This is a genomic window from Streptococcus milleri (genome assembly GCF_900636525.1).
Taxonomy (GTDB): Bacteria; Bacillota; Bacilli; order Lactobacillales; family Streptococcaceae; genus Streptococcus; species Streptococcus hominis.
Genome location: NZ_LR134288.1, coordinates 601,028 through 658,698 on the forward strand (window position 1 = coordinate 601,028; position 57,671 = coordinate 658,698).

At 36.9% G+C, this 57,671-nt stretch carries 52 protein-coding genes, 1 tRNA gene, 1 other RNA gene and 2 pseudogenes (2 of these 56 running past the window's edge); 54 read left to right on the forward strand and 2 right to left on the reverse strand.

The genetic code is table 11. The features are described 5' to 3' along the window. From EL087_RS02930 to EL087_RS03000, 15 genes are all read left to right on the forward strand, one after another. Positions 1-1,235 carry the 3' portion of a glycogen/starch/alpha-glucan phosphorylase gene (locus EL087_RS02930; protein ID WP_126406758.1) on the forward strand. Its footprint begins 1,162 nt before the window's first position, so 1,235 of the gene's 2,397 nt are visible here — the last part of the coding sequence; the start codon falls outside the window, past its left edge; the stop codon is at positions 1,233-1,235. Between the two features lie 331 nt (positions 1,236-1,566). Beyond that, positions 1,567-1,767: a F0F1 ATP synthase subunit C gene (locus tag EL087_RS02935; RefSeq protein ID WP_003025282.1), complete on the forward strand. Its 201-nt coding sequence runs from the start codon at positions 1,567-1,569 to the stop codon at positions 1,765-1,767. Between the two features lie 39 nt (positions 1,768-1,806). After that, a complete protein-coding gene (gene atpB, locus EL087_RS02940; protein WP_003040049.1) occupies positions 1,807-2,520 on the forward strand; it encodes a F0F1 ATP synthase subunit A in 714 nt (237 codons plus the stop codon). A 14-nt stretch (positions 2,521-2,534) separates the two neighbouring features. Continuing rightward, positions 2,535-3,029 (forward strand): F0F1 ATP synthase subunit B, encoded by a 495-nt coding sequence (gene atpF / locus EL087_RS02945; protein WP_003028058.1) that lies wholly within the window; start codon positions 2,535-2,537, stop codon positions 3,027-3,029. Then, entirely contained in the window at positions 3,029-3,565 is a 537-nt protein-coding gene (locus EL087_RS02950) for a F0F1 ATP synthase subunit delta (protein ID WP_049513640.1), read from the forward strand. The genes atpF and EL087_RS02950 overlap by 1 nt, the downstream gene beginning before the upstream one ends. Positions 3,566-3,580: 15 nt before the next feature. Then, complete coding sequence (gene atpA, locus EL087_RS02955) at positions 3,581-5,086, forward strand: F0F1 ATP synthase subunit alpha (protein WP_003028061.1); 1,506 nt, start codon at positions 3,581-3,583, stop codon at positions 5,084-5,086. Between the two features lie 15 nt (positions 5,087-5,101). Continuing rightward, complete coding sequence (locus tag EL087_RS02960; RefSeq protein ID WP_003030484.1) at positions 5,102-5,980, forward strand: F0F1 ATP synthase subunit gamma; 879 nt, start codon at positions 5,102-5,104, stop codon at positions 5,978-5,980. A gap of 34 nt (positions 5,981-6,014) precedes the next feature. After that, a complete protein-coding gene (gene atpD / locus EL087_RS02965; protein WP_126406760.1) occupies positions 6,015-7,421 on the forward strand; it encodes a F0F1 ATP synthase subunit beta in 1,407 nt (468 codons plus the stop codon). Between the two features lie 10 nt (positions 7,422-7,431). Further along, positions 7,432-7,851, forward strand: coding sequence for a F0F1 ATP synthase subunit epsilon (locus tag EL087_RS02970; RefSeq protein ID WP_003025266.1), 420 nt, complete (start codon positions 7,432-7,434; stop codon positions 7,849-7,851). 103 nt (positions 7,852-7,954) lie between these two features. Next, the gene (locus EL087_RS02975) at positions 7,955-8,185 is read left to right on the forward strand and encodes a DUF1146 family protein (RefSeq protein WP_080564559.1); all 231 of its coding nucleotides are present in this window, start codon (positions 7,955-7,957) and stop codon (positions 8,183-8,185) included. 37 nt (positions 8,186-8,222) lie between these two features. Next, positions 8,223-9,503, forward strand: coding sequence for a UDP-N-acetylglucosamine 1-carboxyvinyltransferase (gene murA / locus EL087_RS02980; RefSeq protein ID WP_126406762.1), 1,281 nt, complete (start codon positions 8,223-8,225; stop codon positions 9,501-9,503). After that, positions 9,496-9,672: a DNA-directed RNA polymerase subunit beta gene (locus tag EL087_RS02985; RefSeq protein WP_003040295.1), complete on the forward strand. Its 177-nt coding sequence runs from the start codon at positions 9,496-9,498 to the stop codon at positions 9,670-9,672. Before murA ends, EL087_RS02985 begins: the two co-directional genes overlap by 8 nt. 207 nt (positions 9,673-9,879) lie before the next feature. Continuing rightward, positions 9,880-10,731 carry a DNA/RNA non-specific endonuclease gene (locus EL087_RS02990; protein WP_003040412.1) on the forward strand — a complete coding sequence of 284 codons (852 nt, stop codon included), beginning with the start codon at positions 9,880-9,882 and terminating at the stop codon, positions 10,729-10,731. Positions 10,732-11,020: 289 nt separating this feature from the next. After that, positions 11,021-12,757: an ABC transporter ATP-binding protein gene (locus tag EL087_RS02995; protein ID WP_126406764.1), complete on the forward strand. Its 1,737-nt coding sequence runs from the start codon at positions 11,021-11,023 to the stop codon at positions 12,755-12,757. Between the two features lie 13 nt (positions 12,758-12,770). Beyond that, a complete protein-coding gene (locus tag EL087_RS03000) occupies positions 12,771-14,543 on the forward strand; it encodes an ABC transporter ATP-binding protein (protein WP_126406766.1) in 1,773 nt (590 codons plus the stop codon). A 496-nt stretch (positions 14,544-15,039) separates the two neighbouring features. Here EL087_RS03000 and EL087_RS03005 read toward each other — a convergent pair whose 3' ends face one another. Next, a complete protein-coding gene (locus EL087_RS03005; RefSeq protein ID WP_126408123.1) occupies positions 15,040-16,041 on the reverse strand; it encodes a YdcF family protein in 1,002 nt (333 codons plus the stop codon). Between the two features lie 135 nt (positions 16,042-16,176). Between EL087_RS03005 and ssrA the strand changes: the two genes are divergently transcribed. The 36 genes and pseudogenes from ssrA (at position 16,177) to EL087_RS03185 (ending at position 52,823) form a co-directional block, all read left to right on the forward strand. Continuing rightward, positions 16,177-16,526, forward strand: a transfer-messenger RNA (tmRNA) gene (ssrA, locus tag EL087_RS03010). Between the two features lie 8 nt (positions 16,527-16,534). Next, positions 16,535-16,622, forward strand: a tRNA-Ser gene (locus EL087_RS03015). Positions 16,623-16,769: 147 nt separating this feature from the next. Beyond that, positions 16,770-17,150 carry a CidA/LrgA family protein gene (locus tag EL087_RS03020; protein WP_126406768.1) on the forward strand — a complete coding sequence of 127 codons (381 nt, stop codon included), beginning with the start codon at positions 16,770-16,772 and terminating at the stop codon, positions 17,148-17,150. Continuing rightward, positions 17,143-17,838 carry an LrgB family protein gene (locus tag EL087_RS03025; protein ID WP_126406770.1) on the forward strand — a complete coding sequence of 232 codons (696 nt, stop codon included), beginning with the start codon at positions 17,143-17,145 and terminating at the stop codon, positions 17,836-17,838. The genes EL087_RS03020 and EL087_RS03025 overlap by 8 nt, the downstream gene beginning before the upstream one ends. A gap of 117 nt (positions 17,839-17,955) precedes the next feature. Further along, complete coding sequence (locus tag EL087_RS03030; RefSeq protein ID WP_003025236.1) at positions 17,956-18,468, forward strand: adenine phosphoribosyltransferase; 513 nt, start codon at positions 17,956-17,958, stop codon at positions 18,466-18,468. Positions 18,469-18,567: 99 nt separating this feature from the next. Continuing rightward, entirely contained in the window at positions 18,568-19,512 is a 945-nt protein-coding gene (metA, locus tag EL087_RS03035) for a homoserine O-acetyltransferase MetA (protein ID WP_126406772.1), read from the forward strand. An 8-nt stretch (positions 19,513-19,520) separates the two neighbouring features. Beyond that, positions 19,521-20,195 (forward strand): DnaD domain-containing protein, encoded by a 675-nt coding sequence (locus EL087_RS03040; protein WP_126406774.1) that lies wholly within the window; start codon positions 19,521-19,523, stop codon positions 20,193-20,195. 93 nt (positions 20,196-20,288) lie between these two features. Then, positions 20,289-20,978: a tRNA (adenine(22)-N(1))-methyltransferase gene (locus EL087_RS03045; protein ID WP_126406776.1), complete on the forward strand. Its 690-nt coding sequence runs from the start codon at positions 20,289-20,291 to the stop codon at positions 20,976-20,978. Continuing rightward, positions 20,965-21,762 (forward strand): Nif3-like dinuclear metal center hexameric protein, encoded by a 798-nt coding sequence (locus EL087_RS03050; protein ID WP_126406778.1) that lies wholly within the window; start codon positions 20,965-20,967, stop codon positions 21,760-21,762. Before EL087_RS03045 ends, EL087_RS03050 begins: the two co-directional genes overlap by 14 nt. Positions 21,763-21,774: 12 nt before the next feature. Continuing rightward, the gene (locus tag EL087_RS03055) at positions 21,775-22,872 is read left to right on the forward strand and encodes an NAD(P)/FAD-dependent oxidoreductase (protein WP_126406780.1); all 1,098 of its coding nucleotides are present in this window, start codon (positions 21,775-21,777) and stop codon (positions 22,870-22,872) included. Then, positions 22,873-23,349, forward strand: a complete 477-nt coding sequence (locus EL087_RS03060) for an 8-oxo-dGTP diphosphatase (protein ID WP_126406782.1) — start codon at positions 22,873-22,875, stop codon at positions 23,347-23,349. Between the two features lie 18 nt (positions 23,350-23,367). Next, positions 23,368-24,194 (forward strand): annotated as a pseudogene (locus EL087_RS03065) (ZIP family metal transporter). A 200-nt stretch (positions 24,195-24,394) separates the two neighbouring features. Further along, positions 24,395-25,264: a glucose-1-phosphate thymidylyltransferase RfbA gene (rfbA, locus tag EL087_RS03070; protein ID WP_003030472.1), complete on the forward strand. Its 870-nt coding sequence runs from the start codon at positions 24,395-24,397 to the stop codon at positions 25,262-25,264. Between the two features lie 3 nt (positions 25,265-25,267). Then, a complete protein-coding gene (locus EL087_RS03075) occupies positions 25,268-25,861 on the forward strand; it encodes a dTDP-4-dehydrorhamnose 3,5-epimerase family protein (RefSeq protein WP_057489612.1) in 594 nt (197 codons plus the stop codon). 30 nt (positions 25,862-25,891) lie between these two features. Further along, complete coding sequence (gene rfbB / locus EL087_RS03080) at positions 25,892-26,938, forward strand: dTDP-glucose 4,6-dehydratase (RefSeq protein ID WP_126406786.1); 1,047 nt, start codon at positions 25,892-25,894, stop codon at positions 26,936-26,938. Between the two features lie 33 nt (positions 26,939-26,971). After that, positions 26,972-27,991 carry a UDP-glucose 4-epimerase GalE gene (galE, locus tag EL087_RS03085; RefSeq protein ID WP_126406788.1) on the forward strand — a complete coding sequence of 340 codons (1,020 nt, stop codon included), beginning with the start codon at positions 26,972-26,974 and terminating at the stop codon, positions 27,989-27,991. A 306-nt stretch (positions 27,992-28,297) separates the two neighbouring features. After that, positions 28,298-28,888, forward strand: coding sequence for a class I SAM-dependent methyltransferase (locus EL087_RS03090; protein ID WP_003040247.1), 591 nt, complete (start codon positions 28,298-28,300; stop codon positions 28,886-28,888). 129 nt (positions 28,889-29,017) lie between these two features. Next, on the forward strand, positions 29,018-29,944 hold the full coding sequence (locus EL087_RS03095; RefSeq protein ID WP_126406790.1) for a glycosyltransferase family 2 protein: 927 nt from the start codon (positions 29,018-29,020) through the stop codon (positions 29,942-29,944). Further along, positions 29,941-31,425, forward strand: coding sequence for a glucosyltransferase domain-containing protein (locus EL087_RS03100; RefSeq protein ID WP_003027710.1), 1,485 nt, complete (start codon positions 29,941-29,943; stop codon positions 31,423-31,425). The genes EL087_RS03095 and EL087_RS03100 overlap by 4 nt, the downstream gene beginning before the upstream one ends. 133 nt (positions 31,426-31,558) lie before the next feature. Continuing rightward, positions 31,559-32,757, forward strand: a pseudogene (locus EL087_RS03105) (beta-carotene 15,15'-monooxygenase). 120 nt (positions 32,758-32,877) lie between these two features. Beyond that, on the forward strand, positions 32,878-33,729 hold the full coding sequence (rfbD, locus tag EL087_RS03110) for a dTDP-4-dehydrorhamnose reductase (RefSeq protein ID WP_070867565.1): 852 nt from the start codon (positions 32,878-32,880) through the stop codon (positions 33,727-33,729). 89 nt (positions 33,730-33,818) lie between these two features. Continuing rightward, complete coding sequence (locus tag EL087_RS03115) at positions 33,819-35,069, forward strand: polysaccharide biosynthesis C-terminal domain-containing protein (RefSeq protein WP_003027707.1); 1,251 nt, start codon at positions 33,819-33,821, stop codon at positions 35,067-35,069. Between the two features lie 5 nt (positions 35,070-35,074). Beyond that, positions 35,075-36,016, forward strand: coding sequence for a glycosyltransferase family 2 protein (locus EL087_RS03120; protein WP_003027706.1), 942 nt, complete (start codon positions 35,075-35,077; stop codon positions 36,014-36,016). 25 nt (positions 36,017-36,041) lie between these two features. After that, complete coding sequence (locus tag EL087_RS03125; protein ID WP_126406792.1) at positions 36,042-37,010, forward strand: glycosyltransferase family 2 protein; 969 nt, start codon at positions 36,042-36,044, stop codon at positions 37,008-37,010. After that, positions 37,011-37,727 (forward strand): glycosyltransferase family 2 protein, encoded by a 717-nt coding sequence (locus tag EL087_RS03130; protein WP_164558125.1) that lies wholly within the window; start codon positions 37,011-37,013, stop codon positions 37,725-37,727. Beyond that, positions 37,727-38,086, forward strand: coding sequence for a DUF2304 domain-containing protein (locus EL087_RS03135; RefSeq protein WP_003027703.1), 360 nt, complete (start codon positions 37,727-37,729; stop codon positions 38,084-38,086). Before EL087_RS03130 ends, EL087_RS03135 begins: the two co-directional genes overlap by 1 nt. After that, positions 38,076-38,858, forward strand: coding sequence for a glycosyltransferase family 2 protein (locus tag EL087_RS03140; protein WP_003027702.1), 783 nt, complete (start codon positions 38,076-38,078; stop codon positions 38,856-38,858). Before EL087_RS03135 ends, EL087_RS03140 begins: the two co-directional genes overlap by 11 nt. A 23-nt stretch (positions 38,859-38,881) precedes the next feature. Further along, positions 38,882-41,869 carry a rhamnan synthesis F family protein gene (locus EL087_RS03145; RefSeq protein WP_003027701.1) on the forward strand — a complete coding sequence of 996 codons (2,988 nt, stop codon included), beginning with the start codon at positions 38,882-38,884 and terminating at the stop codon, positions 41,867-41,869. Next, positions 41,841-43,148 carry a DUF2142 domain-containing protein gene (locus EL087_RS03150; RefSeq protein ID WP_126406794.1) on the forward strand — a complete coding sequence of 436 codons (1,308 nt, stop codon included), beginning with the start codon at positions 41,841-41,843 and terminating at the stop codon, positions 43,146-43,148. The genes EL087_RS03145 and EL087_RS03150 overlap by 29 nt, the downstream gene beginning before the upstream one ends. Positions 43,149-43,151: 3 nt before the next feature. Continuing rightward, a complete protein-coding gene (locus EL087_RS03155; protein WP_126406796.1) occupies positions 43,152-44,399 on the forward strand; it encodes a glycosyltransferase family 4 protein in 1,248 nt (415 codons plus the stop codon). A gap of 185 nt (positions 44,400-44,584) precedes the next feature. Continuing rightward, positions 44,585-45,733: a beta 1-4 rhamnosyltransferase Cps2T gene (gene cps2T / locus EL087_RS03160; protein WP_003027698.1), complete on the forward strand. Its 1,149-nt coding sequence runs from the start codon at positions 44,585-44,587 to the stop codon at positions 45,731-45,733. Continuing rightward, positions 45,730-46,665: a glycosyltransferase family 2 protein gene (locus EL087_RS03165; RefSeq protein ID WP_003027697.1), complete on the forward strand. Its 936-nt coding sequence runs from the start codon at positions 45,730-45,732 to the stop codon at positions 46,663-46,665. Before cps2T ends, EL087_RS03165 begins: the two co-directional genes overlap by 4 nt. Before the next feature lie 2 nt (positions 46,666-46,667). Further along, positions 46,668-47,474: an ABC transporter permease gene (locus EL087_RS03170; RefSeq protein ID WP_003068657.1), complete on the forward strand. Its 807-nt coding sequence runs from the start codon at positions 46,668-46,670 to the stop codon at positions 47,472-47,474. Next, the gene (locus tag EL087_RS03175) at positions 47,474-48,676 is read left to right on the forward strand and encodes an ABC transporter ATP-binding protein (protein ID WP_003027694.1); all 1,203 of its coding nucleotides are present in this window, start codon (positions 47,474-47,476) and stop codon (positions 48,674-48,676) included. Before EL087_RS03170 ends, EL087_RS03175 begins: the two co-directional genes overlap by 1 nt. 14 nt (positions 48,677-48,690) lie before the next feature. Beyond that, positions 48,691-50,358, forward strand: a complete 1,668-nt coding sequence (locus EL087_RS03180) for a rhamnan synthesis F family protein (protein WP_126406798.1) — start codon at positions 48,691-48,693, stop codon at positions 50,356-50,358. Continuing rightward, on the forward strand, positions 50,358-52,823 hold the full coding sequence (locus tag EL087_RS03185) for an LTA synthase family protein (protein WP_126406800.1): 2,466 nt from the start codon (positions 50,358-50,360) through the stop codon (positions 52,821-52,823). Before EL087_RS03180 ends, EL087_RS03185 begins: the two co-directional genes overlap by 1 nt. Positions 52,824-53,189: 366 nt before the next feature. On the opposite strand, the gene EL087_RS03190 is transcribed toward EL087_RS03185, so the two are convergent. After that, complete coding sequence (locus EL087_RS03190) at positions 53,190-54,272, reverse strand: M24 family metallopeptidase (RefSeq protein ID WP_126406802.1); 1,083 nt, start codon at positions 54,270-54,272, stop codon at positions 53,190-53,192. A gap of 263 nt (positions 54,273-54,535) precedes the next feature. On the opposite strand from EL087_RS03190, the gene ccpA reads away from it, so the two are divergent. The 3 genes from ccpA to EL087_RS03205 form a co-directional block, all read left to right on the forward strand. Further along, positions 54,536-55,540, forward strand: a complete 1,005-nt coding sequence (ccpA, locus tag EL087_RS03195) for a catabolite control protein A (RefSeq protein ID WP_003040018.1) — start codon at positions 54,536-54,538, stop codon at positions 55,538-55,540. A gap of 179 nt (positions 55,541-55,719) precedes the next feature. Continuing rightward, the gene (locus EL087_RS03200; protein ID WP_126406804.1) at positions 55,720-56,718 is read left to right on the forward strand and encodes a glycosyltransferase family 4 protein; all 999 of its coding nucleotides are present in this window, start codon (positions 55,720-55,722) and stop codon (positions 56,716-56,718) included. 1 nt (position 56,719) lies between these two features. Further along, on the forward strand, positions 56,720-57,671 hold the 5' portion of the coding sequence (locus EL087_RS03205) for a glycosyltransferase family 4 protein (RefSeq protein ID WP_003039969.1). 362 nt of this gene lie beyond the right edge of the window; only the first 952 of its 1,314 coding nucleotides appear in the window; it begins with the start codon at positions 56,720-56,722; its stop codon lies off the right edge, out of view.

Consider the following 57,671-nt stretch of genomic DNA (forward strand, 5'->3'; position numbering starts at 1 on the left):
CGCGTGGTATTGACCCACAAGTGATTGAACATACACGGATTGTCAAAGATAATCAAGTGCATATGGCTCACTTGGCTATTATTGGTGGTCATTCTGTGAATGGTGTAGCTAAACTTCACACCGAACTTCTAAAAGAAGATACGCTCCGTGATTTTTATGCCATTTATCCTGAAAAATTCAACAATAAAACGAATGGTATCATTCAACGCCGCTGGCTGCAAATTGCAGATGGACCTTTGTCAAATGAAATTGACTACTTGATTGGTAAAGGCTGGCGAACAAATATTCATGAATTGCGCAAACTTTTAGACTACAAAAATGATCAGCATGTTTTGAGCGAATTTTATAATGTTAAGCAGGAAGCTAAAGCACGTTTAGCAACTTTTATCAAAGAATCTACAGGAGTGGAAGTGTCAACGGAAGCTATCTTTGATGTGCAAGTGAAACGGCTTCACGCCTATAAGCGTCAATTGCTCAATTTGCTCCATATTCTTAAGCTATATTGGGATTTGAAAGATAATCCTGATAAAGATATGGTGCCGCGAGTTTTCATTTTTGGTGCTAAAGCAGCACCAGGTTATCATTTTGCAAAATCTGTTATTAAATTGATCAACGAAGTAGCAAATCTTGTGAATAATGATGAAAGTTTACAAGGCAAATTAAAAGTTGTTTTCCTTGAAAATTATCGTGTCAGTTTAGCTGAACTCATCATTCCAGCGGCAGATGTGTCTGAACAAATCTCTCTTGCTTCCAAAGAAGCTTCTGGGACCTCTAATATGAAATTTATGATGTCGGGAGCTATTACCTTGGCAACTCTTGATGGCGCCAATATTGAAATCAAAGATGAAGTTGGAGACGACAATATTGTGATTTTCGGTATGGACAAAGATGAAGTCTACGACCATTATGCACGTCATGATTATGATTCACGTGGTGTATACGAAAATAATCCAATCATTCGTCGTGTGGTTGATAGTTTTGTAGATGGTACTCTTCCAAATGTCCGAAATGAAGGTTCTGAGATTTATGAAGCTTTGATTACACACAATGACGAATACTTCCTTCTGGAAGATTTTGCTTCGTATGTAGCTGCACAAGAAAAAATTGATCAACTCTATCGCGACAAAGAAAAATGGGCGCGTATGAGCCTTGTTAATATCGCAATGTCTGATAAATTCACATCAGATGATACGATTGAACAATACGCCAAAGAAATTTGGAACCTGAAAAAGTAATAAGCTAGGGGCTGGGACTTATCCAGCCTCTTTGTTGAAAAAGTGAATTGTAGTTTTTGTTTATATTTAATCGATAAAGATTACCTATAATATACATATATAGGGAAAAATTCGATAATTGGAAATAGCTATTTCTACATCAACAAACTGATAGTGGGATCAAGTTCGTTTTACTACTATTCTACAACCACAATTGTTGCAGGATAGCCTACTTTTTTGGAAATTGAAAGAAATCCGTATAAAACGTTTCCAAAAGACAAAAACATTTGACAAAAAGAATTTTTAGGACTAAACTAAGTAAGTAAATTTTAAACATAAAGGAGAATTCATCATGAATTTAACATTTTTTGGATTATGTCTTGCCTGTATGGGTGTTTCACTCGCTGAAGGGTTTTTAATGGCAAATCTATTTAAATCAGCATCACGTCAGCCAGAAATAATTGGTCAGTTGAGAACACTTATGATCATGGGGATTGCCTTTATCGAAGGTACTTTCTTCGTAACACTTGCGATGTCATTCATCATTAAGTAAGAAAAGAAAGTTATCCTTTAGAAAAGGGGGTGGAGTTCGTTGGAAGAAAGTGTAAATCCAACCATCACTTTAGGTCCTGTGACCTTTGATTTGACTCTACTTGCTATGTCTCTTCTAACCGTACTTATCGTATTTGCTTTCGTCTATTGGGCTAGTCGGAAAATGACGCTGAAGCCTTCTGGTAAGCAAAACGTCTTAGAATACCTCTATGATTTTGTCATTGGCTTTACAAAGGGCAATATTGGCGATAAGTATATGAAGAATTACTCTCTATTTATCTTTTCCTTATTCCTTTTTGTTGCAGTAGCCAATAACCTTGGTTTGATGGCGAAAGTGCAGACAACAAATGGTTATAACCTATGGACATCTCCAACGGCCAATCTTGCATTTGACTTAGGATTTTCATTCTTGATTACCTTGATTTGCCATGTCGAAGGGATTCGTCGTCGTGGAGTGAAGGCTTATCTCAAAGCTTTTGCGACACCTGCTGGAATGACACCGATGAATATTTTGGAAGAATTCACCAATTTTGCTTCTTTGGCTTTGCGGATCTATGGTAATATCTATGCAGGGGAAGTTCTGTCTGGCTTGTTATTAACTTTGTCACAACAAGCTGCTGCTTGGTATCCAATAGCATTTGTCTTGAATCTTGTTTGGACAGCTTTTTCAGTCTTTATTTCATGTATTCAAGCCTATGTATTTACCATGTTGACATCTATGTATCTAGGTAAGAAAATTAATGGTGAGGAATAGAAGGGAGAAAAGAGATGAATATTACTTTAGGTAGTCTTATTGGGGATTTTATCCTTGTAGCAGGCTCATTTCTTCTGTTAATCGTTTTAATTAAGAAATTTGCCTGGGATAATATTACAAGTACTTTTGAGCAACGTGCCAAAAAGATTTCGGATGATATTGATGGCGCAGAATCTGCTCGTCAAAAAGCAGAAGATTTGGCTCAAAAGAGAGAAACAGAATTAGCAGGTAGTCGTCAAGAAGCGACAACAATTATTGAAAATGCCAAGGAAACTGCCGAGAAAAACAAGGCAGGAATCTTGGCAGATGCAGCTGATGAAGCTGGACGTTTAAAAGAAAAGGCTAATCAAGAAATCGCTCAAACCAAAGCAGAAGCCATGAACAGTATCAAAGGTGATGTAGCCGATTTGACTGTAAATCTTGCTAGCAAAATTTTAGGTCAAAAATTGGATCAAGAAGCTCACAAAGAGCTCATTGACCGCTATATTGACAAGCTAGGAGATGCTTAATGGACAAAAAAAGATATGCGGTAATTGAAAAATATACCACACCTTTTGTCCAACTCGTGATTGAAAAAGGTCAGCAAAAAGATGTTTTTGAAAAACTTCAACAAATCAAAGACATTTTTGACAATACCCATTTAGCTGCTTTTTTGTCACATATTGGTGTTGATGATACAGAAAAAGAAAGAAGCCTTCGCTATTTTCAAGGATCTGATTCATCCTTGATTGACAATTTCATTGAAGTTATTATTCATAATCATCGTGAAGATCTTTTTTATGATATTTTAGTAGAAAGTCTTCACCAGCTTGAAAAGATTAGTAATGAATTTGAAGTGACAATCAAATCAGTTCAAGGTTTATCGGAGGAGCAAAAATCTAAAATTATTCCGATTATTGAGCGAAAATTTGGATTGCAGGTTCGTTCTTTAAAAGAAGAACTGGATGCAAGCCTCATTGGTGGCTTTATCATCACAGCTAATAATAAGACAATTGATGCAAGTATTAAACGTCAATTACAAACAGTAAAAGAAAATTTGAAATAGAAAGTGGTGTGAATTTTGGCGATTAACGCACAAGAAATCAGCGCTTTAATTAAGCAACAAATTGAAAATTTCCAGCCAAATTTTGACGTCACAGAAACAGGGGTCGTCACATATATTGGTGATGGAATCGCCCGTGCTCATGGTCTTGACAATGCAATGAGTGGTGAGCTGTTGATTTTTGAAAATGGCTCATACGGTATGGCACAAAACTTAGAATCAACAGATGTAGGGATTATCATTTTAGGTGATTTCACAGATATTCGCGAAGGGGATACCATTCGTCGAACTGGTAAAATCATGGAAGTGCCTGTCGGAGATGCTTTGATTGGTCGGGTTGTTGATCCGCTTGGTCGTCCGGTTGATGGACTTGGCGAGATTAAGACAGATAAAACGCGGCCAGTTGAAACACCTGCTCCGGGAGTTATGCAACGGAAATCTGTATCAGAACCGCTTCAAACAGGTCTGAAAGCGATCGATGCTTTGGTGCCAATTGGTCGTGGGCAACGGGAATTGATTATCGGAGACCGTCAAACTGGTAAAACAAGTATTGCGATTGATGCGATTTTGAACCAAAAGGGACAAGATATGATTTGTATCTATGTTGCCATTGGTCAGAAAGAATCAACGGTTCGTACGCAAGTAGAAACACTTCGTCAGTATGGAGCGTTGGATTACACAATCGTTGTCACAGCGTCAGCTTCTCAACCTTCACCATTGCTGTTTTTAGCACCTTATGCAGGTGTAGCAATGGCAGAGGAATTTATGTATAGTGGCAAACACGTTTTGATTGTCTATGATGATTTATCAAAACAAGCGGTTGCTTATCGTGAACTGTCACTCTTGCTTCGTCGTCCACCAGGTCGTGAAGCTTTCCCAGGAGACGTATTCTATCTTCATAGCCGTCTTTTGGAACGTTCTGCCAAAGTTTCGGATGAATTAGGTGGTGGTTCTATTACAGCACTGCCGTTTATCGAAACGCAAGCAGGAGACATCTCCGCTTATATCGCAACCAATGTAATTTCAATTACAGACGGTCAAATCTTTTTAAGCGACAGTCTCTTTAATGGAGGTGTTCGACCTGCTATTGATGCCGGTTCATCTGTATCACGTGTAGGTGGTTCTGCACAGATAAAAGCGATGAAGAAGGTTGCCGGAACCTTGCGTATTGACCTTGCTTCTTATCGTGAACTGGAAGCATTTACCAAGTTTGGTAGTGATTTGGATGCTGCGACACAAGCGAAATTGAATCGTGGTCGTCGGACGGTAGAAGTCTTGAAACAACCGGTTCATGAACCATTACCAGTTGAAAAACAAGTCGTTATTTTGTACGCCTTGACACATGGTTTCTTGGATAGTGTACCGGTTGATGATATTCTTCGTTTTCAAGCAGAATTGTTTGATTACTTTGATGCTCATCATGAAGACCTCTATGAAATCATTCGTACAACAAAAGACCTTCCAGAGGAAGCAGTCTTAGATGCTGCAATTACTGAATTTATCAATCAGTCTAGCTTCAAGTAAGAATAGAGGTGTCAGATGGCAGTTTCATTAAATGATATAAAAAATAAAATTGCATCCACAAAAAACACCAGTCAAATCACAAATGCCATGCAAATGGTATCTGCTGCTAAGCTAGGAAAGTCCGAAGAAGCGGCCAAGAATTTCCAAATCTATGCTTCTAAAGTCAGAAAGTTATTGACAGATTTGCTTCATGGACATGAAGTGCAAAATTCCAAATACCACCCTATGTTGATTAGTCGTCCGGTGAAAAAAACAGCTTATATCGTTATTACATCGGATCGCGGCTTAGTGGGTGGTTACAATGCGACCATTCTCAAATCCATGATGGAACTTTTTGCAGAATACCATGATAAAGATGATTTCGTCATCATTTCAATCGGTGGTATGGGCTCGGACTTCTTTCGGGCACGCGGGCTTCAGCCTATTTATGAACTACGTGGTTTAGCTGATCAACCGAGCTTTGATGAGGTTCGTAAAATCATTGGCAAAACGGTTGAAATGTACCAAAACGAATTGTTTGATGAATTATATGTTTGTTATAATCACCACGTCAATAGTTTGACCAGCCAAATGCGTGTTGAACAAATGCTTCCAATCGTGGATTTGGATCCAAATGAAGCAGACGAAGACTACGTTTTGAATTTGGAATTGGAATCTAGCCGAGATGTCATTTTGGATCAGTTGTTGCCTCAGTTTGCTGAAAGTATGATTTATGGGGCAATTATTGATGCGAAAACAGCAGAAAATGCGGCAGGAATGACCGCGATGCAGACAGCAACAGATAACGCGAAAAAAGTTATCAATGATTTGACCATTCAGTATAATCGTGCTAGACAAGCAGCTATCACGCAAGAAATTACTGAAATTGTGGCGGGTGCAAGTGCACTAGAATAGTGTCACAGAAAATAAATATAAAGAGGAGAAAAGAATGAGCTCAGGCAAAATTGCTCAGGTTATCGGACCAGTCGTTGATGTTGCGTTTGCAGCTGGTGATAAATTACCTGAGATAAATAATGCACTTGTAGTCTATAAAAATGACGAAAAAAAATCAAAAATCGTCCTTGAAGTAGCTCTTGAGCTTGGTGACGGAGTGGTTCGGACCATTGCTATGGAATCAACTGACGGGTTGACTCGTGGCATGGAAGTCCTAGATACTGGTCGTCCAATTTCTGTCCCCGTTGGGAAAGAAACACTCGGTCGCGTCTTTAACGTTTTAGGAGATACCATTGACTTGGAAACTCCTTTTGGTGAAGATGCAGAACGTCAACCAATCCACAAAAAAGCTCCAACTTTTGATGAGTTGTCTACTTCATCAGAAATCTTAGAAACAGGAATTAAGGTAATTGACCTTTTAGCGCCTTACCTCAAAGGGGGGAAAGTTGGTCTCTTCGGTGGTGCCGGTGTTGGAAAGACAGTCCTGATTCAAGAATTGATTCACAACATTGCCCAAGAACACGGTGGAATTTCTGTCTTTACTGGTGTTGGAGAACGAACACGTGAAGGGAACGACCTTTACTGGGAAATGAAAGAATCTGGCGTTATTGAAAAAACAGCCATGGTCTTCGGTCAAATGAATGAACCACCTGGAGCACGTATGCGTGTGGCTTTGACTGGTTTGACCATTGCCGAATATTTCCGTGATGTTGAAGGTCAAGATGTGCTTTTATTCATTGACAATATCTTCCGTTTCACGCAAGCAGGTTCTGAAGTATCTGCCCTTCTTGGACGCATGCCTTCAGCCGTTGGTTACCAACCAACACTTGCGACAGAAATGGGACAATTGCAAGAACGGATTACATCAACCAAGAAAGGTTCTGTAACCTCTATCCAAGCTATCTATGTGCCAGCCGATGACTACACTGACCCTGCGCCAGCGACAGCGTTTGCTCACTTGGATTCTACAACCAACTTGGAACGGAAATTGGTGCAATTAGGGATTTACCCAGCAGTTGACCCACTTGCTTCTAGCTCCCGTGCACTTGCTCCTGAAATTGTCGGAGAAGAGCACTATGCTGTAGCAGCAGAAGTGAAACGTGTCCTTCAACGTTACCATGAATTGCAAGATATTATTGCAATCCTTGGTATGGATGAATTGTCAGACGAAGAAAAGACTTTGGTTGCGCGTGCGCGTCGGATTCAATTCTTCTTGTCACAAAACTTTAATGTTGCTGAACAATTTACTGGGCAACCAGGTTCTTATGTACCAGTTGCTGATACAGTTCGTGGCTTTAAGGAAATCCTTGAAGGAAAATATGATCATCTCCCTGAAGATGCCTTCCGTGGTGTTGGTTCTATCGAAGATGTCGTTGCTAAAGCTGAAAAAATGGGATTTTAAGAGGTGACCTATGGCTCAAATGACAGTACAAATCGTGACACCTGATGGTCTAGTTTTTGACCACCATGCAACGTTTGTTTCCGTTAAAACTCTTGATGGAGAAATGGGGATTTTACCGCATCATGAAAATATGATTGCTGTTTTGGCTGTCGATGAGGTCAAAGTGAAGCGGATTGATGATGAAGATCATGTCAATTGGATTGCTGTGAATGGTGGAATTGTCGAAGTTGCTGATAATGTAATCACCATTGTTGCAGACTCTGCCGAACGTGCTCGCGATATTGACATCAGTCGTGCTGAAAGAGCAAAATTGCGTGCCGAGCGTGCCATTGAAGAAGCACAGGAAAAGCATTTAATTGACCAAGAACGTCGTGCCAGAATTGCCCTTCAACGTGCCATTAATCGAATTAACGTTGGAACAAGATTATAATACGAAAAGGCCAATTGGCCTTTTTATAATGGCTTTTTTGCTATCAGTACCTGATTTGTGTCTGATAGTTTGCTCTCATCTATTTTTTTGGTATAATGGGGATATGATTCAGTTAATTTTTACGCTTAGTAGCTACATGATTTTTATTTTTCTTTCATTTCACTTGCTTTCTACTGTTGTGAATTGGGAAAGACTATTAAAGGTGAATGCTGACAATGCTCTTAAGATCCGATTCCTAATTTTATTGCTTAGTATTGCGTTAGGGTTTTTGCTCAGTTCTTTCTTCCTTAATCTCTATACATTGGGACGAGATATGTTTAATAGTAATTTATAGGATAAGAAAAGAAATATAATAGGTGTTTTGGAGAAATATGGATAAAATTATTATACAAGGCAGTTCGAATCCATTAGTCGGTTCGGTTAAAATTGAAGGTGCCAAAAATGCTGTTTTGCCTTTGCTTGCAGCAACTATTCTAGCGACGACAGGGAAAACAACTCTAACCAATGTTCCGGTTCTATCTGATGTATTTACGATGAACAATGTGGTTCGTGGATTGAATACAAAAGTGATTTTTGAACAAGAAGAGAACAGGATTACGGTGGATGCTACACAGCCGTTGAGCGAAGAAGCTCCTTATAAATATGTGAGTAAAATGCGTGCTTCTATCGTGGTATTAGGTCCGATTTTGGCAAGAAATGGTTATGCCAAAGTTTCTATGCCTGGTGGCTGTACGATTGGAAGTCGTCCTATTGACCTTCATTTGAAAGGATTGGAGGCAATGGGAGCTGAAATTAAGCAGACGGCTGGATTTATTGAGGCCAAAGCTAACCGATTGCATGGAGCTCATATTTACATGGATTTTCCAAGTGTGGGTGCGACGCAAAATATCATGATGGCAGCAACTTTAGCGGATGGTGTAACAGTGATTGAAAATGCAGCGCGCGAACCGGAGATTGTTGATTTAGCTGTTTTATTGAACAAAATGGGGGCTAAAGTTCGTGGTGCAGGTACGGAGACACTAACCATTACTGGAGTTGAGGAGCTGATGGGGACAAGCCACAGTGTAGTACAAGACCGCATTGAAGCCGGGACTTTTATGGTAGCAGCTGCTATGACTGGCGGTAATGTCCTTGTGCAAGATGCTATTTGGGAGCATAATCGTCCACTTATTGCGAAATTGCTAGAAATGGGTGTGTCTGTTACCGAAGAGGACGAAGGAATTCGGATTTGTTCGGATTTATCCAAGTTAAAAGCGGTCAATGTGAAGACTCTTCCGCATCCAGGTTTCCCGACAGATATGCAGGCGCAATTTACAGCTTTGATGACGGTTGCCAAGGGTGAGTCTACCATGATTGAGACTGTTTTTGAGAATCGTTTCCAACATCTGGAAGAAATGCGTCGAATGGGTTTACACTCGGAAATTATGCGAGATACAGCTCGTATCGTTGGTGGTCAAGCTTTGCAAGGAGCTGAAGTGATGTCAACGGACTTGCGTGCGAGTGCTGCGCTAATTTTGACAGGTTTGGTTGCAGACGGTGAAACAAAAGTAGGTCAACTAACTCATTTAGATAGAGGTTATTATCAATTTCATAAAAAACTGGCTAATTTGGGTGCAAATATTAAGCGAGTGAAGGAAGAAGACGATGAATAATAATTTGAAATATGTTAAAAAACAAGTCGGAATTGTTTTGGCAGTCTTATTGTTTGGTTTGATTTTGTTTGCAGTTGGATTAGTGATAGGATATGGTGGTAAGGATCCGTGGTCAATTTTATCACTAGATAAATGGCATACCATTATCAGCAAATTTACAGGACGATAATTTTAATAGCAAAAAGAGGCAAAATAAAAACTAACTTCTTATTCAAAAATGTTCGATTACAAGACGCAGTAATTGCGTGACTTCTAGTTGTTGAGTGTATCAGTTTTTAGAGGGCAATAACTTTGAGGGAGTGAGACAAAAGTCGTGATTTCGTAGAAATTGACTTTGTAGTCCCACCCCCTCCTATTTATTTAAAGGGGAGTAGAAATGGCGAGAAAGAAATCCAACCAGAAAGTAGCGCAAAGTGTAGCAGGCGTATTTCTTGCACTTGTTCTTGCGCTGGGAGGTTATTCTTTTAGCAATTATCATAATCATAGCAGTACGAAGCATTCTGACAGCACTGCTATTAACAGGAGTATTCGTAAGAATTATGCAGCACCCAGTCAAGAATTAGCACAGAGCGTTTTAACAGAATCTGTCAAACGACAGCTCAAAGGGAAAATCGAGTGGAATGGCGCAGGGGCTTTTATTGTCAATGAGAATAAAAATGATTTAGATGCTAAAGTGGGAAGTATTCCTTATGCGGATAATAAGACAAAATTGGTCAGAGGTCGAACTGTTCCAACGGTAGCAAATGCTCTTTTATCCAAAACAACTCGCCAATATAGAAGTCGTGAAGAAACAGGAAATGGCTCCACGACTTGGACACCTGCTGGTTGGCATCAAGTCAAGCATTTATCAGGTGAATACAACCATGCAGTTGACCGAGGACATTTGTTGGGTTATGCTTTGATTGGTAACTTGAAAGGGTTTGATGCTTCGACCAGTAACCCGAAAAATATAGCTGTGCAAACAGCTTGGGCTAATCAAGCAAATACTAGTCATTCTACGGGTCAAAATTTCTATGAAACAAAGGTTCGCAAGGCACTAGACAAGAATAAACGAGTTCGGTATCGGGTGACTTTGATTTATGCTAATGAACAGGATTTAGTGCCAGTTGGTTCGCATATTGAAGCTAAATCAAGCGATAGTAGCTTGGAAATGAATGTCTTTGTTCCCAACGTACAGACAGGACTTCGGCTAAATTATCAAACAGGAGAAGTGACCGTTACCAACTAGATTATTGCTAGTGTTGCATTTATATCATCCTTTTGTTATACTATTGTTACATGAGGTCGGACAAAAAGTATCTCAGCCTCTATCTAATTTAGTGATAAGCGAATGACGCAGTAGGTGATTGGACTCTTTATTCGCTTTTCAAGCTCGAAAGAGCACCTAATCACCCTCGCGGGGGTGGGACCACGAACTTAAATTTTTCAAGATAAGTTCTGTCCCACTCCCATTTTGTCTAAAAAGTACGTTGGTGCTTTTTTATTGTGGATTTGTTTTATGAGGAGAAAGGAGAAACATGAAGTATATTTGGTCTTATTTGAAAAAATATCCCAAATGGTTGATGTTGGATTTCTTTGGTGCTGTCTTCTTTGTTGTGGTGAATCTCGGTTTGCCGACTGTTTTGGCACGAATGATTGACGAAGGGATTAATCGAGGAGACAGCAATCGTTTGTATTATTGGGCAATTGTGATGCTTATTGTGATTTTGTTGGGAATTTTGGGGCGGATCGTGCTTTCTTATGCAGCTGGTAAGTTGACAACGAGTATGGTGCGTGATATGCGTAATGACATCTACGACAAATTGCAAGAGTATTCCCATCATGAATACGAGCAGATTGGTGTTTCATCCTTAGTGACACGGATTACCAGTGATGCTTTTGTTTTGATGCAGTTCGCAGAACAATCCCTAAAAATGGGTGTCATCACACCAATGATGATGATGTCTAGTGTGATGATGATTTTTTTCACTAGTCCTTCCTTGGCTTGGATTGTTGCAATTTCTGTTCCTTTCCTCGGCATTGTCGTTTGGTATATAGCAGTCAAGACTCGTCCTTTATCAGAAAAGCAACAAAAAACTTTAGATAAAATCAATCAATACGCACGTGAGAATTTAATGGGGCTGCGCGTTATTCGTGCTTTTGCTCGAGAAGAATTTCAAGAAGAGCGTTTTGCTTCACAAAATGACATTTATGCGAATAATTCGAATCGTCTGTTCAAGTTAACTGGTTTGACAGAACCTCTTTTTGTTCAAATTATCATCGCGATGATTGTTGCCATTGTCTGCTTTGCTTTAAAACCACTAGGTACAGGAGATTTGCAAATTGGCGATTTAGTTGCTTTTATCGAATATAGTTTTCATGCATTGCTGTCATTTCTGTTGCTGTCTAGCTTGTTTACTATGTATCCTAGAACTGCTGTTTCGAGTGAACGGTTGAAAGAAGTAATGGAAATGCCCATTTCGATCAATCCAAACGAAGATGGTGTGACTGAGACAGACAGTCATGGTTATTTAGAGTTTGACAATGTTACCTTTGCATATCCTGGTGAAACAGAGAGTCCAGTCTTGCATAATATTTCCTTCAAAGCAAAACCTGGTGAAACGATTGCTTTTATCGGCTCGACCGGCTCAGGGAAGTCCTCATTGGTGCAATTGATTCCGCGCTTTTATGATGTGACTTTAGGAAAGATTTTAGTGGACGGAGTGGATGTGCGTTCTTATAATCTAAAAGCACTGCGGCAGAAGATAGGTTTCATTCCACAAAAAGCTCTGCTCTTTACCGGAACAATCGCAGAAAACCTCCGCTATGGGAAAGAACATGCCAGTTATGAAGAATTGACACAAGCGGCAGATGTAGCACAAGCAAGGGACTTCATTGAAAGCAAGGAAGAACGCTTTGAGACGCATTTGGCAGAAGGGGGAAGCAATCTTTCTGGTGGTCAAAAGCAACGTCTCTCCATTGCGCGGGCAGTCGTAAAAGAGCCAGATATTTATATCTTTGATGATTCATTTTCTGCGTTGGACTATAAGACCGATGCCATTCTTCGAAGTCGACTCAAAGAAGTTACGCAAAATGCTACTGTATTGATTGTAGCACAACGCGTGGGAACCATTATGGATGCAGATCAGATTATTGTTCTGGATAAGGGAGAAATCGTCGGTCGTGGAACGCATGAAGAATTGATGCAAGATAACGACATCTATCGCGAAATTGCTAATTCTCAGCTTAATAGTCAATCACTAACAGAAGAATAGGAGGGAGAATGACATGAAAAAACAACATAGTTTTATTCGTTTGTGGAGTTACTTAAAAGTTTATAGAGCTTCCGTTATCCTTGCTATCTTTTTGAAGGTGGTGAGTATTGTGATGAGCGTGCTAGAGCCTTTTGTGCTTGGTCTTGCTATTACAGAATTGACACGAAATGTGCTGGACATAGCAAAAGGAGTCGAAGGCGCCAGTATAAATACAACATATGTCTTTGGGGTAATGGCACTTTACCTTTTGCGTGGTTTGTTCTATGAAATTGGGTCTTACTATTCTAATTATTTTATGACCAATGCAGTGCAAAATACCGTACGTGACATGCGCAATGAGTTGAGTTCTAAAATTAATCAAATTCCAGTTTCTTACTTTGATAAGCATCAATTTGGAGATTTGCTAGGGCGCTTTACCAGTGATGTAGAGACTGTTTCAAATGCGCTTCAACAATCATTCTTACAAGTTGTAAATGCGGTTTTGACCATTACCTTAGTTATCGGAATGGTCTTGTATCTTAATTTTCAACTGGCTTTGATAGTGATTGCTAGCATTCCGTTGACCTATTTTGGGGCGAACTTTATTTTGAAAAAATCACAACCGTATTTTAAAAAGCAAGCAGATACGCTAGGTGTCATGAATGGATTTGTTCAAGAAAATCTAACTGGTTTTAATGTGCTGAAACTCTATGGCCGTGAAGAAACATCTTCAGACGATTTTCGAGAAATCACGCAAAACCTCCAAGAAGTCGGATTCAAAGCTAGTTTTATTTCTGGCTTGATGATGCCAATTTTGAACGCAATTTCAGATTTGACTTATCTGCTTGTAGCAGTTGTTGGTGGTCTGCAAGTCATTTCTGGACAATTAACGATTGGGAACATGCAAGCATTCGTACAATATGTGTGGCAAGTAAACCAACCAATCCAAAACCTAACGCAATTGGCTGGGCAATTGCAGAGTGCTAAGTCTTCGCTGGATCGTGTTTTCCAAGTCTTGGATGAACCAGACGAAGTAACAGATGCGAAAGAGCGGCTGGAACATGATTTGACAGGTCAGGTCAGCTTCAAGCATGTTGACTTTCAATACGTGGAAAACAAACCGCTCATTCGCGACTTCAATTTGGAGGTAAAGCCGGGTGAAATGGTAGCAATTGTCGGTCCGACCGGTGCTGGGAAGACCACCCTCATCAATCTACTCATGCGCTTTTACGATGTAACAGCAGGTTCAATTTCTGTGGATGGTCACGATATTCGCAACTTATCACGACAAGAATACCGCAAACAATTTGGTATGGTCTTGCAAGATGCTTGGCTTTATGAAGGAACAGTCAAAGAAAACTTGCGCTTTGGAAATCTGAATGCGACAGATGAAGAGATTGTGGAAGCCGCCAAAGCAGCTAATGTCGATCATTTCATTCGGACGCTTCCAGGTGGCTATAATATGGAAATGAATCAGGAATCCAGCAATATTTCGCTAGGACAAAAACAATTGCTGACCATCGCGCGAGCACTATTAGCCGATCCAAAAATCTTGATTTTGGATGAAGCGACTTCGTCCGTTGATACGCGCCTAGAGCTCTTGATTCAAAAAGCGATGAAGAACCTCATGCAAGGACGAACAAGCTTTGTCATTGCTCACCGCTTATCGACGATTCAAGAGGCAGATAAGATTTTGGTTCTCAAAGATGGACAAATCATTGAGCAAGGGACTCACGAATCGCTTCTAGCTGATAAAGGTTTCTATTACGACTTATATACAAGTCAGTTTGCCAAGAAAGAAGCCTAACGAATAAAGGAGCAAAACAAAACTCCAACGAAACAATAAAAGCACGACCCCTGTCTTGACTAGCAGTTAGCTAATCTGGATGAGTTCGTGTTTTTCTATCCTTAGCGGCACAAAGCTAAAATGCAATTGCTCTGTTCCACAACTATTTTTTGCTAAATCTTCAAAATTGCATCATATTTCTTCCGTCCGCCCCGCGGACGAAGTGAACTAGTTTTGATTTATATTGTCAGCCGAGCGGATGGGGTGGATTAGTTTTGATTTATACTGTCAGCCCGGCGGACGAAGTGAACTAGTTTTGGTTTATTGTGTCAGCTGGGCGGACGAAGTGAATGAGTTTGGGTTTATAGTGTCGGCCGAGCGGACGAGACGAATGAGTTTCAGTTTACTTCGTCGTCCCGGTCGACGGTCTGAACCAGTTTCAGTTTACTTTGTCGCTTCGGTCGACAGCTTCAATCGTTTTCTACGAATTGTTCATTCCGTTAAATAAAATTACGCCTTATCGAAAGAGGTTAGTAAGCCAAACAATGAAATACAATCCAAGAAAAATAGCGTGCCATTTCCAATAGAGTACAATCAGTCCGATTGTTTCACGTATCCAAGCCGACGGGAGAAAATAAAGTGCTGTTCTAGAGCCGATACTTCGCCCCTTTATGCCGAGCTTTCGCATGTAAATACCTGCTCGCAAAGAGTGGAAAGAGTTGGTGACGACCAAGCAATAGTAATTTTCCTTACTTTTTTGGTCTAAAATAGTTTTGCTAAACTGCAAATTTTCTAAGGTATTGGTTGACTGCTGTTCAATTATAATATCTTCTTGTGGAATACCTACTTGCCTTAAATATTGCGCCATTGCTTCTGCTTCGGTTATTGGTTCATCGACACCTTGTCCTCCAGAAACGACAATTTTGGGATGGTTATGAAATTTTTCATACATCGTCTTCCCTTTTTCGAGCCGTTGAGCAAGAAGAGGCGGAACCTTGTCTCCTATCAAACCAGACCCTAAGATGATGATGTAGTCTGGATGTTTTATGACGGGCAATACATTATAAACAAAACCGTAAAGGATATAGGTCACATAAAGATAGCTACCATAAATTAGAAGTCCATTTGTAAGAGATAGGATTTTATGAAGAAAGATAAAATGAGGAAAGAAAAAAGTAAGCGCTAGGGAAAGAGCAATAGCGAGTCCATAAAAGAGGGAGAGAAGGTTTGCTAAACGCCTGCCTTCAAAGGTCATCATCTGTCTGCCATTAAAAATGAGATAAATGGTTGAAATTATAACACTCAAAGGAATGAAAAGTGCTAAGATGAGCAAAGAAAGCATTGCCAGATTTCTATTGACAAGTTGTTCCATATGCATCACAAACAAACCAGAAACGATAGCGGCAAATAAAATTAGAACGACACTAAGCAGATAAGCATTGAAAAGTCGTCTGGGTTCGATACAAAATAAGATGACAAAAAGAAAAGCAGGGATAAACCAAATCAAATGAAGCAGCATAAATGATAGAAATCCTTTCAACCAATTTCCTTTTTAGTATAGCATAAAAGTTCCTGTAAAAAAGTAAATTTAAAAAACAATGGACTTAAAAATTGAAATATTATTAAAAAATATGGTATAATATTTTTATGTCTTGGGGTCGTTACGGATTCGACAGGCATTATGAGGCACATTTTGCGACTCATCAAGCGGATGTAAAGCGCCAGTTAAATATAACTGCAAAAAATAATAATTCTTACGCTTTAGCTGCCTAAAAAACAGCCAGCGTGACCAGATTCGGATCGCTCGTGTTCGATGACAGGTCTTAATAATAGCGAGATACGATTAAGTCTTGTCTAGGGACTTGATAAGAGATTAATAGACTCGCTTGGCTTTGGCTTGAGTTATGTGTCAAAGTGAAGTTAAATCCAATACATAACCTATGGTTGTAGACAAATGTGTTGGCAGGTGTTTGGACGTGGGTTCGATTCCCACCGGCTCCATTAATAAATATGGAAGATTACTCAAGAGGCTTAAGAGGCTGTGTTGGAAACGCAGTAGGCGTGTGAAAGCGTGCGTGGGTTCGAATCCCATGTCTTCCGTTTTGTTACAAAACGCTCGTTAGTGGCGTTTTTTTACTAGAAGATAAAATGAGTGAAGAGAACGGATTCACTCATTTATTTTTTTGAAAGATATTGAAATTTTTCTGAAAAGTAGTAGACTGTTACTAGAAAGTTTGGAGGTTTCTCGTGAAATTATACGTACAATTGATGATTATTTTTTCAATTTCTTTGATAGGAGAAGGGATTTCCTATCTTTTTCATTTGCCTATTCCGGGGAGTATTATTGGGCTTATTCTTCTTTTTTTGGCTTTGCAATTTAAAATTCTCAGATTGCGGCATGTGAGTATGGTGGGAAATTTTTTATTAGCCAATATGACCATTTTATTTTTGCCGCCGGCTGTAGGAATTATGGATAAATTTCATGTCATTGCGCCTTATCTGCTGCCGATTGTTTTGATTATTCTTGGAGCGATTGTGATCAATGTGGTTGTCATTGCCGTGGTTGTTCACTTTATCAAAAACCGCTTTGAAGGAGATTACGGAGAAGGAGAAACAAGAAATGTCTAACTTGTGGGGGAATCCCTTATTTGGTTTAGCTTTATCGATCTTTGCTTATCTGGTAGGAATGTTGATTTTTCGTAGGTTTCCGCATCCTCTGACAACACCTTTGTTACTAGCCACCATATTTGTTATTGTATTTTTAAAATTGACAGGAATTTCCTACAAAAATTACTACGTAGGCGGGGCGTATTTGAATAATCTCATTGTGCCGTCAACGGTTGCACTGGGAATTCCTTTGTATAAAACATTTCATCTCATGAAACACCATGCCAGAAGCATTTTGATTGGTACTTTTATAGCGGTGGTAGTGAATACTAGTTTTACGGCCTTGGTCGCCAAGGCTTTTGGAATGGATTTTTTCTTAGCAATTTCACTATTTCCCAAATCAGTAACAACAGCTATGGCGGTTGGAATTACAGATAAAATGCAAGGGCTGACGACAGTGACGTTGGTGGTCGTAGTAGCAACGGGAATCTTGACAAGTGTGATAGGACCGACTGTTTTAAGGATTTTAAAAATCAAAGATCCTGTTGCAGTAGGCTTAGCTCTTGGAGGAACGGGACATGCTGTTGGGACAGGGACTGCCTTTAAATACGGACAAGTTGCAGGTGCTATGGCTGGTCTAGCTATTGGCGTGACAGGGATTATGTATGTGATTGTCAGTCCAATTGTTGCAAGTATTATTTTAAAATAGCAAAAAACGAGAATGACTGTGCTGTGACTATTTTTTGAAAGCAAGTATGTTTTCTGCCCCATTTCTTAAAAAACATGATATAATAGAGAGTAAAAACTTTTTGATAGAAAGACAGTTATGGATTTAAAAGATTATATTGCAACCATTGAAAATTACCCGCAAGAAGGGATTTTATTTCGTGACATTAGCCCATTGATGGCAGATGGAAATGCCTACAGCTATGCGATTCGTGAAATTGTCCAATATGCTACGGACAAGAAAATTGACATGATTGTCGGTCCAGAAGCGCGTGGATTTATTGTTGGATGTCCGGTAGCTTATGAGCTTGGAGTTGGTTTTGCTCCAGTACGTAAGCCTGGGAAATTGCCTCGTGAGGTTATCTCAGCTAGTTATGAAAAAGAGTATGGTGTAGATACCTTAACAATGCACGCTGACTCTATCAAGCCTGGACAGCGTGTACTGATTGTTGATGACCTTCTTGCAACGGGAGGAACGGTTAAAGCAACAATTGAAATGGTTGAACGTTTAGGTGGTATCGTTGCAGGTTGCGCTTTCCTTATTGAATTGGATGAATTGAAGGGACGCGAAGCTATTGGTAACTACGATTACAAAGTTCTCATGCATTATTAAGGTATAAGTAAAAGCTATATCTTGTTGTAGAAAAAGTATAATTGAAAACTATATCTCCTTTCAGTATAATAAAAGCAGAAAGTAAAAGGAGATATTTTCATGCCTATTAAAATTGATAAGAAATTACCAGCTGTTGACATTTTAAGATCTGAGAATATCTTTGTTATGGATGATGAGCGCGCAGAACACCAAGATATTCGTCCTCTGAATATCTTGATTTTGAATTTAATGCCGCAAAAAACAGTAACAGAAGCGCAGTTGTTGCGTCATTTAGCAAATACGCCATTGCAACTTCGGATTGAATTTCTTTATATGACTTCTCATACCTTCAAAACGACACATGCGGACTATATGGAGACCTTTTATAAGACTTTTGATGAGATCAAAGGTCGTTATTTTGACGGTTTGATTGTCACTGGAGCGCCAGTCGAGCATTTGCCTTTTGAAGCAGTAGATTATTGGGAAGAATTTCGACAAGTTATTGACTGGTCCAAATCGCATGTTTACTCTACCTTGCATATTTGTTGGGGAGCGCAAGCAGCTCTTTATGCTCGTTATGGCATTGCCAAACACCAGATGAAGCGCAAGTTGTCCGGTATTTATAGTCAATCCACACCAGAAAAACCAAATTTGCTGTTTCGTGGTTTTGATGATGAATACGCAGCTCCTCATTCGCGTTATACAGAAGTTCGCAAAGAGGATATTTTAAACAAGAGTAATTTGGAAATTTTAGCTTGTGGAGAAGAGGTTGGTGTCTCCGTTGTGGCAAGTCGTGATCTTCGCGAAGTGTATAGCTTTGGTCATTTGGAATATGACCGCGAGACCTTGGCAAAAGAATATTCGCGTGATGTAGACGCAGGGCTGAATCCGCATATTCCAGAAAATTATTTCAAAAATGATGATGTTACTTCAGTCCCCTGTTTACGATGGAATCTGGCTGCGGCGCTGTTTTTCAACAATTGGATTAATTATGCTGTTTATCAGGAAACGCCATTTGACTGGGCAAATGCAGCAAATGACGCTTCCTTGTTTGCTCATTTATAAGAGGTGTTATGACTTATTTATCAGCGTATAAGACGGGCAATTTAGTATTGCCAACTGAGCTTTTTTTCCATTTTCATGAAATATTTGATAATAGTGATGACTTTTTGGTCTGGCAATTTTTTTATTTGCAAAATACAACGTCGCTAGAAGAGATTTCTCCTGTTCAGATTGCAGAAAGTATCGGGAAATCCGTTGCAGAGGTCAATCGCTCTATGTCAAATTTGACAGAAAAAGGATTGTTGCAGTATAAAACGATTGCCCTCAATGGTGAAATTGAGGCAGTTTTTGATGCGCTACCAGCGCTTGAACGATTAGATGAAATTGTAGAAAGTCGCTCAAGCGTTGCGCAAACTGTTTCTCAAAATGTTTTAAAAGACTTGGTCGAAACTTTTCAGCAAGAATTAGGTCGCCTCTTGACACCGTTTGAAATCGAGGATTTAACAAAAACGATTCAAGATGACAAGATCAATCCTGAACTTGTTACTGCTGCTCTTCGTGAAGCTGTTTTTAATGGAAAGGCAAACTGGAGATACATCCAAGCTATTTTACGGAATTGGCGCCGTGAAGGCATTACAACAGTAGCACAGGTAGAAGCGAAGCGAGAAGAACGTGAAGCGGCAAATCCGCAAAATATCACTGTCTCAGATGATTTTTTGAAGGCTATGGATTTGTGGCGAGATTAAGATGTCGGAGTTTGTTCCCTTGGAATAGACTCTTTTTTTAGTTCCTTAAAAATGATATACTAAGTGAAACGATTATTTTAGAAATGAGTTATCATGCAAGTAAAGAATATCTCAAAACGTTTGAGAAAAGTAGCTGGTTTTGTACCACAGGATGCCAAAATCTTGGATGTAGGAAGTGACCACGCTTATTTACCGATTTATCTAATTCAGCAGGGAAGCACTTCCTCGGCTATTGCTAGTGAAGTTGTTGAGGGACCTTATCAGTCTGCGGTGACGAATGTAGCAGATAATCAGATGTCCGATAAAATTGATGTTCGCTTGGCAAATGGTTTGGCAGCTTTTGATGCAGAAGATCAGATTGATGTTATCGTTATTGCAGGAATGGGAGGAGGATTGATAGCAGATATTTTAGACAATGGCAGTGCAAAATTGGCATCTGTTAAGCGTCTGATTCTTCAGCCTAACAATCGGGAAGATGAACTTCGCAGGTGGTTATGTGGTCATAATTTTCAAATTACAGAAGAAGCTATTGTGGAAGAAAATGGGAAATTTTACGAGATAATGATAGCTGAACAGGGGCATCAAGTGTTGAATGCTAAACAAGAACGCTTCGGACCTTATCTAATGAGGGAGCAATCAGCTGTTTTTCTAGATAAATGGCAGCGAGAAGTAGACAAGCTGGAAAAAGCTCTGGCTAAAATCCCTGAGAAAAATCTAACGGAACGCTCTGCTATGTCCCAAAAAATCAAGCAAATCAAGGAGGTACTGCATGCTGGCAAGTGATGTTATTAACCGTTATGAAGCATACTGTCCTAAGGATCTGTCCATGACGGGAGATGTCTGCGGACTGCAAATTGGAACTCTGAATAAGGAAGTTAAGCGAGTACTGATAGCTTTGGATATCCGCGAGCAGACAGTTGTAGAGGCGATTGAAAAAGATGTAGATTTGATTTTGGTTAAACACGCACCGATCTTTCGGCCTATTAAGGATTTAGTGGCAGACCGACCTCAGAATCAGATTTACATCGATCTGATTAAGCACGATATTGCAGTCTATGTCAGCCATACCAATATTGATATTGTGGATGACGGTCTCAATGACTGGTTCTGTGATCTACTAGAAATCACTGATACGGATTATCTTAGCGAAACGGTTCCTGGACACGGCATTGGTCGTATTGGCAAGATTGCACCTCAGACTTTTGGAGACTTTGCAGGCAAGGTTAAGGAAACTTTTGGTCTGGATAGTCTGCGTTTGGTGACTTATTCGGTTGTGGATCTGGAGCGAATGATTGAGAAAGTGGCAATCTGTGGTGGCAGTGGTCAATCCTTGTACAAAGAGGCATTTGCTAAGGGAGCACAAGTTTATATTACGGGCGATATTTACTACCATACAGCACAAGATATGCTAAGTGAGGGTCTTCTAGCTTTGGATCCGGGTCATCATATAGAAGTGCTCTTTGTAAAAAAATTGGTTGAAAAGTTTCAAGACTGGAAAGTAGAAGAGGGTTGGGAAGTTGAATTTTTAGCCAGTCAAGTTTCTACAAATCCTTTTAAACATATCTAAGTAGGAAATTGTATGAAAAAAGTAGCGATTATCGGAGCAGGGATTGTTGGATCAACTGTTGCCTATTATCTATCAAAAAATCCTGTTTATCAGGTAACAGTTTTTGACCATGGAATAGGTCAGGCAACCAAAGCAGCAGCTGGTATTATCAGTCCGTGGTTTTCTAAGCGGCGCAATAAAGCATGGTATCGTATGGCGCGACTGGGAGCAGATTTTTATCTGGATTTGATAGCTGATTTACAGAAGGACGGTTTTGCAACGGAGTTTTATCAGCAGACTGGCGTCTTTTTGCTGAAGAAAAAAGAGGAGAGCTTGGAGGCACTCTATGACTTGGCAGACCAACGGCGAAAAGAGTCACCGCTCATTGGCGACTTGCGGCTACTTTCACGGGCGGAAGCAGCAGAGTACTTTCCAAATCTTAAAGGTTTTGACCGGTTGCTCTATGCTTCTGGAGGAGCACGCGTGGAAGGCTCATTATTGACTCAGACTTTGCTTACGGCTAGCGGTGCAGAAGTAATTCAAAAGAAAGTAAGTTTGGACATTCGAGATGGGGCTTTCTGGGTTGATAGTTGTTGTTTTGACCAAGTTATATTGGCAACAGGAGCTTGGTTGCCCGAGTTTTTGAGTCCATTAGGTTATCAAGTGGATATTCGTCCACAAAAAGGGCAGCTGCGAGATTATCAGACTGCTCTGGTGACAGATGATTATCCAGTTGTTATGCCAGAAGGAGAGCTAGATATTATTCCTTTTCAAAATGGCAAAATCAGTATGGGAGCTACACACGAAAATGAAATGGGCTATGACCTTAAAGTAGATCAGGTCATGCTAGATAAAATGGAACAGGAAGCTCTCTACTATTTTCCTAGGTTATCTCAGGCGAAAGTGGTGAACGAACGGGTCGGAATTCGAGCCTATACTAGTGACTTTTCTCCCTTCTTTGGTCAGGTGCCAGATCTTCCTCAGGTATTTGCAGCTAGTGGTTTAGGCTCGTCTGGCTTGACGACAGGACCTCTCATCGGATATCATTTAGTTCAGATAATTCAGGGAAAAAACGGTAGTTTAAATCCAGCGGATTATCCCATTGAAAGCTACATTAAGAAAGAGAAGTAGGTGACAGAGAATATTTTAAATTGGGTCAATGTTTGTGTGAAAAAAGAGAATCAAGTTCTCTTGCTCAATCGACAGCATGATGATTTTAAAGGTTGGATTCAGCCAGGTGGAAAAGTTGAGTTTCCAGAATCTTTTTTTGAAGCAGCAGCTCGTGAGTTGAAAGAGGAAACGGGATTGACGGCTTTGAAATTACAGCTTAAAGGCATTTCAGGTTTTACCAATCCAGCAAAAGCAGAGCGTTATGTCTATTATGATTTTCTCTGTGAGGATTTTGAAGGGGAACTGCTAACGGAATCACAAGAAGGTCAGCCCAAATGGTGGTCAATTGATGAACTGGAATCGTTATTCATGCAGGACGACATCAGAGATAGGCTTCCTTTGTACTGGCGAAAGGGCTCCTTTGAGCGGATTCACTATTGGGATGAAGAGAACCATTGCATCAAAGAAACCAAGACGATATTGTATGATGAAAGATAATGAGGAGATGAAGTTGTTATGAACTGGTTGCAGGAGCAGCCTGTGGTGCTGCAGGCTTTTTTGGCGGGACTCTTTACATGGGGCTGTACCATTGTGGGCTCTGCGGTTGTCTTTTCTTTAAAACAGTCAGTCGTAAGCTGCTGGATATTATGATGGGATTTGCAGCTGGTGTCATGATTGCAGCTTCATTTTGGTCGCTCTTGCAGCCTTCAATTGAGTATGCAAAAGGTAACTATGGAGTCTGGTCTTGGATGCCAGCCGCCCTTGGTTTTCTGTTGGGTGGTTTCTTCTTGCGCTTTATTGATGCGGTAGTACCCCATTTACACCTTAGCAAGAAGGATGTATCTGAGGCAGAAAGTCTGCCGGAGCACAGCCGGAATAAACTGTCCAAAACGGCCCTGCTTTTTCTGGCTATTACCATACACAATTTTCCAGAAGGCTTGGCAGTAGGAGTGGCCTTTGGTGCCTTATCCAGCAATTCCAGTCCAGAAGTCTTTATCGGAGCCGTAGGTCTGGCTTTGGGAATTGGTCTCCAAAATGTGCCGGAAGGGGCAGCTTTGTCCATTCCTATACGGACAGACGGGGAATCGCGTCTTAAGGCTTTTTACTGGGGCTCGATGTCAGCTATTGTTGAGCCTATCGGAGCGGTTCTTGGCGCTTATGCGGTTATGGCAATGACGGCTATTCTACCCTATGCCCTGTCTTTTGCGGCGGGAGCCATGATTTTCGTCGTCGTGGAGGAGCTGATACCAGATTCTCAGACAAATGGCAATACAGATGTTGCGACTTTAGGTCTCATGGTGGGCTTTGTGTTGATGATGGTATTGGATGTGGCTTTGGGATAGCAGATACTTTTTTTAATTAGGCATCTATTTTATCAGTTGCCTAGATAACAACAGTTCTATCTTGGTAGATTTTTGGTTTCGTTTTTGATTTTCATTAAGTATGAAAAGCTTTGAATGAAAGTACTCTCTTTCTTGAAGGATGACATCCGCTTTCAAAAATGGTAAAATAAGGAGAATACATTTAAGAGAGGAAACTCATTATGAAAGGTATTATCCTTGCAGGTGGTTCTGGTACACGTTTATATCCTTTGACTAGAGCTGCGTCTAAACAACTCATGCCGGTTTATGACAAACCCATGATTTATTATCCATTGTCAACCCTCATGCTGGCTGGTATCAAGGACATCTTGATTATCTCAACACCGACAGATCTCCCTCGCTTTGAGGATTTGTTGGGTGATGGCTCGGAGTTTGGCATCAAACTTTCTTACGCTGAGCAACCAAGTCCAGATGGTTTGGCGCAAGCCTTTATCATCGGTGCTGATTTTATCGGAGATGACCATGTGGCTTTGATTTTAGGTGATAATATTTATCATGGCCCAGGTCTTAGTAAAATGCTGCAAAAAGCTGCTTCAAAGGAAAATGGAGCGACTGTCTTTGGTTATCAAGTAAAAGACCCAGAGCGTTTCGGTGTGGTTGAATTTGATGACAATATGAATGCCATTTCTATCGAAGAAAAACCAGAACAGCCACGTTCTAACTATGCAGTTACAGGACTTTATTTCTATGACAATGACGTAGTAGAAATTGCTAAAAATATCAAGCCTAGTCCACGTGGAGAGCTGGAAATCACTGATGTCAATAAGGCTTACTTAGACCGCGGTGATTTGTCTGTTGAGCTGATGGGACGTGGTTTTGCTTGGTTGGACACCGGTACACACGAGAGCTTATTAGAAGCTGCTCAATACATCGAAACCGTCCAACGTATGCAAAATGTGCAAGTAGCAAACCTAGAGGAAATTGCTTACCGTATGGGTTATATTACCAAAGAACAAGTGCATGATTTGGCACAATCACTTAAAAAGAACGAATACGGTCACTACTTATTACGTTTGATTGGAGAAGAATAAGACATGTCTGAACAATTTTTTGAAAAAAAATTAGCAGTTCGTAAGATTGAAGCCATTCCTGGCATGCTGGAATTTGATATTCCAGTTCATGGGGACAATCGTGGCTGGTTCAAGGAAAACTTTCAAAAAGAAAAAATGGTACCCCTTGGTTTTCCAGAAAGCTTTTTTGCTGAAGGTAAGCTCCAAAACAATGTCAGCTTTTCCCGCAAAAATGTGCTCCGTGGTCTTCATGCAGAACCTTGGGATAAGTACATTTCTGTCGCAGATGGCGGAAAAGTTCTCGGTTCTTGGGTTGATTTGCGTGAAGGGGAAACATTCGGAAATACCTACCAAACGGTCATTGATGCCAGCAAAGGGATTTTCGTTCCTCGCGGTGTAGCAAATGGCTTTCAAGTATTGTCAGATACGGTTTCTTATAGCTATTTGGTCAATGACTACTGGGCATTGGAATTGAAACCTAAGTATGCCTTTGTCAACTATGCTGATCCCGCTCTTGGCATTGAATGGGAAAATCTTGACCAAGCAGAAGTATCTGAAGCAGATAAGAATCATCCAATGCTTAAGGATGTTGAACCTTTGACCAAAGATATGTTATAATACCCTCAGAAAATAGGAGAAAATCTTTTCATGACTGAATATAAAAATATTGTAGTGACAGGTGGTGCTGGTTTTATCGGCTCTAACTTTGTCCATTATGTGTACAATAACTTTCCAGATGTGCATATTACCGTTCTGGATAAACTGACTTATGCTGGTAACCGTGCCAATATTGAAGAAATTCTAGGCGACCGCGTGGAGTTGGTTGTTGGAGACATTGCAGACGCAGCGATTGTTGACCAAGTGGCTAAGAATGCGGATGCTATTGTTCACTATGCGGCAGAAAGCCATAATGACAACTCACTTAATGACCCACGTCCGTTTATTGATACGAACTTTGTCGGAACTTATACGCTTCTTGAAGCGGCTCGTAAATACGATCTTCGTTTCCACCATGTATCTACTGACGAAGTTTATGGTGACCTTCCTCTTCGTGAAGATCTTCCGGGGCATGGTGAAGGACCAGGTGAAAAATTCACCCCAGAAACCAAATACAATCCAAGCTCACCTTATTCTTCAACTAAGGCAGCTTCTGATTTGATTGTCAAGGCTTGGGTGCGCTCTTTCGGTGTTAAGGCAACCATTTCTAACTGTTCAAACAACTACGGACCATATCAACACATCGAAAAATTCATTCCGCGTCAGATTACCAACATCCTTTCAGGCATTCGTCCAAAACTTTATGGTGAAGGAAAGAATGTTCGTGACTGGATTCATACCAATGACCATTCATCAGGGGTTTGGACCATTCTCACAAAAGGGAAGATTGGTGAAACCTACCTAATTGGTGCAGATGGTGAGAAGAATAACAAAGAAGTGCTAGAGCTCATTCTCAAAGAAATGGGACAGCCAGCTGACGCTTACGACCATGTAACAGACCGTGCTGGACATGATTTGCGCTATGCTATTGATGCTAGCAAGTTGCGTAATGAACTAGGCTGGAAGCCAGAATTTACCAACTTTGAGGCTGGACTGAAAGAAACAATCAAGTGGTACACGGACCACCAAGATTGGTGGAAAGCTGAAAAGGAAGCTGTCGAAACCAACTATGCTAAGACACAAAAAGTATTAAAATAATCACTATTGAAGCTTTGTCTTTAAAGGAGAATCATGAAACATAAAATTTTAGTAACAGGTGGAGCCGGATTTATCGGAACGCATACCGTTATTGAGTTAGTCAATGCTGGACACGAAGTTGTTATTGTTGATAATTTAGTGAACAGCAGCAAAAAAAGTGTAGAAGTTGTAGAACGAATTGTTGGTCAAAAAATTCCATTTTATCAAGTGGACATTCGTGATAAGAAAGCCTTGCTTGAAATCTTTAAAGCAGAACAACCAACAGGTGTGATTCATTTTGCAGCGTTGAAGGCAGTTGGTGAATCAACACAAATTCCATTGACTTATTACGAAAACAACATTACAGGAACATTGACATTACTACGTGTTATGGAAGAAGTCAATTGCAAAAATATCATTTTCAGCTCTTCTGCAACTGTCTATGGCGATCCTCATACTGTTCCAATTTTAGAAGATTTTCCTCTGTCAGTCACCAATCCTTACGGACGTACAAAACTAATGATTGAAGAAATGCTGACAGATATTTATAAAGCTGATTCAAGCTGGAATGTTGTCTTGCTTCGGTATTTTAATCCAATTGGTGCTCATGAAAGTGGTGATTTGGGTGAAAATCCAAATGGCATCCCAAATAATCTTTTGCCGTACGTGACACAAGTTGCTGTTGGAAAATTAAAAGAAGTGCAAGTATTTGGTGATGATTATCCAACAGTTGACGGTACTGGTGTTCGTGACTATATTCACGTGGTGGATTTGGCAAAAGGACATGTGGCTGCTCTGCAAAAGATTGAAGGAACTGCTGGTCTAAATATCTATAACCTTGGTACCGGCAAAGGATATTCTGTTTTAGAAATTATCCAAAATATGGAAAAAGCAGTCGGTAAACCAATCCCTTATAAGATTGTTGACCGTCGCCCTGGTGACATTGCCACTTGTTATGCCGACTCTACAAAAGCAAAAGAGGAATTAGGCTGGGAAGCACAATTTGATATTACACGCATGTGCCAAGATGCTTGGCATTGGCAAAGCAAACACCCAAATGGATTTGATGACTAAATAAAAAATATGTCAATAGTAGACGAGGCTGGGATAGTAGTTTCTCAGCCTCGCTTTTTGCATAGAAATAAGCTTGATGCACAGTAGTTGATTACTCAAAACATTGCGTTGAAGTTGCGAATAATGCTTGCGAGGTATTTTCTATTCAAGCTTGTAAGAAGTATCTAATCAACCTTGTGGAAGTTGACCAGAACTCGCTGTTCTGAAGTTTTTGCATGATGACTTGAAAGTAAATTTACTAAAAAAATAGAAAACCAGTTAAGCATTTTTCTGGTGGAATAATGTTCTTTGTGTTAAACTAAAAATATGGAACATCATTTTAATCATAAAGCAGAATCATTCGATTCTCCCAAAAATATATTTATTGCCAATCTTATTCGCCAAGAAGTGGAGAAACAAATTGTAGATTTCTCTGACAAGTGCATTTTAGATTTTGGCGGTGGTACAGGATTGGTGAGCCTGCCATTGGCAACTCAATCTAAGTCAGTCATGCTTGTTGATATTTCTGAAAAAATGCTTGAGCAAGCTCGCCTAAAAGTGGAAAAGCAAGCCATTGAGAATGTTTATTTGTTGCAGCAGGATTTGTTGACAAAACCATTAAACCAATTATTTGACATCATCGTGGTTAGTCGTGTTCTTCATCATATGCCAAATATTGAGAAGACTCTAGCGATGTTTAGAAATCATCTTGTAGAAGACGGACAACTTTTTATTGCAGATTTTGTTAAAACAGACGTAAATCATCATGGCTTTCATCTTGATGACTTGGAAGGAAAACTGTCTCAAAGTGGCTTCTCATCCGTCAAATCTCAGATAATTTATAGTGCAGAGGAACTCTTTTTAGGAAATTATGCCGAGCTTTTCTTGACATTAGCACAAAATCACTCGTTTGCATGACGAGTGATTTTGGTTTGTCTTTATAGTAGATTTCTTGATTATTTTATGGAAATAGTAGAAAATGGCGCGTGGATATAGTATAATGGGATTATTGTGAATTAGAGCTATTTCTAACAGAAAGGGAGAAGAATGACAATATCAGTAATTATTCCTTGTTATTATGAAGAAGAGACGATTCCACTATTTTATGCGGAAATGGAAAAAATTAAATCACAAATAGATGATAATTTTGAATACATCTTTGTCAATGATGGTTCAAAAGATAGAACTTTACAAGTTCTACGCGACTTAAATCAAGCAGATAAAAATGTTCACTATCTTTCTTTTTCGAGAAATTTTGGAAAAGAAGCAGCTCTGTATGCGGGTCTCAAACATGCAACTGGTGATTTAGTGACTGTCATGGATGCGGATTTGCAAGATCCTCCGGAACTTTTACTCACAATGAAATCTATGCTGGAGAAGAATCCAGATTTGGATTGTATAGGAACACGACGGACAACACGTGATGGGGAACCTCCGATTCGTAGTCTTTTTGCTAAGATGTTTTATAAATTGATCAATAGAATTAGTCAAGTTGAAATGGTGGACGGTGCGCGCGATTTCCGTCTCATGCGTCGGCAAATGGTAGATGCCATTTTAGAAGTTTCTGAGTATAATCGTTTTTCTAAAGGGATATTTGCATGGGTTGGTTTTGAGACAGAGTATTTAGAATATAAAAATGTCGAACGCGTAGCAGGGCAGACAAGCTGGAATTTTTGGCAGTTATTCAATTATTCTTTAGAAGGAATCATTAATTTTTCAGACGCTCCTTTGACTATTGCTTTTTTAGCAGGTATTTTGGCTTGTATAGTAGCATTTGTTTTGATGTTAATTGTGATTGTACGAACACTAATTTTTGGAGACCCAACGTCTGGTTGGCCTTCGATGGTGTCTATTATTCTCTTTTTAGGAGGATTCCAATTATTGACTATTGGTATTTTAGGAAAATATGTTGGCAAAATTTTTATGGAAACAAAGAAGCGACCAGTTTATGTGATTAAGGAGAAGAGTGAATGATTTTTAGGAGATATTTGTCTGATTTTAAAAATTATATTCAGTTAAATAAAATTTCTGCTATTTTTATTTTTATCATTTATTTAGTTGTTAATATGAATATTGGTTTAGCAGAGTTTCCCTATATTGATGATATAGGAAGGCAATTGCAAGGATATTCTGGCTTTTCTGAACACTATTCAAGATATGTAAGTGAGTACTTTGCCCATTTTATAAGTGGAGGATGGCGATTAACAGATTCAGGTCTAACCACTCATGTCATATCTGCTTTTATCTTGGCTCTTGCTAGTCTGATTTTAGTATTTGTTCTGTTCCCGAAAAACAAAATGAGCCTTACTACTGCCTTTGTTTCTACAATTATAGGAATTAATCCTTGGTTTCTAGAACCACTAAGTTTTAGATTTGACAATCCATTTATGTCTCTAAGCATTTTGTTCTCAGTCACTCCTTTTGTTTTTTGGGATAATAAGAAATTATTTGCTACTTCATCTATTATTGGTATATTTTTAATGTGCAACTCTTATCAAGCTTCTTCCGGTATTTATATCATACTAACCTTAACAATGTTGTTTTTAGAGTTAACACAAGGAAGACGGTTCAGAGAAGAACTTTTTAAAGTATTTATTTCTATAGTTTCTTATTCAATCGGAATTGTCTTATATCGTTTTCAAATTCTAATTAAGCCTCCTATTTTTGCTGATCAAGCTAAAATTCCAAGCCTCTTGGAGATTTTTAAGGTATTCATTATGAATGCTAAGGGATATCTGGAAAATATTTTTTTGCAGAGTTCTACCATTTGGATTATTTTAGCTGCATTAGCTATTGTTCTATTAATTATCAGTATAATCCGTTTCGCTAAAACAAGATTATTTTCAACTTTAACTTATATAATTATTTGGTTAATATTAGGAAGTATCTTTAGTTATGGAACGTACTTAATTTTTCCTGTTCCTTATTATTTATTGAGACCAAGATATGAGTACGGTATGGGAATTTTCCTTGCTATTATTTTGGTTGTTGGTCTTGAGTTTTTTAAGGAAAGCAAATTTTTGCTAGGTTTGAAATCATTCATATCAGGATTATTAGTATTTTATTTCTTGTCATTTTCTTTTGTTTACACAAGTAGTTTAAAGCAGCAGAATGAGATGTTCAAATTACAAAGTATTATGCTAGGGTCATCGTTGAATAAGTATGTGAACTCTTATACAAATGTAATTTATGTGAATAGATTCCTTTCTAATTCACCTATTTTTAACAACAGTTCGTCTGTTTATCCAATTTTGAATAGTTTGATTATGCCGAATACTAATGTTTCTTGGGATATGACTATGAGATTTAATAGTATAACTAACCTAAATGTTGATTTTAAGCTTGTTGATATTTCAACTATAGATTTTACAAATGGGGAATATACACAGCTTGAAGAAACAAAAATTTATAATATTTATCTTCAAAATAATAAATTGTTTGTTATTATGAAATAATAATTTTGGGACAGCTAATATTAATATTTTTAGCATGTGTCGCATGGAAAGAACGCAATAGGTTTATGTGTTTAAAGAAAAAACAAATATTACTATTTTTCACTATTATTACTTTATTAAAATAGGAGACGTTGTGAAAGAAAAAAAGACTAGTTTGATTTTATTTTTATCTTCATTTATATATGCAATTCAGTTTTATATTAATAACAAGATTGCTCCTGTAGGCGATCAAATTGCTTTTTTGAAGTATGCTAAGGAGTTTAAATTTAATTATCTACTGTTTGGGTTGGATCGATATTTCACTTGGAGTAGTAGATTATTGATTGAATCTGCGACACTCTTTTTTTCTGTTCATGAAAAATTCATTATTTTTGTGGCTTTATTCTGTTGTTGATAGCGTCTATAAGATTAGCTCCTCAATTACCTTGGCTTCCCGCTTTGCTTATTTTTATTTTCTTTCCAGCAACTGAATTTTTAAGTGCAGGTTCCATCCCGACTTACGTGAATTATATATTTCCTGCTTCATTTCTGATTTTTTCACTTTTGCAAAAAGATTCCCCCCAAAATTGGATAAAAATACCTTGTTTTATATTTTTTGCTTTTGCAGTAATGCAAGAACAGCTAGCAGTATACGCTTTTTTGTGGCTTGGTTTTGAACTAATTACTTCTAAAAAAGACAAAATAAGCAATGGCGCTTATTTCTTGCTCTCTATTTTAGGAATTTTATCTGCAAAATTGTCATCAGGAAATGGAGTTAGGTTTGGTAAGGAAGTTGCCACTTGGTTTCCTAATTTTTCAAATTTAAATATTTTTCAGAAAATAGGCTTAGGTTTTCTCGAAACAGGCGATAAGATGTTATCTGTCTCCTTTCCATTTGTTATCTTATTTTTGGTAGTATTGCTTATTTGTGCGGTTCAAAAGAAAAATATCATAGCAATCTCTCTGAGTGGCTTTGTTTTGTTTAATATTTTTTCACAAAAAATTGGATTTAATAATTTATTTGGAACTTTATCGAGCATCAGTAAAGTAGCTAGAGAATCTGGAACCTTTTCTTTTAACATCACCTATTTAAGTGCGATTGGTTTTTATGGACTTTTGTTATTAATGATTCTTTATTCAATGTGGTTGGTTATTCCAGAAATGAAAGAAAGAATTTGGCTTATCTATTTATTTGTGATAGGTTTTGCAAGTCGTATGCTCATATCATTATCACCAACCTTATATGCTTCAAATACAAGAACATTTTTGCCTCTTATGATTAGTTTATTTATCACTACTTGTAAGTTGGTATATGCCATGTATATTCAGCATGTAGACAGAGAAAAAGTATAAAGGTATGAAGTGTCAATCTACATAAGAAGATAGACGGATAAGTATGTTAAAGCAGATTTTTTCTGCTTTTTTTGATATAATGGATTTGTTGAATGTTTATTGTTCAGAAAGGAATTTCAAATGATTTTAATTACAGGAGCTAATGGACAGCTTGGAACAGAACTTCGTTATCTTTTAGATGAACGCAATGAAGAGTATGTGGCAGTTGACGTGGCAGAAATGGATATTACAAATGCCGAAATGGTAGAGAAGGTTTTTGCAGAAGTGAAGCCAAGTCTCGTCTATCACTGTGCTGCCTATACAGCTGTGGACGCAGCAGAAGATGAAGGAAAAGAACTGGATTATGCAATCAATGTCACAGGAACTGAAAATGTTGCTAAAGCAGCAGAAAAGCATGGTGCAACACTTGTTTACATTTCTACAGACTATGTTTTTGCTGGAGATAAGCCAGTTGGGCAGGAATGGGAAGTAGATGATCAACCAGCCCCTCAGACAGAATATGGTCGCACAAAGCGCATGGGAGAGGAATTGGTTGAGAAATATTCTAGCCGTTTCTACATTATCCGCACAGCTTGGGTCTTTGGAAATTATGGAAAGAACTTTGTTTTCACTATGCAGAATTTAGCGAAAACACATAAAACCCTGACTGTTGTGAATGACCAACACGGTCGTCCAACTTGGACGCGTACGTTAGCCGAATTCATGACATACTTAGCAGAAAATCAAAAAGAATTTGGCTATTATCATCTGTCAAATGATGCCACAGAAGATACGACTTGGTATGACTTTGCAGTGGAAATCTTAAAAGATACAGATGTCGAAGTTTTGCCAGTAGACTCTAGTAAGTTTCCAGCGAAAGCGAAGCGACCACTCAACTCTACCATGAGTCTAGCTAAAGCTAAGGCAACAGGCTTTGTCATCCCAACTTGGCAAGATGCCCTCAAGGAATTTTATAAACAAGGAAAGAAATAAGGAAGAAGCAGCCGAAAGGTTGCTTCTTTTGATAGAAATTATGGTATAATTAATTAGATTGAGATTATTGCAAGGGAGTAATATTTGGTTTGGAAACAAGAGCTAAAAAGATTTTTTTCTGGAACATATTAGGAAGTATGTCATCTGCCGCGGTGTCTGTAGTGTTATTATTTATAGTAACACGTGTTTTATCTAGTGTGTCTGCTGATTTATATAGCTTTGCGTATGCAATAGCTAATTTGTTTGTTATTATTGCAAGCTTTCAGGTTAGAGATTTTCAAGCAACTGATATAAAAGAAAAATATTCTTTTGATGCTTATCTGGTAACAAGATTAATTTCAAATTTTTTCATGATAGTAATTTTAGTTAGTTACTTAATCTTAAATTCATCCACTTATTCAAACTTTTGGATTATTTTTTGGGTCTCTTTTTTTCGAGTAAGTGAAGCACTTTCTGATGTATTTCAAGGTCTATTTCAACAAAAGGAGAGGCTAGATATTGCAGGGCAATCGTTGTTCTTACGAAATACAATTTCTACATTAGCTTTTGCTCTAAGTTTGTTATTTTCAAGAAACTTGCTTTTATCTGTGATTATTCAGACAGTGGTTTCTTTCCTATTTATTGCATTGTTTGATGTTCCAAAATCTAAATTATTCCATGTAATTGATTTTTCTAATGTAAGAATAAACGATATTTTTAATATTTTAAAAGATTGTTTTCCGTTGTTTATAAATGCATTTTTATTGGTTTCTATCTATAATCAGCCCAAATATGCTTTAAATGTTATTTTTAATAAAGGAATAATAGAATCGGGTGTTCAAAGGGATTTTAGTATTTTATTTACTCCAATATTTGCAATGAACTTGATGATTGTGTTTTTGAGACCTATGATTACCCAGCTTGCAGTATTCAAAGAAGAAAATAAATTCAAGTACTTCATAACCTATAAAAATAATTTATTTAAAATTTTATGGATAACGAGTGTGCTAATTTGTATTAGCGGTGCAATAGTTGCGATTCCTTTGATAAATATTGTATATGGAACTAATTTAGAACAGTACTATAGTAGTTTTTTAGTATTATTACTTGGAGGAGTTACAAGTACTTTTTCAACAGTTTGTGATAATATTTTGACAGTATTTAGAAAGCAACATTATCTGGTAATCTCATTTATGGTAGGCTACCTTGTATCTATATTTATTACAGAACCATTAGTATTAAAATTTGAAGTTTTTGGAGCTTCCCTTTCTTTCTTAATTTCAATGCTTGCTTGGTTAAGTGTATCTTTGATAATCTATTTTACAGTAAATCCATATACTTTTTTTAGAAAGAACAAATAAAAAATATGAAATTTTCTATTATTATTCCTGCCTATAATATTGCAAATTATTTGGATAATTGTGTACAAAGTGTATTGAATCAATCATACGAAAATTATGAGCTTATCATTGTGAATGATGGCTCTACAGACAATACAGGGAAAATTGCAGATAAATTCTTATTAAAGTCTAATAAAGTATCTGTGATTCACCAAACGAATGGTGGTGCTTCAAAAGCACGTAATAACGGGATAAAAAATTCAACTGGAGATTACATCTTATTCTTAGATGGAGATGATTTTTGGAGTGATACTGACTTTTTACATCAGTTGGCTGTTGAAATTGAAATGAAAGTTTCTGAAGTAGTGATTTTTGGTTTTAGTTATTATGATAATGGTCGAATTAAATCCTTTCCTGTATCAGATGAGAATGATTTAGTAAAAGCAGTTAATGCTGGAGTGTTTAATGGACCTAATTGGAATAAATGCATCTCTAAAGAACTTATTAAAAACGGGTTAGTGTTTCCAGAAGATTTGGTTTCTGAAGATAGTCTTTATTGTTCACAAATATTGAAGTTGATTTCCAATTTCTCTGTTTTGTCAAGTACTCAATATATGTATCGTCAGAATCGATTAGGCAGTTTAACAAATAGTATTAAAGAAAAAAATGTTTTAGACACATTGAAGGGGATTTCTCGTGGACTTGATGATTATTCAAGTTTGTCTAAGGAAAAGCAAGATGCGATAAACATCTATTTTTCAATTTCTTATATATCGATTATTCCTTATGTAGAGCGTTATCTTTCAAATGGAGAAATATATAATTTGTTAAGAAATTATAAATACTTACTGAGATATTCTAAAAATATAAATAATAAGCCATTCATGCTTACAGGACAATTTACTAGAATTTTTGGAATCAATTTCTCTACGAAAATATTTGCTTATCTTCTAAAATTTTATAAATAAATTTCAATATATTAGAAAGAAAAAAATGTCCAATCCAGCAGTTTCAGTTGTTATTCCGGTATATAATGCACAAGATGGCATTAAGCAATGTTTGACTTCTTTATTAAAACAGACGTTCAAAAATTTTGAAATCATTCTTTTAAATGATGGTTCTACTGACGAATCCCTAAAAGTTTTACAAAGTTACTCATCTCAGTATAGTTTTATAAAAGTTATTGATAAGGAAAATGAAGGGGTTGCTAAAACAAGAAATCAAGGGATTTTATTAGCTAAAGGTGAATATATCATTTTTATAGATAATGATGATTTTGTTAATGAGGATTATATAGAACATTTTTATAATGTTATTCACCAAGAAAAAAAGGATATTGTTCTTGGGGGCTATAAGCGTATTAATCAAAACAAAAAAATTCTTTTTAGTCAGAACTTATCAGATTCAGAGTGGTCTAAGTATATTATAGTTGCTCCTTGGGCTCGTATTTATAGGACCTCTTTTCTAAGAGAAAATAATATTGAATTTTTTGACTATCCAATTGGGGAAGATGTTATTTTTAGTATAAAAGCCTATAATAAAACCGATAAGATAAAAATTATTGATTATAATGGATATAATTGGTTTTTCAATGAATCTAGTATTTCAAATACATCACAAAAAGGGTTTAATTTTAAAATTGACATTATTTATTTTTTGAATAAAGTTAAAGAAGTATCTGGAGATTCAGACTATACGAAATATTTCATAAAACGTTACTATATTTGGTATTTATTATTTTCAGGGAAAAATGCCTCCAGTAAAGAGTTTGTGATTCAATATAATCAAATAAAAAATTGGCTAAATAAAGAAAATTTAGTTACCAATTTAAATCCACTTTCTAAAGAAATAACTGGCGAAAGGTTTCAAACTACTATATCAATATTGATGTTTGAGATCTTAGAACATTTAAGATTAGTACCAATATTTGCAAAAATATATTGTAAGGGAAAGGAACAATAGTTGAAAGTCTTAATGATTATTCCTGCTTATAACGAGGAAGAGAGCATTTTAAATACAGTTTTAAGCATTATAGAGTATCGAAAAAAAGTTGATTTTGAATTAAATTATGTAGTCATCAATGACGGTTCAACAGATGCCACTAAAAAAATCTTAGAGAGCAATCATCTGAACGCAGTTCATTTAGTCATGAATCTGGGGATTGGTGGAGCTGTTCAAACAGGCTACAAATATGCGTTTGAAAATAATTATGATGTCGCAGTTCAGTTTGATGGTGATGGTCAGCATGATATTGCTTCACTAGCTTCGCTACTGGAGCCTATCCGCCAAGGTCAGGCAGACCTAGTTGTTGGTTCGCGCTTTATTGGAGATAAAGCTTCCGAATTTCAGACCACTTTTATGCGTCGTTTCGGTATTACTATTATATCCATTTTTATCAGACTAACGACTGGCAAACGTATCTTAGACACCACTTCTGGCTACCGCTTAGCTAATAAAAAGATTATCCGACAATTTGCTACTCGTTATCCTGCCAAATATCCTGAGCCAGAATCAATTGTCCATATTTTGAAACGAAAATATAGAGTAGTAGAAGCTCCGGCAAATATGTTTGAGCGTTCTGGTGGAGTTTCTTCCATAACGCCTATCAAATCAATTCGGTATATGATTGAAGTTTGTTCATCTATTTTGATTGCTGCTTTTATGAAAGAGAGTGAATAATGTCTATTTTGTCTATTGCTATGCTGGTTGCTTCTGTTTTATTTTTATATTTTGTGTTTAGAAATATCAATAGGAATAACATATTGTTTGAGCAAGCCTTTATGTGGATTGTGATTGGTTTTGTATTGATTATTATTTCAATTTTTGATTTCATTCCAGTTTATTTTGCTCAACTTTTAGGTTTTGAATTGACCTCAAATTTTTTGCTTTCTCTGGCAGTTTTTTTCTTGTTGATTATCGTATTTTTTCATACAATTGCTATTTCTAAACAAAAGGAGCAAATCAAGCAGTTGGTGCAAGAATTATCAATTACAAAGCAAAAAATTTCTGAATTAGAAAGCGAAAAAGATGAAAAATAACCATACTTGGGTCATTTGTGCTTATGGAGAAAGTGAGTTTTTAGAAGCTTGTATTTTATCTTTGAGGGCTCAGACAATAAGATCGAAGATTATTTGCTATAGTTCGACCCCTCTTGATTCAATCAGGCAACTTTGCCAAACATACGAGATTCCTTTTTATACTAAAGAGGGTGGAGGGATTGGCAAAGATTGGAATAATGCCCTCTCTTTTGTTGATACGCAGTTTGCGACCATTGCTCATCAAGATGACTATTATGAGCCAACTTACCTAGAAGCTGTGCTGCAAAAAATAGAGCAATCTAAAGATGTTTTAATTGCTTATACAGATTACTTTGAAGAAAAAAATGGTGTCAAAGTTTTAGCTAATAAAAATCTAAAAATCAAGACATTTATGCTCAAAGTATTGAATATAATGCCAGCTAGCCATTTTTGGAGAAATCGAGTATTAGCTTTAGGAAATCCTATCTCATGCCCAGCTGTTACCTATAATCTGGCTCGGATCAAGGAGTTTCGCTTTGATGAAAAGATGCGGGTCAGTCTAGATTGGTATGCCTGGTATAAGATTAGTGAATATAAGGGACGATTTGCTTTTATCTCTGAAAAACTTATGTGTCACCGGATTCATGAGGAGTCAGAGACGACCAAAACCATTTCAGACAATACTCGAACCAAAGAAGATTTATATATGTATCAGCTCTTTTGGCCTAAATGGATAGCCAAGCTGATTAATCGTGCCTATATAAAAAGTCAAGATTCTAATTCTAATGACTAGACTTGATATGATAAGGAAAGTGTATGAAAGATTTAATATCTGTCGTTGTGACATGCTACAACCATGAAGACTATATTGAGCAATGCTTGCGCAGTATTTTTAAGCAGAGCTACAGAAATATTGAACTTTTTGTTTTAAATGATGGCTCTACAGATAAGTCTGCTCAGATTATCCAAGAAACTCTGAGAGATTCTCCTTTTCCAACACAATTTAAAAGCCATGAGAATATGGGGGTAGTTAAAACACGTAATAAAGGGCTATCCCTGATTCAGGGGACATTTTTCCTCTTTGTGGATAGCGATAATTTTCTAGATGAGAATTATATTGAAAAACTTTATCAGAAACTTTGTTCGGAAAAAGCAGATATTGCATATAGTAATTTATATGACCCAGATAGACACAAAATTTATTTAAAAAGTCATCCATTTGATTTATCTTCTTTTTTAGAGAGAAGCTATATTGATAGTTGTTCCTTAGTTCGAACAGAAGTAGCTCAAGGTATAGTTTATGATGTGGAGCTCAACTATAAGAAGCTAGAGGATTATGATTTTTTGCTTAATTTGATTATCAATAAGCAAGCAGTTCCAATCTATGTTCAGGATACGAAATTAAATTATCGTGTTCTTGAAAACTCTATATCTCAGAGAAATTCTACCAAGTACCATTTTGATGTTTATCTTTATGTTTTAAAAAAATATCTAGATAAAATACCTCAGGAAGTTTATCAGGCTCTGAGTGATAACATCTTTATTCTAGAAGGACGGCTAGATGATTTAATCCAGCATACTGCCAAAGTAGCTGACTATGTTTCTGAATTAAAAGGAGAATTAAGCACTTCAAAAGAAACTATCAAAACTTTGAAAATAAATGTGAAAAAGATTAAATATCAGAGAGATGAAGCGATTGAAGAGCAGTTTGAAATTCGCCGTTCTATTTCCTATCGTTTAGGAAATGCAATGATTACACCTCTAAAATATATGGGGCAGATTATTCGGAACCCTAGAAACATAAAAGGTGTTTTTAGTCTGATAAAACAACAGCTAATTCGACTGAAAAGAAAGGCAAAATCTCCTAAGACATATTATTATCAACTATTGCGCAATTCTCAACGTAAGCAGATCGCAAATGTAAATGGAAAAAAAGTGCTCATTTATGTTATTTTTGAATCTGAAAGACGTTTACAGCAATATAAAATCCTCTTTTTGGAGAAATTAGCGGTTTTAGCTGATGAGACTTTAATTGTAGTGAATGGTGAGTTGCTTGCAGAAGATATAAAAATTTTAGAGAAATATGGTCAAGTGTTAACAAGAGATAATATTGGCTATGATACAGCAGCTTTTCGTGAGGGAATTTTGGCTCTTGGAAAGGATAAGTTGCAACAATATTCTCAGTTAATGTTAGTGAATGATACCAATATTGGTCCAACGAGGGATTTTATAGAAGTATTTCAAGTTATGGCTAAAAAAGAGCTTGATTTCTGGGGAATTTCTTACGGAGAAACTCAAGAAGATATTACAGGATTTAATAAGTACGGATATATTCCTGAACATTTGCAGTCGTATTTTCTTGTTATCGAGCCGCTGTTATTACATTCAAATGCTTTCTATGACTACTGGGAACAGCTGACAGATACAGACTCACGTGATGAAGCCATTGGTAAACATGAAACTATTTTTACAAAGTATTTTGCAGACTTAGGCTATCGTTATGATGCGCTAGTTCATGAAAATAGAGATTCTGCTATGTATATTCATCCCTTGAGAATGTTAGAAGCAGGCAGTCCACTAATTAAATACACTGCTTTGCGCAACTACGATGACCAGCAATTTTTATGGCAAGGATTGGAAAGAGAATCTGAAATACCGGATTTGTTAGACTATATTCAAGAGAATACGGATTATCCTATCCGTATTCTTGAAAACATTATTCAAAAATTCAAAGATATACCACGTGATCAATATATCTTAATTATTGACGGAGTGGAGAATATTATTCCGCAATGTACCCGCTATCGTGTTTTGAATAAGGCTGAACAGCTTAGAAAAAACGGTTTTGCTGTTAAGGTAGTAAATGCCTCTGAGTTTCAGGTTTCGCAAGCTCAATATGCTAGTCATATCATTATTTATCGCGCTCCTTGGTCTATCCAATTGCAACTTCTATGCGATTTGGCTAAGAGCGAAAACAAACCAGTATATTTTGATATTGATGACTTAGTATTTGATACAATTTATACGGATCAGCTGAGCTATACACAAGGCTTGTCCGAAAAGGATAAAAGCAACTATGATGCTGGGGTCAGAAACTATGGAAAGATGTTAGCTGCTTGTGATGGAGCCATTACTTCAACTAATCAACTGAAAGAAGAATTACTCAAGTATCAGGATACAGTTTTGTTAAATAGAAATTTAGCTTCGAGTGAATTGATGGAAGTTAGCTCATGTTTTATCAAGGATTACAATCAGCAAAGCCAACAAGTTAAGATTGGCTATTTCTCAGGGTCAATTAGTCATAACGAGAACTTTGAATTGATAAAGCCGGCTCTTAAAAAGCTGCTAGAAGCGTATCCGTTTATCGAACTTCATATTGTAGGACATCTAGATATTCCGACAGATATGAAAGTTTATGAGCAACAGATTATTGTTCATGATTATGTTGATTGGAAGACTTTACCACAGTTGATTAGTCAGGTAGACATTAATTTGGCACCTCTGGTAGATTCAATTTTCAACCGTGCTAAATCTGAGATCAAATGGTTAGAAGCAGCAATGGTTAAAGTTCCTACAATTGCTAGTGATATAGGTGCTTTTGCAGATATGGTGATAGATGGTCAGACGGGGCTTTTAGCCAAAGAGGATGAATGGAAAGAGAAGCTGGACAGCTTGATTTTTTCAGCTGAACTGCGGCAGAGATTGGCAGAAAATGCCTATCATTTTGTTTTAGAAAATTGCAGTTTAGATAACAAAGATGAAATGGTGACATATTTTGAAAAGAATAAAAACAATAAAAGTTGAAACAATCTTCTTGATATTAGCAAGTATTTTTATCCTGACGTTTATGATTGTCCAGCCAATCAATCGTGTACCTGATGAAAGTAATCATGCTCGGATGACTTGGGAAGTTTTTCATAAGCCCACATCCGAAACTTATAAATGGATGGAGAAGATTCCTGCTACACCAGATGTTTCTCCTAAGGACTACAAACAATTATTTACTAAAAAAATTGCTTTATCAAAAGAAACATTTTCTTTTAGATTCAATCTAAAATCCCTCTCTTTTCTTCCTCAGTTAATTGGAATGACTCTTGGAAGTTTCCTTTATCCCTCTGTTGGTGTAATTGTCATGATGGGACGTCTTTTTAATGCTTTGGCTTACATTATAGGAATTTACTTTCTTATTAAGTATTTTAAATATGGTAAGAAAGCTCTGCTTTTTATTTCCCTTTTGCCTATTATGGTTCAGCAAGCTGCTTCACTGTCTTATGATGTGATGAACTACTTAGAGATTATGCTGGTAATTGGCTTTTTCACTAATATTGCTTATAAAAAGAAATTTACAAATAAGAATTTGCTTGAATTGTTCTTTATTTCAATTGGACTCTTTATAACTAAGCCTAATAATTTACTTTTGCTGGGACTATTGCTGTTTATTGATTTTGAATTTGAAGGTTTTTTATCAGCTCTAAATAGAAGTTTTTTAGCAACAAAAAATTTTGTGGGTCGTTATCGCTATGTTTTCTATATATTGGGATTTATTGCATTTTTCTTAGCACTTCATCTGGCTTTTCGCAATCAAGGCGGATTAATGCATTACGGTCGGGTTTTGCTTAATACTCTCTTTAAACAGCGTCTAAATGGTGATTTGAATACAATTTTGACGATTGGAATATTTGGGTTCTTGGGAAATTTCACCATCCAATTACCTCTCTGGTTAATTTTTATTGATGTTGCAGTACTGGTCATCATTTTCTTGCAATCCCAAAAGGATTTTATGAGTCGGAGCTACACTGTTATATCTTGTTATCTTTTTGTAGTGCAGGTTATTGCTGTTATCTCTATTATGTATTTACAGTGGACACCGATTGTCCTTGGTAAAAATGCACCAGTGTCAGTAGGGGCTCAAGGCCGCTATTTCACGCCTTTTCTCATTTTGCTACTACCAACAGTCGCAAATCTTGGTGTATTGGAGATAAAAGAAGAAAAAGTTAATAGACTAATGGTTGGTACCTTGATTGTCAACTTCCTGATTTCTCTGTATTTAATGGTACCATTTTATTGGAATTTATTAGGATAAGCTATGAAAAAAACTATATTATTTATTTCCCCAACGGGAACACTAGACAATGGTGCAGAAATATCAATTGTTCATTTGATGGAATATCTAGTGCAAACGGGCCATACCGTCATCAACGCTATTCCCGACTACCATGTGTCAGTTCAGCAGGATTATATAGCAAAACTTGCTAAAAAAGGTATCGAAACACTAGCTTTGCCATCTGTTAAGTGGTGGTGGGAAGATGCACCAGGTGGTTTACCAGGAACTCATAACGAAAGAGTTATATCCTATCAGGAAAATATTGCTGCACTTAGGAAAATCATTACAGACAAACAAATTGAATTAGTCATTACGAATACAGTTAATATGTTTCAAGGAGCAGTTGCAGCAGCCTGTGAGAATATTCCACATTTTTGGCTGATTCATGAATTTCCTAATGGAGAGTTTGGCTATTATAAAGAAAAATTAACTTTCATAACTGATTACTCACAGGAAATTTTTGCTGTAAGAGGCGCTCTACAAAAGCAGCTGAAAGAATTGCTACCCAAGCAGAGTATCTTATCTTTTGCGCCTTTTACACAAATTGTTCCTACTGGAATTAAGGGAGAAGCCGCAGCAAAACGTCGTATTGTGTCCGTTGGTCGCTTAACTGAACGGAAAAACCAATTAGAATTGATTAAAGCTTATGGGAAGTTACCTCATCCTAGTCCAGAGTTGATTTTTATTGGTGCTTGGGATGAAGAATATAAGACAAAATGTGAGACTTACATAGCAGAAAAGAACCTTAAAAATATTCATTTTTTAGGTCATAGAGACCAGCCTTGGGAAGAAGTGACAGCAGCAGATCTTGCTGTCTTCCCTTCAGCTATGGAAACTTTTGGTTTGGTTTATATTGAAGCTATCATGAACGGAATTCCAGTCATTATCTCGGATAATTTGGGTCATTTGTCGGCTTATGAAATTTTTGAAGAAGGGCAGCTATATCCATCGGGAAATGTGGAAATTCTCACTGAGCGAATCAAAGAAGCTTTGGCTTCATTTGAACAGTTAAAAGAAAATTCTTTAGCTAATCTAGAAAAGATTCGCAGCCTTTATACTGTTCAGGAAGTTTATCATGAGATATTGGACCGGATTGAAAACCTGACATTTACTGATGGAAATTCCTTGTATCACCTAAAATTTTTATTTGAGTCATCTGTTTCTGCCTATCCTACAAGTTCTTTTTTGAAAAAATTAAAGAAAAAATTATGTTCAATCCTAAAAGAGTAGAGGAGCCAGGATGATAAAATCATTCTGTTTGAGTTTTTTGTATCGCATCAGAAAAAGGCGGATAAATCAGTATTATAGTTCAGACTATTGGCTGTTTTAACCGCCTTTTTATTTATTGTATTACACAAACTGTTCATAAAGTGGTATAATAGTATGAATTGTAAAATCTTGAAGTGAGGAAAATCATGCAGCATGTATTCATTATTGGAAGTCGTGGTCTTCCTGCAAAATATGGTGGATTTGAAACTTTTGTAGAAAATTTGGTTGGACACCAGGTTTCATCACAGATTCAGTATCATGTGGCTTGCTTGTCAGATAAAGAAGCCTATCATCATTTTGACTACAAAGGCGTAGATTGTTTTACGATTCAAGCACCAAAATTTGGTCCAGCTCGTGTTATTGCCTATGATATGATGGCAATCAACTACGCTTTGAAGTTAGTGAAAGAGCAAGAAATAGTTCAACCGGTTTTTTATATTTTAGGAAATACAATCGGAGCTTTTATTGCACCTTTTTCTCGAAAAATTCACCATGCCGGTGGTATATTTTACATCAATCCAGATGGTCTGGAATGGAAGCGTGCAAAGTGGGCAAAACCAGTTCAAGCTTATCTCAAGTATTCTGAAAAGTTGATGACTAAACATGCAGATTTGGTAATTTCAGATAATCAAGGAATTGAAATGTACATCAACAAGATCTATCCTTGGTCTAAAACGACTTTTATCGCTTATGGAACAGATTTAAATTTATCTTCTTTGACAGATCAGACTACAAAAGTGCGTGATTTTTTTAACCAATGGCAGAGTAAAGAAAAAAATTATTATTTGATTGTTGGGCGTTTTGTTCCAGAAAATAACTATGAAATTATCATTCGTGAGTTTATGAAGTCACAGACGCAACGAGATTTACTGATTGTCTGCAATTATCAAGGGAATGTTTATTTTGACGAGTTGCGAAATAAAACAGGTTTTGACCAAGATAAGCGGATTAAGTTTGTTGGAACGGTTTATGATCAGGAATTATTGAAGTACATTCGCAATCAAGCCTTTGCTTATATTCATGGTCACGAAGTCGGAGGGACTAATCCTGGCTTGCTGGAGGCGTTGGCGCAAACGGATTTGAACTTGGTTTTAGATGTCGATTTTAATCGTCAAGTTGCAAAGGGAACGGCTTTCTATTGGCAGAAAGCAGATGCATCTTTAGTAGAATTGATTGACCAAGTAGATATGAAAGTCGATTTCTCCCAATTAGGGCAAGCTGCCAAAGAAAATATGAAAGAAAACTACACCTGGGAAAAAATTGTGGGTGAATACGAGGAATTATTTTTATCATGAAAGTGACGATTCTCATGTCCACCTACAATGGTGAGCGATTTTTAGTAGAGCAGATTGAGAGCATCTTGAATCAGACTTATACAGACTGGCAACTATTGATTCGAGATGACGGTTCTAAAGACAGGACACGTGAGATTATTCAAGATTTTTGTCAAAAAGATAATCGCATTCGTTTTGTGAATCCCGATAGTGTCGAGAATGTTGGGGTTATTAAAAGTTTCTTTCATCTTTTGAAATATCAAACGTCAGATTTCTATCTATTTAGCGATCAGGATGACGTTTGGCTACCTGAAAAAATAGAGCTGCAGCTGAAAGAAGCAGAAAAATATGATAATACGCTACCTTTACTTGTTTATATGGATTTAAAAGTAGTAGATCAAGAACTCAATGTTGTTCATGAAAGTATGATTCAAACACAATCGGATCATGCAAATACAGAATTGCTCCAAGAATTAACAGAAAATACTGTGACTGGCGGCGTTTCGATGATTAATCAAGCTCTGGCTGACTTATGGAATGGGCAGGAGGAGTATGACTTACTCATGCACGACTGGTATCTAGCTCTACTAGCTACAGCTTTTGGCAAGCTGGTTTATATTGATAAGCAGGGAGAGTTGTATCGCCAACACTCTAGTAATGTCTTGGGAGCACGCACACTTAGAAAAAGAATGAAAAACTGGATTCGCCCGCATATCCTTTTTGCCAAGTATTGGAATCTCATCCAAGCGAGTCAAAAACAAGCAAAAAACTTGTTGGGGTTACCATTGAGCCCTGCTGATAAAGAAATTGTAGAAAATTTTGTAACGATTATGGAAGTACCTTTGACAGAACGATATAAGCGTCTATGGAAATATGGTTTCCGAAAAAATCGCACCTTCCATACTTTTGTCTTCACCACTTTGATTCTCACAAAATTTGCTTATAAGGAGTAATGATGGACTTATTTAGTCGAAAAAATATGATTCTCTTACGCGAGATGATTAAAACGGATTTTAAATTACGGTATCAAGGAAGTTTGATTGGGCATTTATGGTCCATTTTGAAACCTTTTATGCTATTTACAATTATGTATTTAGTATTTGTTCGATTTTTGAAATTTGACGATGGAACTCCCCATTATGCAGTAGGATTGTTGCTAGGGATGGTAACTTGGAGTTTCTTTACAGAAGCTACCAATATGGGAATGCTATCGATTGTTTCACGTGGAGATTTGCTGAGAAAATTAAATTTCTCTAAATCAATTATCGTTTTTTCAGCCATTGCCGGTGCAGCTATCAACTATGCAATAAATATTTTAGTAGTCTTTGTATTTGCTTTGATTAATGGAGTTTCTATAAATGCAGGTTGGTTGATTATTATTCCTTTGTTTGTGGAATTGATTTTAATGGCTACAGGAGTTTCTTTGGCGTTGTCTACTCTATTTGTTAAATATCGAGATATTGGTCCGATTTGGGAAGTTGTATTGCAGGCTGGTATGTACGCAACGCCTATTATTTACTCTTTAACATTTATTCTTCAGCGTGGACAAGTAACTATCGCTAAATTGATGATGCTCAATCCTTTGGCACAGATTATTCAGGATTTGCGACATTTTGTGGTTTATTCTGGAAGTATGAGAGGTTGGGATTTGATTAACACCCCTTGGATTGCAGCGTTTCCTTATGTGTTACCAGTTTTAATTTTTGTCTTTGGTCTATATATTTTTAATAAAAATGCTAAGAGGTTTGCGGAGATTTTATAATGTCGAATAATATTGCAGTAAAAATTGATCATGTTAGTAAATTTTTTCGTTTGCCAACAGAAGCAACTCAAAGTTTAAGGACTAGTTTGGTCAATTGTTTTAAAGGAATCAAGGGTTATAAAGAGCAACATGTGTTAAAAGATATTTCCTTTGAAGTTGAAAAAGGTGATTTCTTTGGGATTGTTGGTCGAAATGGTTCTGGTAAGTCGACGCTTTTGAAAATTATTTCAGAGATTTATGTTCCTGAGAAGGGAACGGTGACTATTGATGGAAAGCTAGTTTCCTTTATTGAGCTAGGAGTTGGTTTCAATCCTGAGCTAACAGGTAGAGAAAATGTCTATATGAATGGTGCCATGCTTGGATTTTCTACCGAAGAGATAGACACTATGTATGATGATATTGTTGAATTTGCAGAACTTGAAGAATTCATGAATCAGAAACTGAAGAATTATTCTAGCGGAATGCAAGTCCGTTTAGCTTTTTCGGTTGCTATTAAAGCTCAGGGAGATATTCTCATTCTTGATGAAGTGTTAGCAGTGGGTGATGAAGCTTTTCAACGCAAGTGCAATGATTATTTTATGGAACGCAAAAAATCCGGAAAAACCACTATCCTAGTAACCCATGACATGAATGCAGTGAAAAAATATTGCAATAAAGCAGTTTTGATTGAAGACGGGCTAATCAAAGTGGTCGGTGCACCGGATGATGTTGCAAACCAGTATAGTCTTGATAATGCCAGCCAGAAAAAAGCCTTAAATGACGACTTTACTGCAGAGCATGAGGCTATCTCTGATTTAAAGGTTGAACTCTTGACTCCTGCACAAATAACTCCGAATCAAGAAATCAAATTTGAAATTTCGTATCAGGTAAAACAAGATATTCCGACTTATATCGCTTTTTCTTTGACTGATATTGACCGCAGTATTTGGATTTACAATGATAATTCTTTTGATGATATGACAAATGGAGAAGGCGAGAAGAGATTTGTATATGCTTGTTCACTTGCTGAAGTAAATGATATCAAGCTTAAATTACAAGTATCAGTCCGAGACCATCATGATCAAATCCTTGCTTTTGCCAATTCAAAGAATACTCCCATTATCCTTATCAATCGTAACGATATTTCTGATGATGACATTTCAGCAAAAGACTCTGCGACTGGCTTGATTCAGCGGAATGGAAGTTGGATAATTTCACAATAGAATAAGGTGATTCTATGGAGCGAATACTACTGTATACTCATTTTAACAAACTACATCAAGTGAGTGGTCATGTATTTTACCAATTAAAACAGATAAAACAGTTATTTTCTACGGTTGTCTTTATTTCAAATAGCCCTTTAGAAAAAGATGACAAGACTAAGTTGCAAAAAGAATTAAATATTGATATCGTGATTGAGCGAGACAATACCGGATTTGATTTTGCAGCTTGGCGTGATGGGATGCAGTTCATTGGCTTTGACAAAATACAAGGCTATGATTCTCTTACCATTATGAATGATACTTGTTTTGGTCCCCTATGGGATTTGCAAAAAATATATGAAGATATGGAAGCAAATCAGATAGTTGATTTCTGGGGAATGACGAATTTCCGAAAGACAAAATATTTTAAAGAGCACTTACAAAGTTATTTTGTATCGTTTAAACAATCCATGTTAAAATCAGAAGTTTTCCAAAAATTTTGGTCGCAAATAAAAGATTTTACAGATGTTCAAAGTGTTATAAATCAATATGAAACGCAGTTTACAGCTTATTTTCAAAAGAAAGGTTTTAACTATCAAGCTTTTTATGATACTTGTAAAGAAGAAGTAGGAGAGTTGTTGCATCCTGATTTTTCCTATTATAAGCCACAAACTATTCTTGAAAAAAAAGTTCCTTTTTTAAAAGTAAAAGCTATTGATGGCAATCCCTTTTTAGCTAGTTTTCTTTTGGAGATAATTAAAAGAGAGTCGTCTTATCCCATCTCTTTGATTAAAATGCATATGTTTGAATATTTTTCCCCAGATGCTCCCTATCTTTTACAAGGAAAAATTCTTGCTCAGCACAATGAAGTTACTTCGGCACATAAAGATATTGTATTGCATATTCATGTTACAAATTTATCAATATTTGAACAGTGGATGAATAAAATAGTTGTTCAATTTCCTCAATTTGAGTATTTGATGACAACGTCTGATATAAAAATATTTGAGTATTTGAATTCTTATTTAAAAGACTCTTCTATTAAGAATCAGATACGGTTGACTCAAGAGCAACATCCATTATTAGCTATGTTTGCTCAAGCGGAAAGATTAAAAACATACAAATATATTGGACATTTGTCTACTCATACTTTGATTCCCGAAGTAGCTGGTCTAGATCAATGGATGCGGGATGATTTGTTTAATATGATGATTGAGAATATGAACTATAGTATCAATGCTTTGGAACATTGTTCTAATTTAGGGCTTATTATACCTGATCTCCCGAGTGTGGTTAGAAATGGTTTGTTTTATCAGAAACCTCTTAAAGAGGAGATGGAAAAACTATGGAAATTATTGTCCTGTCGAAAATCTTTTAAGTTTACTGATGCAGTAACTCTGACAAGAGTTTACGGTGGGTGGATGTGGTTTAAGTATGAGGCTGTAGAATCCCTATTTAAAGCTAGTTTCAAAACCTTCAGTAGCTATTCTCTTCAAGAGCAATCAACTATTTTAGAAAATTTACTTGTTTATGTAGCTTGGGACAAGAATTATGATTTTCAAATTATCCTTTTATCACAGTCTTTTCCATCTCTTTTAGACTTGCAAAGATTGGATTATCAGTTAATGAAACAGCAAGAACAGTTAATACACAAAAAAAGTTTTACAAAACGACTTGCAAGTTTCTTTGGTAAGGAAGTATGATGAAATTTTTACGAAAAAATTATGAGCAAATTAGTTTTATTCTAATTAGCTTTTTAATGCTTGATGTGTCCATTGTTAATCTTAGTATGGCATTGAATAGTCATGCTGATTTAACTACTTATCCTTTTTTATGGATTGAGATTCTATTATCTACCTTTTTCTTATTTGGTATCAGTTTCCTAATTTCTAACTTATCATATAAAAAGCTTACAACATGGTATGTTATTATATATGGTTTATACACTATTTTTTCTTATTTACTTGAGGTGACTAGAAATGTCAATAATCCTTCATTTAAATTTGAAAAAATTTTTCAAAATCATTTTTTACAACTATATTTTTTACCAGTTTTATTAGTGATATCTATCATGGTTGTTCTTTATAAAATAATTCCAAAGTTGGATAACCTATCTTTGTTTAAAGGATTACACATTGATAAAAATAATTCAAGTGGAATGGAGAATCTGCTTTTATCACAATTGTTATTATCCCTTGTGTTTTCTGATAATAAATTTTTAAGTGTATTAACAAAAACAGAATTTTTGAGCAGATTTTATGAAAAAAAGCTCCAAATCAATGAACTGTTCGTATTTTCTCTCACTAGTCTAGTATTTTTAATATTTGTGTTTGGCTCTGTATTAAGTCTTTTAGTAGTCCAAGGAATGAAAGATCTTAGTGAGAATAAAAATAGTTTTTCGGTTGCTACTTTATTTAGTGCAATATTTGCTGTAGTATTCAACTACACAATCCAAAATAGTATTCGAGCAGATATATCAGTTTTAGATTTACGTTTATTTGCAGGGGCTAGTCTCTTTCAAATTAGTATCTTTTTTATAACTTTCATTTGCCTATATGCAGTTTTTAATAGTTTCCTCTTACCAACTATACTAATTTTAGTAGTGGGAATAGGAAGTTCCATTGCTAGTGCTTTAAAATTTCAATATCGTCAAGAACCCATTTTGCCAAGTGATATCGTTTGGTTGCGAAATCCAAAAACATTGCTTGATTTTATTGGTGGAAATTATATTATTTATATTTTGTTCATTTTTTTACTAATAGCCTCTCTTTATTGGTTTTTGAGAAAAAAGATTCTACCAAACAAAACAGTTCCAAATATAAAATATCGAATAATTTTGCTTGTATTACCAGCCGTCTTTTTCTTTGGTATTTTACAAGTGTTCTCTTCTAAAAAGGATGGGAAAATTACTGATAATATTCCAGTAATGTCCATTTTAAATAATTATCATGATTTAACTTGGTTTGGAAACACTGTCAATTCACAGATGCGCTCTGTATCTTTTGTGTGGTTTTCACAGATGTCAGATACGACTATGACTCAACCGAAAAAATATTCCAAGGAAACCATTAAGAATTTAGAAAATAAATATAAACGTATCGCGGCTAACTACAATCAATCCAGAACGGAAACAATTGAAAATCAAACGGTTATTTATATTTTGAGTGAAAGCTTTTCTGATCCTGCCCGTGTAGAAGGGGTTACTATGTCAGAAAATCCAATTCCAAATATTCAAGAAGTCAAAAACAAATCAACAAGTGGTTTAATGAAATCAGATGGATATGGTGGTGGTACTGCCAATATGGAATTTCAGACATTAACGGGGCTTCCTTTCTATAATCTTTCTCCTTCTATTTCAGTCATCTACACAGAAGTAGTGCCGGGAATGAACAAGTTTCCATCAATTAGTAATTTTTATAGCCGTAAGAACCGTACCGTTATTCACTTAGCTTCACCAAGCAATTATTCCAGAAATATTATCTACAATGACTTAGGGTTTAATAAATTTATTCATTATGGGACTAAGGGACTAAAAGGTGATCAGATTGGTGGAAATTATAGTGATAAAACAACATATAACCAGATTTTAAATAATTTGAAGGAAAATCAAAGTCAATTCTTTTCGGTTATGACGATGCAAAACCATATGCCTTGGACAGAACCGAATCCTATTACTATATCTGCCAAGTATATAGGTTTTTCGGATGCAGATAACCAAACTTTATCAAACTATGTGAGGATGTTACATCATACAGATGTAGCCACAAAGGATTTTCTTGATCAACTTTCAAAAATAAATAAAAAAATTACAGTTGTTTTTTATGGAGATCATTTACCAGGGCTTTATCCACAGTCAGCTTTCAAAAATAATCCAGAGAGTCAATATTTAACAGACTATTTTGTGTGGAGTAATTATGAAACACCTAAATTGGACTATCCGATGGTAAATTCAAGTGACTTCACAGCTCTATTGTTAGAACAAACCAATTCAAAAGTATCACCTTATTATGCTTTATTAACAGAAGTTTTGCATAAGGCAAGTGTTGATAAAAAAGATTTGGATGCAGAAGGGCAGCAAATTGCAGAAGATCTGAAGCTTGTTCAATATGATATGGTGGCGGGTAAAGGCTATTTGTCAAAAGATTTTTTTAAAGTACATAGTGAGTAAAAAGCTGTAATAAGTAGCCCTACAAATCTCTATAGTTGGTTAAAAATTCAACTATGGAGTTTTTTCTTATGAAATGAGTTATGAATAGAATATAACAATATGTAAAATTGATTCTGTCATTACTTTTTGTCGAAAAGAATTCTTCATTTTTTTATGACATGAAAAGAAATTGGCATCAAGAACAATAAAATTTTCTTTGGTATGTTAAAAGTTAAGATGCTTTATAGATTTGAAAACAGATTTAATTACTAAACGAGTTAATTAGTTAATTCGATGATTACAACAAAGTTAGAGTTCAAAATAAAAAGGACTAAATCCAATACAGGCTTCAGTCCTTAACTCAACTATGTTAGCTTTTTTTAGTTTTTAATCAAAATAGAGCAGATCTTTACTTGTACTTGTAAAGACTTCAAAGCCTTCTTTTGTGACATGCCCGCAGTCTTCAATACGAACGCCAACTTTTCCAGGAATATAGATACCAGGCTCAACAGAGAAGCACATACCTTCTTCGATAACCATATCATTTCCTTCCATGATAGATGGAAATTCGTGAACACTCATGCCGATACCATGCCCCAGACGATGATTGAAGTATTCACCATAACCGGCTTTTTCGATGACTTCGCGTGCTGCGCGGTCTACTTCATGAGCTGTTACTCCGGGTTTGATGAAGTCAAGAGCTGCCCGTTGAGCTTCAAGCGTTAGATTGTAAATGTCTTTTTTAAACTGATCTGGTTTTCCAACAGCAACTGTTCGTGTCATATCGCTGGCATAACCATTGACCATACAGCCAAGGTCAAATAGAAGCAGGGCATTGTTTTCGACTTTGTTTGCACCAGGAATGCCATGCGGATTAGCAGCATTATCACCTGTTAAAACCATAGTCTCAAAGCTCATCTCATAGCCGAGTTGTTTGATACCAAAGTCAATTTGAGCAATAATATCTGTTTCTGTTTTATCGAGAGAAATAGTATCAAAACCAATCTTAATAGCCCTATCTGCGTATTCTCCTGCGACAAACATTTTCTTGATTTCATCGGCTGATTTGATGAGACGCATACGATTGATACATGGGGTTAAGTTTGTAAATTCAGCGCGTTCAAAAACGGTATTTAAACCATTGTATTTGGTCAAAATCAAGTTATCAAACTCAACAGCAACTTTGTGGAAGCTGCTAGCTGGTAAGGCTGCTTTGATTTTTATCCAAGGATTCTCAGAGTCAACATAACCCACAACTTTAAAATTGACAATCGCACTAGCACGTTCTACTTCAAGAGCAGGCACAAAGAGTAGTGGTTCATGATTTGTGAAAATAAAAAGAAACATCTGACGTTCGTGAGGGTCGCTATAAAATCCTGTTAAATAATTGATTGTAACAGGATCAGAAACCACGGCAACATCTGCTTTTTCTGTTTCCAGATAAGAAATAATTTGATTTATTTTGGTCATTCTAGTACCTTCTTTCTACCCCTCTATTTTTGCAAAAAAATAGGTAAAAATCAAGAGGACAGTAAGAACTTTTTTTCACTTCAGAAATTTTACAGATTGGGTACATTTTTCTTGTAAAATCATTGGTAAAATTGCTAAAAATTTGCCTAAAAAACAAGATTTTTCAAAAAGTTATCAAAATGCTTGAAAGTGTTTCCAATAAGTGATAAAATGAGTTTGGTAGGAATGTGAAAACGATATTTTCAATATAGAAAGGAAGAAGCATGAACACAGACGATACAGTAACCATTTATGATGTCGCGCGTGAAGCGGGAGTTTCAATGGCAACCGTTAGCCGTGTGGTAAATGGAAATAAAAATGTAAAGGAAAATACAAGAAAAAAAGTCTTGGAAGTGATTGACCGCTTGGATTACCGCCCAAATGCGGTAGCGCGTGGTCTTGCTAGCAAAAAGACGACGACTGTTGGAGTTGTCATTCCAAATATCACAAGCAGTTATTTTGCAACGCTTGCAAAAGGAATTGATGATATCGCAGAGATGTACAAATATAATATTGTCTTAGCCAATAGTGATGAAGATGATGACAAAGAAGTTTCTGTTGTCAATACACTGTTCTCAAAACAAGTGGACGGTATTATCTTTATGGGCTATCATTTGACAGAAAAAATTCGTTCTGAGTTTTCTCGTTCACGGACGCCAGTTGTGCTTGCAGGTACAGTTGATGTCGAGCATCAATTGCCAAGTGTTAATATTGATTACAAACAAGCAACTATAGATGCAGTTGAACGTCTTACAAAAAATAATCAAAAAATTGCTTTTGTAAGCGGACCTTTGGTGGATGATATCAATGGTAAGATTCGTTTAGCTGGATACAAAGAAGCTTTGAAGAAAGCCAAACTTACTTATAGTGAAGGATTGGTTTTTGAGTCAAAATACAGCTATGATGATGGTTATCAATTAGCAGAACGGGTCATTGCTTCCAAAGCCACAGCAGCTTTTGTGACTGGTGATGAGCTGGCGGCTGGGCTGTTAAATGGTTTATCAGACAAGGGTGTAAATGTACCAGAAGATTTTGAAATCATCACTAGCGATGATTCGCAGGTAGCACGCTTCACTCGTCCAAATTTGACAACTATTGGTCAACCTTTGTATGACCTTGGTGCAATTAGTATGCGCATGCTGACTAAGATTATGCACAAGGAAGAGCTGGAAGAACGCGAAGTAGTATTAGCTCATGGTCTTATTGAGCGCCGTTCAACAGGAAAGTAAGTAGAGTTAGACAGAACTTGAAATTTTCAATTTTAAGTTTGTTGTCCAATCATCTTGCTACTCGTTTATTATGAGAGTAGTTTATGTCTGAGATACTAGTGTCTCGGACTTTTTTGTTTTCAAGAGGCTCAATACCTTTGTGGTTTTATTTTTTCTATCTTTTGGGTATAATAGAAGACATGAAAGTATTACTGTATTTAGAAGGTAAAGCGGTTTTGGAAAAATCAGGCATTGGACGAGCTTTGCAACATCAGATGAAAGCTCTAGATTTGGCTGGAATTCCCTACACGACCGATCCTTCAGGAAATTATGATGTGGTTCATATCAATACTTATGGGCCTAGAAGTTTGCGACTTTTGCACAAAGCAAAAAAACAAGGGAAAAAAGTGATTATGCATGGGCATTCGACTAAAGAAGATTTTCGCAATTCCTTTATCGGGTCAAACTTTTTTGCGGAAGCCTTTGGAAAATATTTAGCTCACATGTACCAAATGGCGGATTTTATCATTACACCGTCTGAGTATTCCAAAAAGTTGATTCAGGGCTATGGCGTGACAACACCAATTGTGGTGGTTTCTAATGGGATTGACCTTCAGAAATATAAAAAAGATCCACATAAAGAAGAAGTATTTAGAAAACATTTTCATATCCAAGAAGGAGATAAGGTGGTTGTCTGTGCAGGACTTTATTTCAGACGCAAAGGGATTGAAGACTTTGTAGAAGTAGCACGCAGAATGCCAGATGTTCGCTTTATTTGGCTGGGAAGCATTAACAAGTGGATCATTCCACGGAAAATCAGAAATCTTGTACTGTTTAATCATCCTAAAAATGTTGAATTTCCAGGTTATTTCAAGGGGGCTGTTTTTGAAGGAGCTATGAGCGGCAGTAGTCTCTTCTTTTTCCCTAGTTATGAAGAGACAGAAGGGATTGTGGTGTTAGAGGCGTTGGCTAGTCATCAGCACGTAGTTTTGCGAGATATTCCTGTATATGAGGGCTGGATTGATGAACAATCGGCTGAATTGGGACACAATGTAGATGAGTTTGTAGACTCTATCCAAAAGATTTTGGATAGAAAGGTAGATAAGCGAGAAGCTGGCTATAAGGTAGCGCAGAGTCGTTCAATTGATGATGTGGCTTATAAGCTTGTGGATGCTTATCGAGAAGTATTGGAGATGTAGCATGCGAATTGGTCTTTTTACGGATACGTATTTCCCTCAGGTTTCAGGGGTGGCAACTAGTATTCGCACTTTAAAAACAGAATTAGAAAAGCTAGGACATACCGTTTTTATTTTTACAACGACAGATAAGGATGTCAATCGTTATGAGGATTGGCAGATTATTCGAATTCCCAGCGTGCCATTTTTTGCCTTTAAAGATCGGCGAATTGCTTATCGCGGTTTTTCAACGGCTTTAGAGATTGCACGTCAATATCAATTGGATATTATTCATACCCAGACTGAATTTTCTTTGGGTCTGTTGGGTGTTTGGATTGCGAAAGAACTGCGGATTCCAGTTGTTCATACCTATCATACACAGTATGAAGATTATGTGCGCTACATTGCTAAAGGTATGGTCATTCGTCCTAGCATGGTCAAATACATTGTTCGTGGATTTATGAGTGATTTGGACGGTGTGATTTGTCCGAGCGAGATTGTCTATGATTTACTCATGAAATACAAAGTAAAAGTAGAAAAACGGGTTATTCCGACTGGAATTGAGTTGGCCAAATTTGAACGTCCAGAAATTACTGCTGAGAATATTGCTGATTTACGAGAAAAATTAGGCATTTCAAATCAAGAAACCATGTTGCTTAGCTTATCACGCATTTCTTATGAAAAAAACATTCAGGCAGTTTTAGCTGCTCTGCCAGCTGTTTTGGAAGAAAATCCAGATGTGAAGTTGGTAGTGGCGGGAGACGGTCCTTATTTGTCTGACTTAAAATCACAAGCCAAACGGTTGAACATTACAGATGCAGTGATTTTCACAGGAATGATTGCACCAAGTGAAACCGCATTGTATTATAAAGCAGCGGATTTCTTTATTTCTGCTTCAACGAGTGAGACACAGGGCTTGACATATTTAGAAAGCCTAGCGAGTGGCACTCCGATTATTGCTCACGGAAATCCTTATC

Coding starts and splice junctions, on each gene's coding strand:
- EL087_RS02935 (WP_003025282.1), top strand. CDS start 1,567: ATGAATTTAACATTTTTTGGATTATGTCTTGCCTGTATGGGTGTTTCA.
- atpD (WP_126406760.1), top strand. CDS start 6,015: ATGAGCTCAGGCAAAATTGCTCAGGTTATCGGACCAGTCGTTGATGTT.
- EL087_RS02970 (WP_003025266.1), top strand. CDS start 7,432: ATGGCTCAAATGACAGTACAAATCGTGACACCTGATGGTCTAGTTTTT.
- EL087_RS03055 (WP_126406780.1), top strand. CDS start 21,775: ATGAAAAAAGTAGCGATTATCGGAGCAGGGATTGTTGGATCAACTGTT.
- EL087_RS03075 (WP_057489612.1), top strand. CDS start 25,268: ATGTCTGAACAATTTTTTGAAAAAAAATTAGCAGTTCGTAAGATTGAA.
- EL087_RS02975 (WP_080564559.1), top strand. CDS start 7,955: ATGATTCAGTTAATTTTTACGCTTAGTAGCTACATGATTTTTATTTTT.
- murA (WP_126406762.1), top strand. CDS start 8,223: ATGGATAAAATTATTATACAAGGCAGTTCGAATCCATTAGTCGGTTCG.
- ccpA (WP_003040018.1), top strand. CDS start 54,536: ATGAACACAGACGATACAGTAACCATTTATGATGTCGCGCGTGAAGCG.
- EL087_RS03175 (WP_003027694.1), top strand. CDS start 47,474: ATGTCGAATAATATTGCAGTAAAAATTGATCATGTTAGTAAATTTTTT.
- EL087_RS02960 (WP_003030484.1), top strand. CDS start 5,102: ATGGCAGTTTCATTAAATGATATAAAAAATAAAATTGCATCCACAAAA.
- rfbA (WP_003030472.1), top strand. CDS start 24,395: ATGAAAGGTATTATCCTTGCAGGTGGTTCTGGTACACGTTTATATCCT.
- cps2T (WP_003027698.1), top strand. CDS start 44,585: ATGCAGCATGTATTCATTATTGGAAGTCGTGGTCTTCCTGCAAAATAT.
- atpF (WP_003028058.1), top strand. CDS start 2,535: ATGAATATTACTTTAGGTAGTCTTATTGGGGATTTTATCCTTGTAGCA.
- EL087_RS03145 (WP_003027701.1), top strand. CDS start 38,882: ATGAAAGATTTAATATCTGTCGTTGTGACATGCTACAACCATGAAGAC.
- EL087_RS02995 (WP_126406764.1), top strand. CDS start 11,021: ATGAAGTATATTTGGTCTTATTTGAAAAAATATCCCAAATGGTTGATG.
- galE (WP_126406788.1), top strand. CDS start 26,972: ATGAAACATAAAATTTTAGTAACAGGTGGAGCCGGATTTATCGGAACG.
- EL087_RS03155 (WP_126406796.1), top strand. CDS start 43,152: ATGAAAAAAACTATATTATTTATTTCCCCAACGGGAACACTAGACAAT.
- EL087_RS03135 (WP_003027703.1), top strand. CDS start 37,727: ATGTCTATTTTGTCTATTGCTATGCTGGTTGCTTCTGTTTTATTTTTA.
- EL087_RS03200 (WP_126406804.1), top strand. CDS start 55,720: ATGAAAGTATTACTGTATTTAGAAGGTAAAGCGGTTTTGGAAAAATCA.
- EL087_RS03185 (WP_126406800.1), top strand. CDS start 50,358: ATGAAATTTTTACGAAAAAATTATGAGCAAATTAGTTTTATTCTAATT.
- EL087_RS02950 (WP_049513640.1), top strand. CDS start 3,029: ATGGACAAAAAAAGATATGCGGTAATTGAAAAATATACCACACCTTTT.
- EL087_RS03095 (WP_126406790.1), top strand. CDS start 29,018: ATGACAATATCAGTAATTATTCCTTGTTATTATGAAGAAGAGACGATT.
- EL087_RS03100 (WP_003027710.1), top strand. CDS start 29,941: ATGATTTTTAGGAGATATTTGTCTGATTTTAAAAATTATATTCAGTTA.
- EL087_RS03000 (WP_126406766.1), top strand. CDS start 12,771: ATGAAAAAACAACATAGTTTTATTCGTTTGTGGAGTTACTTAAAAGTT.
- EL087_RS03170 (WP_003068657.1), top strand. CDS start 46,668: ATGGACTTATTTAGTCGAAAAAATATGATTCTCTTACGCGAGATGATT.
- metA (WP_126406772.1), top strand. CDS start 18,568: ATGCCTATTAAAATTGATAAGAAATTACCAGCTGTTGACATTTTAAGA.
- EL087_RS03165 (WP_003027697.1), top strand. CDS start 45,730: ATGAAAGTGACGATTCTCATGTCCACCTACAATGGTGAGCGATTTTTA.
- EL087_RS03090 (WP_003040247.1), top strand. CDS start 28,298: ATGGAACATCATTTTAATCATAAAGCAGAATCATTCGATTCTCCCAAA.
- rfbD (WP_070867565.1), top strand. CDS start 32,878: ATGATTTTAATTACAGGAGCTAATGGACAGCTTGGAACAGAACTTCGT.
- EL087_RS03005 (WP_126408123.1), bottom strand. CDS start 16,041: ATGCTGCTTCATTTGATTTGGTTTATCCCTGCTTTTCTTTTTGTCATC.
- EL087_RS03050 (WP_126406778.1), top strand. CDS start 20,965: ATGCTGGCAAGTGATGTTATTAACCGTTATGAAGCATACTGTCCTAAG.
- EL087_RS03040 (WP_126406774.1), top strand. CDS start 19,521: ATGACTTATTTATCAGCGTATAAGACGGGCAATTTAGTATTGCCAACT.
- EL087_RS03180 (WP_126406798.1), top strand. CDS start 48,691: ATGGAGCGAATACTACTGTATACTCATTTTAACAAACTACATCAAGTG.
- EL087_RS02985 (WP_003040295.1), top strand. CDS start 9,496: ATGAATAATAATTTGAAATATGTTAAAAAACAAGTCGGAATTGTTTTG.
- EL087_RS03045 (WP_126406776.1), top strand. CDS start 20,289: ATGCAAGTAAAGAATATCTCAAAACGTTTGAGAAAAGTAGCTGGTTTT.
- EL087_RS03120 (WP_003027706.1), top strand. CDS start 35,075: ATGAAATTTTCTATTATTATTCCTGCCTATAATATTGCAAATTATTTG.
- rfbB (WP_126406786.1), top strand. CDS start 25,892: ATGACTGAATATAAAAATATTGTAGTGACAGGTGGTGCTGGTTTTATC.
- EL087_RS03025 (WP_126406770.1), top strand. CDS start 17,143: ATGTCTAACTTGTGGGGGAATCCCTTATTTGGTTTAGCTTTATCGATC.
- EL087_RS03125 (WP_126406792.1), top strand. CDS start 36,042: ATGTCCAATCCAGCAGTTTCAGTTGTTATTCCGGTATATAATGCACAA.
- EL087_RS03140 (WP_003027702.1), top strand. CDS start 38,076: ATGAAAAATAACCATACTTGGGTCATTTGTGCTTATGGAGAAAGTGAG.
- EL087_RS02990 (WP_003040412.1), top strand. CDS start 9,880: ATGGCGAGAAAGAAATCCAACCAGAAAGTAGCGCAAAGTGTAGCAGGC.
- EL087_RS03030 (WP_003025236.1), top strand. CDS start 17,956: ATGGATTTAAAAGATTATATTGCAACCATTGAAAATTACCCGCAAGAA.
- EL087_RS03190 (WP_126406802.1), bottom strand. CDS start 54,272: ATGACCAAAATAAATCAAATTATTTCTTATCTGGAAACAGAAAAAGCA.